53 protein-coding genes, 1 tRNA gene, 1 other RNA gene and 3 pseudogenes (2 of these 58 cut by a window edge) are annotated in these 56,689 nt (G+C 54.7%); 20 read left to right on the forward strand and 38 right to left on the reverse strand.

Annotated elements, in window-relative coordinates:
• Positions 1-275: the 5' portion of an ABCB family ABC transporter ATP-binding protein/permease gene (locus ACUTQ5_RS15345; protein ID WP_445652026.1), read on the reverse strand. 1,492 nt of this gene lie to the left of the window's left edge; the window shows 275 of its 1,767 coding nt (coding positions 1-275); its start codon is at positions 273-275; its stop codon lies off the left edge, out of view.
• Between the two features lie 147 nt (positions 276-422).
• Between ACUTQ5_RS15345 and ACUTQ5_RS15350 the strand changes: the two are divergent.
• The 4 genes and pseudogenes from ACUTQ5_RS15350 to cspE form a co-directional block, all read left to right on the forward strand.
• A pseudogene (locus tag ACUTQ5_RS15350) lies at positions 423-782 on the forward strand (DUF308 domain-containing protein); the annotation flags it as partial.
• A 155-nt stretch (positions 783-937) separates the two neighbouring features.
• Positions 938-1,867: a curved DNA-binding protein gene (cbpA, locus tag ACUTQ5_RS15355; RefSeq protein ID WP_445651960.1), complete on the forward strand. Its 930-nt coding sequence runs from the start codon at positions 938-940 to the stop codon at positions 1,865-1,867.
• Positions 1,860-2,165, forward strand: coding sequence for a chaperone modulator CbpM (cbpM, locus tag ACUTQ5_RS15360; RefSeq protein ID WP_261123881.1), 306 nt, complete (start codon positions 1,860-1,862; stop codon positions 2,163-2,165). Before cbpA ends, cbpM begins: the two co-directional genes overlap by 8 nt.
• Positions 2,166-3,325: 1,160 nt before the next feature.
• On the forward strand, positions 3,326-3,538 hold the full coding sequence (gene cspE / locus ACUTQ5_RS15365; RefSeq protein WP_445651961.1) for a transcription antiterminator/RNA stability regulator CspE: 213 nt from the start codon (positions 3,326-3,328) through the stop codon (positions 3,536-3,538).
• A 327-nt stretch (positions 3,539-3,865) separates the two neighbouring features.
• On the opposite strand, the gene ACUTQ5_RS15370 is transcribed toward cspE, so the two are convergent.
• On the reverse strand, positions 3,866-5,206 hold the full coding sequence (locus ACUTQ5_RS15370) for an anaerobic C4-dicarboxylate transporter (protein WP_445651962.1): 1,341 nt from the start codon (positions 5,204-5,206) through the stop codon (positions 3,866-3,868).
• A gap of 438 nt (positions 5,207-5,644) precedes the next feature.
• Here ACUTQ5_RS15370 and ACUTQ5_RS15375 point away from each other — a divergent pair, with 438 nt between their 5' ends.
• Entirely contained in the window at positions 5,645-5,773 is a 129-nt protein-coding gene (locus tag ACUTQ5_RS15375) for a hypothetical protein (protein ID WP_445651963.1), read from the forward strand.
• Positions 5,774-5,788: 15 nt separating this feature from the next.
• On the opposite strand, the pseudogene ACUTQ5_RS15380 reads toward ACUTQ5_RS15375, so the two are convergent.
• Positions 5,789-6,289 (reverse strand): annotated as a pseudogene (locus ACUTQ5_RS15380) (helix-turn-helix domain-containing protein); the annotation flags it as partial.
• Between ACUTQ5_RS15380 and ACUTQ5_RS15385 the strand changes: the two are divergent.
• The 3 genes from ACUTQ5_RS15385 (at position 6,237) to ACUTQ5_RS15395 (ending at position 9,088) form a co-directional block, all read left to right on the forward strand.
• Entirely contained in the window at positions 6,237-7,058 is an 822-nt protein-coding gene (locus ACUTQ5_RS15385; protein ID WP_445652027.1) for an oxidoreductase, read from the forward strand. The pseudogene ACUTQ5_RS15380 and the gene ACUTQ5_RS15385 sit on opposite strands and share 53 nt — an antisense overlap.
• Positions 7,059-7,235: 177 nt before the next feature.
• A complete protein-coding gene (locus ACUTQ5_RS15390) occupies positions 7,236-7,850 on the forward strand; it encodes a 2OG-Fe dioxygenase family protein (RefSeq protein ID WP_445651964.1) in 615 nt (204 codons plus the stop codon).
• Positions 7,847-9,088 carry a cysteine desulfurase-like protein gene (locus ACUTQ5_RS15395; RefSeq protein ID WP_445651965.1) on the forward strand — a complete coding sequence of 414 codons (1,242 nt, stop codon included), beginning with the start codon at positions 7,847-7,849 and terminating at the stop codon, positions 9,086-9,088. The genes ACUTQ5_RS15390 and ACUTQ5_RS15395 overlap by 4 nt, the downstream gene beginning before the upstream one ends.
• A gap of 84 nt (positions 9,089-9,172) precedes the next feature.
• Here ACUTQ5_RS15395 and ACUTQ5_RS15400 read toward each other — a convergent pair whose 3' ends face one another.
• From ACUTQ5_RS15400 to xerD, 7 genes are all read right to left on the reverse strand, one after another.
• Positions 9,173-9,529, reverse strand: a complete 357-nt coding sequence (locus tag ACUTQ5_RS15400; protein WP_445651966.1) for a putative T6SS immunity periplasmic lipoprotein — start codon at positions 9,527-9,529, stop codon at positions 9,173-9,175.
• A 197-nt stretch (positions 9,530-9,726) separates the two neighbouring features.
• Positions 9,727-9,800 (reverse strand) — tRNA-Gly (locus ACUTQ5_RS15405).
• A 168-nt stretch (positions 9,801-9,968) separates the two neighbouring features.
• Entirely contained in the window at positions 9,969-11,486 is a 1,518-nt protein-coding gene (gene lysS / locus ACUTQ5_RS15410; protein WP_445651967.1) for a lysine--tRNA ligase, read from the reverse strand.
• Between the two features lie 9 nt (positions 11,487-11,495).
• Positions 11,496-12,594, reverse strand: a protein-coding gene (gene prfB / locus ACUTQ5_RS15415; protein WP_445651968.1) for a peptide chain release factor 2 whose coding sequence is annotated in 2 segments (ribosomal slippage) — positions 11,496-12,518 and positions 12,520-12,594 — 1,098 coding nt in all. Because the reading frame shifts where the segments join, the coding sequence is not laid out codon by codon here.
• Between the two features lie 166 nt (positions 12,595-12,760).
• Entirely contained in the window at positions 12,761-14,494 is a 1,734-nt protein-coding gene (recJ, locus tag ACUTQ5_RS15420; RefSeq protein WP_445651969.1) for a single-stranded-DNA-specific exonuclease RecJ, read from the reverse strand.
• Positions 14,495-14,500: 6 nt separating this feature from the next.
• Positions 14,501-15,217, reverse strand: coding sequence for a bifunctional protein-disulfide isomerase/oxidoreductase DsbC (gene dsbC / locus ACUTQ5_RS15425; protein WP_445651970.1), 717 nt, complete (start codon positions 15,215-15,217; stop codon positions 14,501-14,503).
• A 27-nt stretch (positions 15,218-15,244) separates the two neighbouring features.
• On the reverse strand, positions 15,245-16,144 hold the full coding sequence (gene xerD, locus ACUTQ5_RS15430; protein WP_445651971.1) for a site-specific tyrosine recombinase XerD: 900 nt from the start codon (positions 16,142-16,144) through the stop codon (positions 15,245-15,247).
• A gap of 107 nt (positions 16,145-16,251) precedes the next feature.
• Between xerD and fldB the strand changes: the two genes are divergently transcribed.
• Complete coding sequence (gene fldB, locus ACUTQ5_RS15435) at positions 16,252-16,770, forward strand: flavodoxin FldB (protein WP_261414461.1); 519 nt, start codon at positions 16,252-16,254, stop codon at positions 16,768-16,770.
• A gap of 39 nt (positions 16,771-16,809) precedes the next feature.
• Here fldB and creD read toward each other — a convergent pair whose 3' ends face one another.
• The 5 genes from creD to sdhE form a co-directional block, all read right to left on the reverse strand.
• Positions 16,810-18,174, reverse strand: a complete 1,365-nt coding sequence (gene creD, locus ACUTQ5_RS15440) for a cell envelope integrity protein CreD (RefSeq protein WP_445651972.1) — start codon at positions 18,172-18,174, stop codon at positions 16,810-16,812.
• An 82-nt stretch (positions 18,175-18,256) separates the two neighbouring features.
• Positions 18,257-19,675: a two-component system sensor histidine kinase CreC gene (gene creC, locus ACUTQ5_RS15445; RefSeq protein WP_445651973.1), complete on the reverse strand. Its 1,419-nt coding sequence runs from the start codon at positions 19,673-19,675 to the stop codon at positions 18,257-18,259.
• Positions 19,672-20,367, reverse strand: coding sequence for a two-component system response regulator CreB (creB, locus tag ACUTQ5_RS15450; RefSeq protein ID WP_445651974.1), 696 nt, complete (start codon positions 20,365-20,367; stop codon positions 19,672-19,674). Before creB ends, creC begins: the two co-directional genes overlap by 4 nt.
• Positions 20,367-20,789 (reverse strand): protein YgfX, encoded by a 423-nt coding sequence (locus tag ACUTQ5_RS15455; protein ID WP_445651975.1) that lies wholly within the window; start codon positions 20,787-20,789, stop codon positions 20,367-20,369. Before ACUTQ5_RS15455 ends, creB begins: the two co-directional genes overlap by 1 nt.
• Positions 20,770-21,036, reverse strand: coding sequence for an FAD assembly factor SdhE (gene sdhE, locus ACUTQ5_RS15460; protein WP_012146600.1), 267 nt, complete (start codon positions 21,034-21,036; stop codon positions 20,770-20,772). The genes ACUTQ5_RS15455 and sdhE overlap by 20 nt, the downstream gene beginning before the upstream one ends.
• Before the next feature lie 323 nt (positions 21,037-21,359).
• Between sdhE and ygfZ the strand changes: the two genes are divergently transcribed.
• The gene (ygfZ, locus tag ACUTQ5_RS15465) at positions 21,360-22,352 is read left to right on the forward strand and encodes a tRNA-modifying protein YgfZ (RefSeq protein ID WP_445651976.1); all 993 of its coding nucleotides are present in this window, start codon (positions 21,360-21,362) and stop codon (positions 22,350-22,352) included.
• 37 nt (positions 22,353-22,389) lie between these two features.
• Here ygfZ and ACUTQ5_RS15470 read toward each other — a convergent pair whose 3' ends face one another.
• Positions 22,390-22,887, reverse strand: a complete 498-nt coding sequence (locus tag ACUTQ5_RS15470; RefSeq protein WP_445651977.1) for a DUF2165 family protein — start codon at positions 22,885-22,887, stop codon at positions 22,390-22,392.
• A gap of 162 nt (positions 22,888-23,049) precedes the next feature.
• Entirely contained in the window at positions 23,050-23,724 is a 675-nt protein-coding gene (trhA, locus tag ACUTQ5_RS15475; RefSeq protein ID WP_012146602.1) for a PAQR family membrane homeostasis protein TrhA, read from the reverse strand.
• A 183-nt stretch (positions 23,725-23,907) separates the two neighbouring features.
• Between trhA and ACUTQ5_RS15480 the strand changes: the two genes are divergently transcribed.
• A complete protein-coding gene (locus tag ACUTQ5_RS15480) occupies positions 23,908-24,516 on the forward strand; it encodes an HD domain-containing protein (RefSeq protein ID WP_261110523.1) in 609 nt (202 codons plus the stop codon).
• A 50-nt stretch (positions 24,517-24,566) separates the two neighbouring features.
• On the opposite strand, the gene ACUTQ5_RS15485 is transcribed toward ACUTQ5_RS15480, so the two are convergent.
• Genes ACUTQ5_RS15485 through ACUTQ5_RS15500 form a run of 4 tightly spaced genes read right to left on the reverse strand, consistent with a single transcriptional unit; the run spans position 24,567 to position 28,657 of the window.
• Entirely contained in the window at positions 24,567-25,892 is a 1,326-nt protein-coding gene (locus ACUTQ5_RS15485; RefSeq protein WP_445651978.1) for an MFS transporter, read from the reverse strand.
• Positions 25,889-26,542 (reverse strand): antibiotic biosynthesis monooxygenase family protein, encoded by a 654-nt coding sequence (locus ACUTQ5_RS15490; RefSeq protein ID WP_445651979.1) that lies wholly within the window; start codon positions 26,540-26,542, stop codon positions 25,889-25,891. The genes ACUTQ5_RS15485 and ACUTQ5_RS15490 overlap by 4 nt, the downstream gene beginning before the upstream one ends.
• A gap of 52 nt (positions 26,543-26,594) precedes the next feature.
• A complete protein-coding gene (locus ACUTQ5_RS15495) occupies positions 26,595-27,944 on the reverse strand; it encodes an amidase (protein ID WP_445651980.1) in 1,350 nt (449 codons plus the stop codon).
• Complete coding sequence (locus ACUTQ5_RS15500; RefSeq protein ID WP_445651981.1) at positions 27,944-28,657, reverse strand: DUF2848 domain-containing protein; 714 nt, start codon at positions 28,655-28,657, stop codon at positions 27,944-27,946. The genes ACUTQ5_RS15495 and ACUTQ5_RS15500 overlap by 1 nt, the downstream gene beginning before the upstream one ends.
• Positions 28,658-28,786: 129 nt before the next feature.
• Between ACUTQ5_RS15500 and ACUTQ5_RS15505 the strand changes: the two genes are divergently transcribed.
• Positions 28,787-29,464: a GntR family transcriptional regulator gene (locus ACUTQ5_RS15505; protein ID WP_445652028.1), complete on the forward strand. Its 678-nt coding sequence runs from the start codon at positions 28,787-28,789 to the stop codon at positions 29,462-29,464.
• Between the two features lie 89 nt (positions 29,465-29,553).
• On the opposite strand, the gene ACUTQ5_RS15510 is transcribed toward ACUTQ5_RS15505, so the two are convergent.
• The 3 genes from ACUTQ5_RS15510 to ACUTQ5_RS15520 form a co-directional block, all read right to left on the reverse strand.
• A complete protein-coding gene (locus tag ACUTQ5_RS15510; RefSeq protein WP_445651982.1) occupies positions 29,554-29,871 on the reverse strand; it encodes a BrnA antitoxin family protein in 318 nt (105 codons plus the stop codon).
• Positions 29,872-29,931: 60 nt separating this feature from the next.
• Positions 29,932-30,678, reverse strand: coding sequence for an SDR family oxidoreductase (locus ACUTQ5_RS15515; protein WP_445651983.1), 747 nt, complete (start codon positions 30,676-30,678; stop codon positions 29,932-29,934).
• Between the two features lie 145 nt (positions 30,679-30,823).
• Positions 30,824-31,042 (reverse strand): hypothetical protein, encoded by a 219-nt coding sequence (locus ACUTQ5_RS15520; RefSeq protein ID WP_445651984.1) that lies wholly within the window; start codon positions 31,040-31,042, stop codon positions 30,824-30,826.
• Positions 31,043-31,229: 187 nt separating this feature from the next.
• Between ACUTQ5_RS15520 and ACUTQ5_RS15525 the strand changes: the two genes are divergently transcribed.
• Positions 31,230-31,898, forward strand: a complete 669-nt coding sequence (locus tag ACUTQ5_RS15525) for a response regulator (RefSeq protein ID WP_445651985.1) — start codon at positions 31,230-31,232, stop codon at positions 31,896-31,898.
• Positions 31,895-32,523: pseudogene (locus ACUTQ5_RS15530) on the forward strand (two-component sensor histidine kinase); the annotation flags it as partial. The gene ACUTQ5_RS15525 and the pseudogene ACUTQ5_RS15530, both read left to right, overlap by 4 nt.
• 248 nt (positions 32,524-32,771) lie before the next feature.
• On the opposite strand, the gene ACUTQ5_RS15535 reads toward ACUTQ5_RS15530, so the two are convergent.
• The 9 genes from ACUTQ5_RS15535 to ACUTQ5_RS15575 all read right to left on the reverse strand — a co-directional run bounded on the left by ACUTQ5_RS15535 (position 32,772) and on the right by ACUTQ5_RS15575 (position 46,851).
• Positions 32,772-33,737 (reverse strand): quinone oxidoreductase family protein, encoded by a 966-nt coding sequence (locus tag ACUTQ5_RS15535; RefSeq protein ID WP_445652029.1) that lies wholly within the window; start codon positions 33,735-33,737, stop codon positions 32,772-32,774.
• 134 nt (positions 33,738-33,871) lie between these two features.
• Positions 33,872-37,135 (reverse strand): autotransporter outer membrane beta-barrel domain-containing protein, encoded by a 3,264-nt coding sequence (locus ACUTQ5_RS15540; protein ID WP_445651986.1) that lies wholly within the window; start codon positions 37,133-37,135, stop codon positions 33,872-33,874.
• 248 nt (positions 37,136-37,383) lie between these two features.
• A complete protein-coding gene (gene gcvP, locus ACUTQ5_RS15545) occupies positions 37,384-40,263 on the reverse strand; it encodes an aminomethyl-transferring glycine dehydrogenase (protein ID WP_445651987.1) in 2,880 nt (959 codons plus the stop codon).
• Between the two features lie 92 nt (positions 40,264-40,355).
• Positions 40,356-40,742 carry a glycine cleavage system protein GcvH gene (gcvH, locus tag ACUTQ5_RS15550; RefSeq protein WP_445651988.1) on the reverse strand — a complete coding sequence of 129 codons (387 nt, stop codon included), beginning with the start codon at positions 40,740-40,742 and terminating at the stop codon, positions 40,356-40,358.
• 45 nt (positions 40,743-40,787) lie between these two features.
• Entirely contained in the window at positions 40,788-41,885 is a 1,098-nt protein-coding gene (gene gcvT, locus ACUTQ5_RS15555) for a glycine cleavage system aminomethyltransferase GcvT (protein WP_445651989.1), read from the reverse strand.
• A gap of 544 nt (positions 41,886-42,429) precedes the next feature.
• Positions 42,430-43,632 carry an FAD-dependent 2-octaprenylphenol hydroxylase gene (gene ubiI, locus ACUTQ5_RS15560; protein ID WP_445651990.1) on the reverse strand — a complete coding sequence of 401 codons (1,203 nt, stop codon included), beginning with the start codon at positions 43,630-43,632 and terminating at the stop codon, positions 42,430-42,432.
• 83 nt (positions 43,633-43,715) lie between these two features.
• Positions 43,716-44,894 (reverse strand): 2-octaprenyl-6-methoxyphenyl hydroxylase, encoded by a 1,179-nt coding sequence (ubiH, locus tag ACUTQ5_RS15565; RefSeq protein WP_445651991.1) that lies wholly within the window; start codon positions 44,892-44,894, stop codon positions 43,716-43,718.
• Positions 44,895-44,898: 4 nt separating this feature from the next.
• Positions 44,899-46,212: a Xaa-Pro aminopeptidase gene (gene pepP, locus ACUTQ5_RS15570; RefSeq protein ID WP_445651992.1), complete on the reverse strand. Its 1,314-nt coding sequence runs from the start codon at positions 46,210-46,212 to the stop codon at positions 44,899-44,901.
• A 60-nt stretch (positions 46,213-46,272) separates the two neighbouring features.
• Complete coding sequence (locus ACUTQ5_RS15575) at positions 46,273-46,851, reverse strand: YecA/YgfB family protein (protein WP_445651993.1); 579 nt, start codon at positions 46,849-46,851, stop codon at positions 46,273-46,275.
• Positions 46,852-47,172: 321 nt separating this feature from the next.
• On the opposite strand from ACUTQ5_RS15575, the gene zapA reads away from it, so the two are divergent.
• From zapA to ACUTQ5_RS15590, 3 genes are all read left to right on the forward strand, one after another.
• Positions 47,173-47,502, forward strand: coding sequence for a cell division protein ZapA (gene zapA / locus ACUTQ5_RS15580; RefSeq protein WP_012146623.1), 330 nt, complete (start codon positions 47,173-47,175; stop codon positions 47,500-47,502).
• A 41-nt stretch (positions 47,503-47,543) separates the two neighbouring features.
• A non-coding RNA gene (gene ssrS / locus ACUTQ5_RS15585) (6S RNA) lies at positions 47,544-47,726 on the forward strand.
• A gap of 28 nt (positions 47,727-47,754) precedes the next feature.
• Positions 47,755-48,363 (forward strand): 5-formyltetrahydrofolate cyclo-ligase, encoded by a 609-nt coding sequence (locus tag ACUTQ5_RS15590; protein WP_445651994.1) that lies wholly within the window; start codon positions 47,755-47,757, stop codon positions 48,361-48,363.
• A 205-nt stretch (positions 48,364-48,568) separates the two neighbouring features.
• Here ACUTQ5_RS15590 and serA read toward each other — a convergent pair whose 3' ends face one another.
• Both serA and rpiA read right to left on the reverse strand, forming a co-directional pair.
• Complete coding sequence (gene serA, locus ACUTQ5_RS15595) at positions 48,569-49,807, reverse strand: phosphoglycerate dehydrogenase (protein ID WP_153859193.1); 1,239 nt, start codon at positions 49,805-49,807, stop codon at positions 48,569-48,571.
• A gap of 301 nt (positions 49,808-50,108) precedes the next feature.
• Entirely contained in the window at positions 50,109-50,765 is a 657-nt protein-coding gene (gene rpiA, locus ACUTQ5_RS15600) for a ribose-5-phosphate isomerase RpiA (protein WP_445651995.1), read from the reverse strand.
• Positions 50,766-50,968: 203 nt separating this feature from the next.
• Here rpiA and ACUTQ5_RS15605 point away from each other — a divergent pair, with 203 nt between their 5' ends.
• On the forward strand, positions 50,969-51,862 hold the full coding sequence (locus ACUTQ5_RS15605; protein ID WP_012146627.1) for a LysR family transcriptional regulator ArgP: 894 nt from the start codon (positions 50,969-50,971) through the stop codon (positions 51,860-51,862).
• A gap of 276 nt (positions 51,863-52,138) precedes the next feature.
• On the opposite strand, the gene ACUTQ5_RS15610 is transcribed toward ACUTQ5_RS15605, so the two are convergent.
• The 3 genes from ACUTQ5_RS15610 to ACUTQ5_RS15620 form a co-directional block, all read right to left on the reverse strand.
• A complete protein-coding gene (locus tag ACUTQ5_RS15610) occupies positions 52,139-52,870 on the reverse strand; it encodes an oxidative stress defense protein (protein WP_012146628.1) in 732 nt (243 codons plus the stop codon).
• Positions 52,871-52,981: 111 nt separating this feature from the next.
• Positions 52,982-53,599: an arginine exporter ArgO gene (gene argO, locus ACUTQ5_RS15615; protein ID WP_445651996.1), complete on the reverse strand. Its 618-nt coding sequence runs from the start codon at positions 53,597-53,599 to the stop codon at positions 52,982-52,984.
• Positions 53,600-53,722: 123 nt separating this feature from the next.
• Complete coding sequence (locus tag ACUTQ5_RS15620; protein WP_445651997.1) at positions 53,723-54,541, reverse strand: IclR family transcriptional regulator; 819 nt, start codon at positions 54,539-54,541, stop codon at positions 53,723-53,725.
• Between the two features lie 362 nt (positions 54,542-54,903).
• Here ACUTQ5_RS15620 and ACUTQ5_RS15625 point away from each other — a divergent pair, with 362 nt between their 5' ends.
• A complete protein-coding gene (locus ACUTQ5_RS15625; protein WP_445651998.1) occupies positions 54,904-56,457 on the forward strand; it encodes a sugar ABC transporter ATP-binding protein in 1,554 nt (517 codons plus the stop codon).
• A protein-coding gene (locus ACUTQ5_RS15630) for an ABC transporter permease (protein WP_445651999.1) crosses the window boundary here: on the forward strand, positions 56,450-56,689 show its start. 843 nt of this gene lie beyond the right edge of the window; the window shows 240 of its 1,083 coding nt (coding positions 1-240); its start codon is at positions 56,450-56,452; its stop codon lies beyond the right edge, outside the window. Before ACUTQ5_RS15625 ends, ACUTQ5_RS15630 begins: the two co-directional genes overlap by 8 nt.

Raw genomic sequence — 56,689 nt, forward strand, 5'->3', positions numbered from 1 at the left:
TGCACAAACATCACGTTGCGTAATTCTTCAAATAACGCCCCGCCGATACGGGCAACGCCATAGGCCAAAATTAATCCTATGGGGATGGCCAGTATTTTGGCGGTTTCGCCACTCAGGGAGTCGATCATCGCTTTGTATGCCAGCGGCACCAGCGTAATACTGACCTTGGAAATCACCATGAAAGCAAAGGCGATAACCAGGTAATAACGCAGTTTGGGGTTATCTTTAGGCCAAAGATAAGGCAGCAGGAATTTCAGCAAACGGGAAGGAGCCATCATCGGATATCTATTATCTCGCTCAGCATAGCGGCATCGGTTTTATCTCTATTCTGGCACGTATGCCATGAAAAACCTTACCTAATCCACCTGGACGGCTCTTTTTGATACGGGAAGAAATACACCGCAGCCATGCATCATCCTCAAGGCGGCCTTTTCTGCCTGTTCAGCCCCTTTGCCTCCGGCGCGACAATCAGTATGGTTGTGGAGATTTTTTTGTTGCTGAGCGGATTCGGGCTGATTTTCGCCATGGTTGCCAACCGACTGCAAAATACCTGGTCGATGATCGGCGGGATTGTGCGGCTGATTGCCGGCTATAAGCTGCGTGAAGTTAAAGGCAGTTGGTTGCAACTGGTGATTGGCGTTTTGGATCTGACGATTGCCTGGCTGCTGCTTAGCGCCGATCCCGCGACGTCGGTGGTGTTGGTCACCACCATTGTCGGCATTGAAATGCTGTTCAGTTCTTTCAGCCTATTCCAGGTTGCCCGACTCTTGAAACGGACGTGATACCGCTGCGGAGCCGCCCGGCTCCGCTTTTAGCTTGCCAAACCACCTGATTACATCGGTACGTCCACGACAAACGACCCGACTAAGAGTAAAGTTTCACCCAATACAGGTTCAACTATCCCCCTGACGAAAGATTGAAGTGAGATGATAACGCTATGGAATTCAAGGACTACTACGCCATTTTAGGGGTTAAGCCAGCGGACGATCTCAAGGCAATCAAAACTGCCTATCGCCGACTGGCGCGAAAGTATCACCCCGACGTCAGCACCGAATCGAATGCCGAAGAACAGTTCAAACAGGTCGCCGAAGCCTATGAAGTGCTAAAAGACGACGAACGCCGCGCCGAATACGATCAACTGCGGGAGCACCGTAACGATCCCAACTTTGGCCGCCAGACACAGCATGGCAGTGCCCATAACGCCGAAGATTTTTCCGATATTTTCTCCTCCATGTTCGGCGAACATGCCCGTGCTCAGCAACATCGTCAGCGGCGTCAGGGCATGCGCGGCCAACATGTTGAAATGGAAGTGGCTATATTCCTGGAAGAAACCCAGGCCGAGCAAACCCGCACTATTCGCTACACCCTGCCGGTGTATAACGCTTTCGGCATAGTGGAGCAGGAAATCCCTAAAACCCTTAATGTGAAAATCCCCGCCGGCGTCGGCGATGGGGAACGCATTCGTCTGAAAGGCCAGGGCGGACCAGGAACTGACGGTGGCGCCAGCGGCGATCTGTATCTGATCATCCGCATTGCTCCGCATCCACTGTTCGACATCGTCGGTCACAATCTGGAAATCGTGCTGCCCGTCGCCCCGTGGGAAGCGGCGCTCGGCGCCAAGGTGCCGGTCCCTACTCTGAAAGACAGTATCCTGTTGACCATTCCTGCCGGTAGCCAAACCGGGCAGCGCTTGCGCATCAAGGGAAAAGGCCTGGTCGGCAAAAAAGAAACCGGGGATTTGTATGCCGTGATCAAGGTTATGATGCCACCGAAGTCGGACGAAAAAAGCGCAGCGCTATGGCAACAGTTGTCAGAAGCCCAGCAGACCTTCGATCCACGCAAAGAGTGGAGTAAGCAAAATGGCTAACGTAACAGTAACTTTCACCATTACCGAGTTTTGCCTGCACACCGGTGTTTCACAGGATGAGCTAACGGAAATTGTCGGGCTGGGTGTGATCCAGCCGCGAGATCCCGCGACTGAAGAGTGGATCTTTGACGATCGTGCTTTAATCACCTTCCACCGTGCAGAGCAGTTGCACCGCGAGCTGGCTCTGGATTGGCCCGGTATTGCGGTTACGCTGACGCTGCTGGAAGAAATTGAGCATTTGCGTAAAGAAAACAGCCAATTGCATCAACGGTTGGCCCGCTTCATCGGCAAGCCCTGATAGGGTTAAAACCAGCCCGTGGCTTCGGCGGCGGGCGATGTCAGGCGCTGCCTTTCCCTATTGCCCCAACTATAATTTTTTTTCCTTAATTAATAAAAAATAAGTTTTACCCTGCCCTGGCCGAACCAATTTCGAGCATAATAAATTCCCCTGAGGCTCCAGATTCTGGGCTGAAAATAAGCGTTCCATGATGCTTAATCGATGATTATTATAAATACTGTTAATAAATACATGTCATTAAAAACATGTTATTAAAAACAGTATTGACACCCCTTAAAAAACCAGTAGATTAGTAATCATCAACAGCGCAACAATAGCTAGTTGATAATAGTAGAAGTATTGAAGATTAGTTATTACAGTTATTTTTGCGATAAAGGCCACGAAGCATTTTTGTATGGGCATCGGTATTGAGAAAAGCAAAAATCTCTATTGATGACGCTTTCAGGCCATGTAGTCAGTACCTACAATCGCAGGGTGTGTACCAAAACGCGATGATGTAAGGCTATGTTCTAATTGTTTTTTGTTTGCGATTCTTCAGTTTTTTGCAACAGATCGCAATAGAGGTGAGGCCACGCATCAAAGAGTCTATATCGCGAGGGGAGATGTACCTGGTTGAGCCATCAATCTTTGAATATCTATTAAGATTGATGATAAACGTAAACTGGTAAATATAGGGGAGGTTTTAGTTCGCCTAATATTATCTGTGATAAACATGTACATTTAATGGTAGTACCTTAGCAGTAAGAAATCAGTAAGTTCATTAATGTTAAATTTGAAGTTGATAGTACCTTAAAAGCCCTGGCAACCATTGTCAGGGCTTTTATCTTTTATGCATCAGCCACATGACGATAAAAAGATGCCCGCCACCCAGCCTGAGCCCTGTCATCATCACTCATGCGGTGCCAAGGCAATATTGACCTGCCAATGACATTAAAAAAATTAATCCTTGCTTAATAAATCAAACCAAGCCTACTATGGCGGCATCGGTTTGGAACACAGACCTTATGAAAGCAGTTTTAGTAAAGCAGTTCTCAGTTCAAGCGTTATCTCTAGATACCCTTCTTCATGAGCCTCCTCCTAAGTGCCCCATAAGTAAAAATCTGCAAAACAGGCCATGTTCGCCACGCTGAGTGGCTCAAAAAAATGAAAAGGATATATCTATGTCTAACAAAATGACTGGTTTAGTAAAATGGTTTAATGCTGACAAAGGCTTCGGCTTTATCACTCCACAAGATGGCAGCAAAGATGTCTTCGTACATTTCTCCGCCATCCAGAGCAACGATTTTAAAACCTTGGATGAAGGTCAGAATGTAGAGTTCTCGATTGAGAACGGCGCTAAAGGCCCATCTGCTGTTAATGTTATCGCGCTTTAATCGCCGATAATCTCGCTAATACTTACGATAGCGATGAAGGCACCAGCCTGAGCAGTTAAGCATTAGTGATAAAAAAACCCGCTTTGAGCGGGTTTTAGGTTGCTGACAAAGCAGGAAAAAGCGTGGTTTTTCCTGCTTTGTGGTGAGCAGCCGAAAATCAATAAATTGATTTTCCTGATTTTTGTTTATCGGCCTCTACTCGCTCTGGGCAGGAATGAGGTTTGTCATCAGTCTGAAACCCGCTTTGAGCGGGTTTTTTGCATTTCACATCTAAGAAAAAGAGTGATTCATCAACAAACAGCATTATCCAGCGTTGCGCCCACCCCGTTACAAGAAGCCGTATGCTGCAGCCAGCACCCAACCCATCACGCAAGATACGGACACTCCGATCAAACCCACCATGATGAAACTGTGGTTGATGACGAACCGCCCGATGTTGGTTGTCCCGGAGCGATCGAACTGAATGGCCGCCAGATCGCTTGGGTAGGTGGGTAATATATAGTAGCCATAGCAGGCGGGGGCAAAGGCCACGATATAGGCCGGATCAACACCGATAGCCAATGCGACAGGGACAATGGCGGCAAGTGCAGCGGCCTGCGAGTTAACAAACTTGGAAACCAGCAGCAAAATGATCGCGTAGGCCCAGGGATACTCTTTCACCAAGGTTCCCAGTACAGACTTTATCTCTTCCAGATGCGCGCCAAACATGGTTTCGGCCATCCAGGCAATACCGTAAACCGCCACTATGGCAATCATTCCTGAACGGAAAACCTCGTTTTTTGAGATATTGGCCGGATTCGTTTTGGTCGCGATAATAATTACTGCACCTGCACACAGCATAAACATCTGGATAACCAATACCATGGAAAGTGGTTTTCCATTAATTAATGGCCGCAGTTCAGAAAAAGCGCCCAATAGCGCAACAATGGCTATGGTTGCCAGAAAAATCCACATGGCTACCCAGTTGCTGGTAGGCAATTTCTTATCCAGTAAGGTTGCCGTGTCGCCATAAACGTATTTATAGTTTTCCGGGTCTGAAATGAAGCTCTGGAACTTTTCATCCTTATCCAGATCCTTACCCCGGAACCAACTGAAGATACCGATAGCAAGAATGCCGCACAGGGTCGAGGGAATAGTAATGGCCAGCAAATCGAGGAACTCGAGGTGTTTACCATTGAAGGTAAAATTACCCAGCATGGCGACCAGCGATACCACAGCGACGGATACCGGGCTGGCTATAATGCCCATCTGTGCCCCGATAGAACTGGCTGCCATCGGCCTTTCCGGGCGAATGTTATTTTTGATTGCCACATCATAAATAATCGGCAAAATGGTGTATACCACATGCCCGGTGCCGCAAAGAATGGTCAGGATGCAGGTCACGAAGGGAGCGACAATGGAAACATATTTAGGATTGCGGCGCAGCATACGCTCGGCAATCTGCAGCATCACGTCAAGCCCACCTGATGCCTGCAGCGTCGCCGATGCGGCCACTACGGCAATGATAACCAGCATGACATCCACCGGCGGTTTCCCGGGGGGTAAATGAAAAACGAAAACCAGGATGATTAATCCAATACCGCCGAGCAGCCCCAGTGCAATCCCACCTTTCCTGGCCCCATAAAATAGACAGATCAGTATGACAATAAGCTGAATGGTAAATAACATGCTAACCTCATTATTATTGTTAAGAAGGTTAATAATTAACTTCTTTTCATTTTCATTGAGGGATAGCGATCACATATAGATAGTTTTTTTAGTTAAAAAAGACCAGATAATCAAGTGAAAACCAGTTTGTTTAAATACGGTTATTTTTATGTTTGTTTTGTAAAAAAAATAGAAATTAATTGCCATCATTCTCGGTAAATAAATATAGCTATAAATATCCCTTAAGACTGCCGACGAGACATCACCCAAGGATGAAAGCCGTAGAAGTCCCCTCAGTTCGATATCAGACTGCCGTTCCTCCTCCTTCATAAGACCATTCAACATAGCCATGCAAAATTAGGATTTTTACCCAAAAAACAGTTTTAAATTCAATAACATTAGGACTCATCTTAAAATAAAACCAACGTGTTTATGGATATGGGCGTCCAGGAAAACAGGATGAAAAGCAAGGATCGCAAACCCGATTACCAGGTTAAATATGGCGAAGAATGGAGACCGGGAAAAACCTCCAAATGGTTTTGGATCCTGATGATCGCCATCATCGGTGCTCTGGTCGCCATTTCTTAAAGCGCAGGATCCCGGTCAATGAGAAGAAATAAAATCAGAAGGGGTCACTGGCGCAGGTAGCGAAAAGTTGTGCCTCATCCGTTCAACTTCATTAAGCGGTGTTAGCCCGAACAGGCGTTTAAACTCACGACTAAACTGAGAAACGCTTTCATACCCCACGCGCACGCAGGCTGCTGAAGCGGAGAGATTATTTCGCAGCATCAGTAATCTGGCCTGATGTAGTCGCGTAGACTTCAAATATTGCATCGGGGACGTATTGGTCACCGTTTTGAAATGGCTATGGAATGTTGGCAGACTCATTCCCGCCTCTTTCGCCAGCGCATTCACATCCAGATGAGAATCATATTCGGCATGCAATTTTCGCAACGCTTTCGCCACTTTGCCAAACTGCCCCTGGGTGGTCAGCGCATTTCGCAACATCTGCCCCTGCGCCCCGGTCATTACGCGATAATAAATTTCCCGCATCATCGCCGGCCCCAATATCTCGGCATCCAGCGGTGAAGCCATTACCTGCAGAGAAGCGCTGAAAGCAGGTCACCGCGTGGTGGGAACATTACGCAACCAGCAGGCCAAAGATGAATTCGAAGCCCTGGCGCCGGGCCGCAGCTTTGGCCACATTCTCGATGTCACCCATTTCGCTGCGATTGCCCCGCTGGTCAATGCCGTTGAACAGGAACTGGGAGCCGTTGACGTACTGGTCAATAATGCCGGTTATGGCCACGAAGGAACTATGGAGGAGTCGCCGTTAACTGATGCTATCCACCAGTTTGAGGTCAACGTGTTTGGTGCGGTAGCCGTAATTAAAGCCTTCCTGCCTTATTTTCGGGCGCGTCGGGCCGGCCATATTCTCAATGTGACCTCCATGGGCGGCTTCATTACCCTGCCGGGGATCAGCTACTATTGCGGCAGCAAATTTGCCTTGCAGGGTATTTCCGAAACGCTGACCAAAGAGCTAAAGCCCTTTAATATTGCAGTCACCGCCATCCAGCCCGGAGCTTTCCGAACCGACTGGGCAGGACGTTCGATGGTACGATCAGCACGTAGCATCAGTGATTACGATCAGAGCTTCGGGCCAATCCGTGAAACACGCGAAAAACGCAGCGGCCATCAACCGGGCGATCCGATTAAGGCTGCCAAAGCCATCCTGCAACTCATCAATACTCCCGAGCCCCCGGCATTTCTGCTGCTGGGCAGCGATGCCCTCATGTATGTCAGAGAAAAACTGCAGCAAATGAACAGCGATATCGATGCCTGGGAAACTGTCAGCCGTTCAACCGACGGTTAATACTGCCTGCGTTCATTCTTGTTTACAGCAACATATAGCTTGAAGGTAGTCGGCACTGGCTAAAAATTGCGTTGGCAATAGTGTCGACTACAATTCAATCGAAATGCCTCCCTACAAAGTCAGTCTTGATTCATATTTGAGGTGATTATGTTACATAAACACGAAAATGTAATAAGTATGACTGCACTTAGCCACCAGGCCACCCAACAATTAATGCCGTCATTTTCTGGATTGCCCCATACCCAGCATGCCGACGGTAAGTACCGCTTACGTCGCTATTCGGTCGTCAAACATCTCGATGGTCATGTGGTTGAGATTGGTCCGCGTAATTTCGTTCAGTCGGATGAAATCAACCACTTTCAGGGCAATGTGGTTCGCCATTTCGAGCCGATTGACGTAGCCGTATTGCAAAGCGCTGGCATGGAAGAAATGTGCAATCTGTTTGCTGAAAGCAATGATTTACCTGAAGGAACGGAAATAGAAATCCACCAGATGCGCGTTGTCGCTATTGATCATGAAACGCAGGTGGCGCCGGAAGGGATCCATCAGGATGGTTTTGACCATATCGCGATGATTGGTATCCATCGGCAGAATATTGTCGGCGGCGAGATCATGCTATATGCCGATAATCACCAGCCCCCGTTCTTTAAAAAAGTGTTGGCGGACGGTGAGGCCGTTTTGCTGGCGGACAGCAAGCTATGGCATAACGCCACGCCGATCAGCGCCGTTGTCCCAGAACAAGAGGGGCATCTTGACCTGTTTGTTCTGACCGCACGGGGGAAAAAAGCATGACATTTACTCCCGAACTCGCCCGGGTTCAGTTTAGTGCACTAGCCCAACGCTATGATGATAAACCCGTTATCTTTTTCGATGGGCCTGGCGGTTCCCAAGTTTCGCAAGGCGTGCTGGAGAAAATGACTCACTACCTGGGGAAATATAACGCCAATCTGGGCGGTCATTATTTTTCCAGCCATAAAACAACCGAGGTGATGAATAATGCAAGGGAATCGGTGCGCGCCTTCTTGAATGCACCCTCGCCCGACAATATCGTTTTTGGCATGAACATGACCTCGCTGACGTTCCACCTCAGCCGCATCATTAGCCGTGATTGGCAAGCCGGAGACGAGATCATCGTTACCGAGCTGGATCACTACGCCAATGTCTCCAGCTGGCAGCAGGCAGCAAATGACAAACAGGTCACAGTGCATCAAATCCCCCTGCAACAATCGGATTGTTCTTTGGATACCGCCCGGCTGTGCGAAAAAATCACCGCTAAAACGCGCCTGGTCGCGGTCAGCTATGCATCTAATGTCACCGGCAGCATTGTCGATATTAAAGCTATCACCGAAGCCGCCCACCGGGTCGGCGCACAGGTTTATGTCGACGCAGTGCATTATGCTCCGCATAACCTGATCGATGTGCAGGCGCTGGGTTGCGACTTTCTGGTGTGTTCTGCCTATAAGTTCTTTGGCCCGCATCTCGGCATGGCCTATATCGCGCCGCAATGGCTGCAACGGCTGCAACCCTATAAAGTCGAGCCGGCCACCGACATCGGCCCAGGCCGTTTTGAGACCGGCACCCAAAGTTTCGAAGGGTTGGCCGGCGTAACGGCAGCCATTGACTACCTGGCGCAATGGGGTACGCCAGGCGCTCCTTTAAGGCAGCGTTTGCAGGAAAGTTTTGCCGACTATCACCGCCATGAAGAGAACCTGTGCAGATACTTCCTGCAAGGCCTGCAGAACGTCGACGGAGTGCAGCTTTACGGTACCTCGCAGGCAGACATTCACCGTCGCACGCCGACCTTTGCTCTGACCTTTATCGGCCATGCGCCTGAGGAAATTGCCCGTCGACTTGGCCGGCACAATATCTGCGCTGGCAGCGGACACTTCTATGCATTGGGGTTAATCCGGCGGTTGAACCTGCAGGACAGCGGCGGCGTGTTGCGCATCGGGATGATGCATTACAATACTCAGCAGGAAATTGACATGCTGTTTGAGGTGCTCGCCAGCGAACGCTTGCTCCATGCGTAAAGTTTATAGGAGGGGACGCCAAGTCGTGAGGACAGATATTGTCTATGGAATCGGAGTCACTCCATGACAGGGGCGCAATGCCCCTTATTCTTTGGGATAAGAAAATTCAGCAGTGACTAAATGTGACTCTAATTTCTTAGATTGAACATCGTACGCGAAGGTATACCGCCCTCCAGATGTAAACTTAAATCCGAACACAGGAAGACACTCCCCCTTCGGTACATAAACAGGCTTGTCATCAAAAATCTTGTGAAGAGAGTCGTTTTTATCGCTGTTGATTTGAATAGCAGTGATCCGTTCCTGTGGCTCCAGTGGCGACACCACACAAACATGATTGTCTTTGATAAATGCCGTTGTAGATTCTCGATCTACCATTTGGTCACCTGGCCCAGGGCATCCCGTTAAGAGGAATACGACAGCCAGCAACATTCTATTTTTCATGATTAACGCCCCTTCCCTGTTACGATTTTCTGGAGACGCAGGAACGACCGCCAACGGTTTAATATGCTCGCAGATCAACTACACACCAAACAGTGACAGTTACGGATGTCGTTCAATGGGGCTGAAAGCATTGTAGGTGAGAAATCACCTTTGCTTGAAGCGCTTATAAATCAAAAATTTGATTTATAAGGAGATTTTGGAGCGGGTGAAGGGAATCGAACCCTCGTATGCAGCTTGGGAAGCTGCCGTTCTACCATTGAACTACACCCGCATCGGTGTGCGACTGCCATTATAACCGGTTATCCCTGTCGGGCAAGCGGAGATAACGCGTAACTGCTGGTGTTTTAAGCAGTTAGCGGTAATAGGCTCTATTCTCACTCATCAGACGAAAAAAAACCGGCACAGTCACCTATGCCGGTTGATATTCATTACTACGAAGTTATTTCTGTGGGCGCATTGCCGGGAACAGGATCACGTCGCGAATGGTGTGGCTGTTGGTGAACAGCATCACCATACGGTCGATACCGATGCCCAGACCTGCGGTTGGTGGCAGGCCGTGCTCTAGCGCGGTAACGTAGTCTTCGTCGTAGAACATCGCTTCGTCATCACCTGCGTCTTTCGCATTAGCCTGGTCAGCAAAACGCTGCGCCTGGTCTTCTGCGTCATTCAGCTCGGAGAAGCCGTTGCCGATTTCACGGCCGCCGATGAAGAACTCGAAGCGGTCAGTGATTTCCGGGTTAACGTCGTTACGGCGCGCCAGCGGCGAAACTTCTGCCGGGTATTCAGTGATGAAGGTCGGCTGAATCAGATGGCTCTCCGCCACTTCTTCGAAGATCTCGGTCACTACGCGGCCCAGACCCCAGCTCTTCTCAACCTTGATACCGATGGATTCAGCGATAGCCACCGCTTTGCCCATATCAGCCAGGTCAGCCAGATCGGTTTCCGGACGGTATTTTTTGATCGCCTCGGTCATGGTCAGCTTCACAAACGGCTTGCCGAAGTCGAATACTTCATCACCGTACTGCACCTGGGTATTGCCGAGCACGTTCTGGGTCAGGGTGCGGAACAGCGACTCGGTCAGTTCGATCAGATCTTTGTAATCCGCGTAAGCCATATAGAGTTCCATCATGGTGAACTCTGGGTTATGACGCGGAGAAACGCCTTCGTTACGGAAGTTACGGTTGATTTCGAATACGCGTTCAAAACCACCGACCACCAGACGCTTCAGGTACAGCTCTGGAGCAATACGCAGGTACATATCGATGTCCAGCGCATTATGGTGAGTCACGAATGGACGAGCAGAAGCCCCACCCGGGATCACCTGCATCATAGGGGTTTCGACTTCCATGAAACCGCGTTCCACCATGAAGTTACGCATTGCCGCCATGATCTGAGAACGCACCTGGAAGGTCTTGCGCGATTCGTCGTTGGCAATCAGATCCAGGTAACGCTGACGATAGCGGGTTTCCTGATCGGCCAGGCCGTGGAACTTGTCCGGCAACGGGCGCAGTGCCTTGGTCAGCAGGCGTAGTTCGGTACAGTGGATAGACAGCTCACCGGTCTTGGTTTTGAACAGCTTGCCGCGTGCGCCAAGGATGTCACCCAGGTCCCACTTCTTGAATGCTTCGTTGTAAACGCCTTCCGCCAGATCGTCGCGTGCGACGTACAACTGGATGCGGCCACCAACGTCTTGCAGCGTGACAAAGGATGCCTTGCCCATGATACGGCGGGTCATCATACGGCCGGCAACGGTGACTTCTACACCCAGTGCTTCCAGCTCTTCGTTGTCTTTATCGCCGTACGCAGCGTGCAGCTTGTCGGATGTGGTGTCGCGACGGAAATCATTCGGGAACGCAATGCCGTTCTCGCGCAGCGCAGCCAGTTTTTCACGGCGTGACTGCAACTCGTTATTGAGATCCAGCGCCTGTTCAGCGCCTTGTGGTTGTTGCTCAGACATTTCTGTTCCTTATAACCCGGCTTTCAAACTTGCCTCAATGAATTTATCCAGGTCGCCATCTAATACGGCCTGCGTGTTGCGCGTTTCAACGTTAGTGCGCAAATCCTTGATTCGGGCGTCATCCAGCACGTAAGAGCGAATTTGGCTGCCCCACCCGATATCGGACTTGTTGTCTTCCATCATCTGTTTATCAGCATTTTTCTTTTGCATCTCAAACTCGTACAGCTTGGCTCGCAGCTGTTTAAACGCTTGATCCTTGTTCTTATGCTGAGAACGGTCGTTCTGACACTGCACTACGATGTTGGTCGGCAAGTGGGTAATACGCACCGCCGACTCAGTTTTGTTCACGTGCTGACCACCCGCACCCGAGGCGCGGTAAACGTCGATTCGCAGGTCCGCCGGGTTGATGTCGATATCGATATCGTCATCCACTTCCGGATAGATAAACACCGAGCTAAACGAGGTATGACGGCGGCCGCCGGAGTCGAACGGGCTCTTGCGCACCAGGCGATGTACGCCGGTTTCAGTACGCAACCAGCCGAACGCGTAGTCGCCGATAATCTTGATGGTGGCGGATTTCAGCCCTGCGACGTCGCCGTCGGACTCTTCGATCACTTCTGTTTTGAAGCCCTTGGCCTCGGCCCAGCGCAGGTACATGCGCAGCAACATGCTGGCCCAGTCCTGCGCTTCAGTGCCGCCGGAGCCGGCCTGGATATCCAGGTAGCAATCAGCACTGTCGTATTCACCAGAGAACATACGACGGAATTCTAATTGTTCCAGCTTGGCAGACAGTTGATCAAGCTCAACGAGGGCTTCGTTAAAGGTTTCTTCATCGTCGGCTTCAATTGCCAATTCCAGCAGGCCAGAGACGTCTTCGCCCCCCTGTTCCAGCTGATCGATGGTTTCAACGATGGCTTCGAGCGCCGCGCGCTCTTTACCCAGCGCCTGTGCGCGCTCGGGTTCGTTCCAAACGTCAGGTTGTTCCAGCTCTGCGTTAACTTCTTCTAGGCGTTCTTTCTTGGCATCATAGTCAAAGATACCCCCTAAGAACGGCAGTCCGCACGGACAGGTCCTGAATTCGGTTTTTTACCGGGTTAATTTCAAACATGTTTTTTGCGTTCTTTTACGTTGATGTCGTCGATGGCGAAATGCCATTGGAACCGGTAATTCTAGCGGATCCAGGCGTCAGTTTATAGCCGGTTGGTTAGTTTTTGTGGGGGAAGAAAACATGCCGGGGTTTGGCTGAGCAAACCCCGGGATAAAGCAGTTACAAATCAACGCGGCCAGAGGTGCTGGATCAGTAACTGTACATTGCGGTTGCCACGGAACTCGTTGACGTCGAGCTTGTAGGCCAGCTCCACCTCGCGCACGCTACTGTCGGGCCACAGGGTGGTGTCGACATTGAAAGCGATACCGTCCAGCAGTGGGCCGCCGCCAAGCGGTTCCACCATCAGTTTCAGGTGTTTCTCGCCCACCAGCCGCTGCTGCAAGATACGGAAGGTGCCGTCGAAGGTCGGTTCCGGGAACGCCTGGCCCCAGGGGCCGCCTTCGCGCAACAGCTCCGCCGTTTCCAGCGAAAGTTCCTGCATCGCCAGTTCGCCGTCAGACCAAATCACCCCTTCCAGCATCGCCGGATCGAGCCATTCGCCCACCAGGTCGCCAAAGCGCTGGCGGAACTCGTCGAATTTGCTCTCTTCCAGCGACAGCCCGGCTGCCATGGCATGGCCACCGAATTTCATCATTAACCCCGGATTCAGCGTATCCAACCGTTCCAGCGCATCGCGCATGTGCAGACCGGCTATCGAACGCCCGGAACCTTTAAGAATGCCCTCACCTGCCGGGGCAAAGGCGATCACCGGGCGATGAAAGCGCTCCTTGATGCGCGAAGCCAAAATCCCCACCACGCCCTGATGCCACTCCGGATGATACATCGCCAGCCCGTATGGCAAGGCGGTGCTGCTGCGCTCGAGTTCGTCGCACAGCTGCAGAGCTTCAACCTGCATGCCCTGTTCAATCTCACGCCGGGTCAGATTGAGCGCATCAAGATCGTTTGCCAACATACGCGCCTGCGCGATGTCATCACTTAACAACAACGCCACGCCAATCGACATATCATCCAGTCGTCCGGCGGCATTGAGCCGTGGCCCCAGCGCAAAGCCAAGATCGTTGGCTGCCAACTGACGTGCATCACGATTGGCCACTTCCAGCAACGCCCGGATACCCGGCCGACATTTGCCGGCCCGGATGCGGTTCAGGCCCTGATACACCAGAATACGGTTGTTGGCATCGAGCGGTACTACGTCAGCCACCGTACCTAGCGCGACCAGATCCAGCAGTTCTGCCAGATTCGGCATCGCCAACGCTCGTTGTTCGAACCAGCCACTGTCCCGCAGCCGGGCACGCAACGCCAGCATCAGATAGAAAGCCACGCCGACACCAGCCAGGGATTTAGAAGGGAACTCACAACCACGCAGGTTCGGGTTGACGATCGCCTCCGCCGCCGGCAGGGTTTCCCCCGGTAGGTGGTGGTCGGTCACCAGCACCTGCATGCCTTTGGCGTGGGCCACGGCCACTCCCGCGTGGGAAGAGATGCCGTTATCCACCGTCAGGATCAATTCCGCACCGCGCGTTGCTGCCTGCTCGACCACTTCGGGGCTCAGGCCGTAGCCATCTTCAAAACGATTCGGTACCAGATAATCGACCGCACTGCCGCCCATACTGCGCAGCGCCAGCACCGTCAACGCGGTACTGGTGGCACCATCGGCGTCGAAGTCCCCCACCACCATGATGCGACGATGTTCGGCCAGCGCCTGTTGCAGAATGCCAACGGCATCGTCAATGCCATCCAGTTGCTGCCACGGCAGCATGCCTTTGACGCTGCGTTCCAATTCCTGCTCAGCCTGAACGCCACGCAGCGCATATAAACGGCGCAACAGCGGGTGCAGGTTGGCCGGCAGATGGCTGTCGTCCGCCGCCGCACGGCGGCGTAGTTGTGTTTTGATGCTCACCGGCGATTAACCACCGGTTTTGGTTGCGGTCTGATGCGCGTCCAGCATGGCGGCCATCTCTTTTGGCCCCTGATACCCAGGGATCATCATGCCGTTTTCCAGAATAATCGCCGGGGTGCCCTGAATACCGAACTGCACGCCGAGCGCATAGTGTTTACTGATGTCAGTCTTACAGGTGGCAGGTGAAACTGCGTCGCCTTTTATGGCGGCATCGAAGGCCTTGGCCTTGTCGGCGGTACACCAGATTGACTGCATGTCTTTCTCTGTCTGGGAATTCAGCCCCTGACGCGGGAACGCCAGATAGCGGACGGTAATGCCCAGATCGTTATATTCTTTCATTTGCTGATGCAACTTGTGGCAATAACCACAGGTGATGTCGGTGAACACGGTGATCACGTGTTTCTGCTTTGGCGCCTTGTAGACGATCATCTGATCTTTCAGCGCTTCCAGCTTGCCAGTCAGCAGTTGGTTGGTGACGTTAACCGGCTCTTTGCCACTGACGTCGTACAACGGACCTTGCAGAATGTGTTTGCCGTCTTCGGTCACGTACAGCACGCCGTTATCGGTCAGCACGGTTTTCAGGCCGTTCACCGGTGAAGGCTGCACGTCCGCCTGTTGAATGCCCAGGCTACCCAGTGCTTTTTGGATTGCCGCGTCGTCGGCATGGGCCGCGCCGGTCGCTGAAGCCACCAGCATAGAGAGCAGCATTAAACCTTTCTTCATTCTTCCAATCCTTTTGAACCCAGCGTGTCAGGCACGCGGGTGGTGCTGTTGATGTAGCTGTTTAAGCCTTTCGGTCGCTACATGCGTGTAAATTTGTGTGGTTGAGAGGTCACTATGCCCCAATAACATCTGTACGACACGGAGATCGGCCCCATGGTTCAGCAAATGGGTGGCAAACGCGTGGCGCAACACGTGCGGCGACAGCCTCTCGCTGTCAATACCCGCTAGGATCGCATAGTGTTTGATGCGATGCCAGAATGTCTGTCGGGTCATTTGCTGGCTGCGGTTGCTGGGGAACAAGACGTCCAGCGCCTGATCGTTGACCATCCACGGGCGGCCGTGCTCCAGGTAGTTTTCTATCCAGTACACCGCCTCTTCACCCAGCGGCACCAGTCGCTCCTTGTTGCCTTTGCCTATCACCCGCACCACGCCCTGACGCAGACTGACATCGCTGATAGTCAGCCCGACTAATTCGGAGACCCGCAGCCCGGTAGCGTACAGCACTTCCAGCATCGCCTTGTCACGCAGCTCCAGCGGCTGCTCGACGCAGGGTGCCTTCAGCAGCGCATCGACCTGCGCTTCGCTCAAGTCTTTCGGCAGGCGCTGCGGCAGCTTCGGCGAAGCCAGCAGTGCAGTGGGATCGTCGGCTCGCATATTTTCGCGATACAGGTATTGGAACAGACGGCGCATGGCACTCAGCAAACGTGCGGAGCTGGTCGCTTTATAGCCCCCCTCCACCCGATCGGCGAGAAACGCCTGTAAATCCAGCGCCTGTGCCTGTAACAGCGAGCTATTTTTCTGATTCAGCCAGGCGCCCAGCGCCTGCAAATCCAATCGGTAAGAGGCCAGCGTATTTTCTGCCAGATTACGTTCAAGCCACAGCGCATCCAGGAATTGCTCAATCAACGCAGTCTCTTGCTGTTGCACGCGGTCCTCTCTTTGTTACGTTTATGCCACAGGCATTATGCCTTAAGCCGGGACAAATCGGGTATACTCGCTGCAATTCTACCTACGGCGATATAAACGGTTTACACATGAAGATTGGTCTGTTTTACGGCTCCAGCACCTGCTACACCGAGATGGCGGCAGAAAAAATCCGTGAGATTTTAGGTGAAGACCTGGTCGACCTGCACAACCTGAAAGACGTTTCCCCCAAGCTGATGGAAGAGTACTCCATCCTGATCCTCGGCATGCCAACCTGGGATTTCGGTGAGCTTCAGGAAGACTGGGAAGCGATTTGGCCACAGCTGACCACGCTGGATCTCCAGGGGAAAATTGTCGCCATGTATGGCATGGGCGATCAACTCGGTTACGGCGAATGGTTCCTCGATGCACTCGGCATGCTGCACGATCACATTGCCCCACTGGGCGTACAGTTTATTGGCTTCTGGCCGATCGACGGCTTCGAATTCACCAGTCCGAAACCACTAAGCGCCGACGGTAAACACTTTGTTGGCCTGGCGCTGGATGATGTGAACCAATACGACCTGAGCGAAGAGCGGCTGCAACAATGGTGCGAACAGATCCTGCTGGAGATGGAACCCCTGCTGTAATGCCCATGGGCGCGGTTATTACCGCGCCCAGTCCGATGCTTATTTCCACAACCGGAAGCGTTTCTCTCCTTCGCCGGTTGGCGTTTCGCCGTTCAAGCGCGCCGGATCGGCCACCTGATACCAGTCCAACTTACGCGTCAGCAGCATAATTCCCGCCAAAATAGCGAACAACAGCCCGGCCCCCAGTACCAAGGCGTTATCTTCCGACTGCAGCAGCAGATACAGCACACCATACAACATCAACAGACTGGCCGCGAACAGCGCCGCCCGTAGCCTGCCGCGCAGTACTGCACTGAGGTAAAAGGCGATCAGCCCACTGCAGGCGATGCTGGCCAGCAGATAAGCGGTGGCGAAGCCAAAATGCTCGGAGAATGCCAGCAGGATCAGGTAGAACAGCACCAGTGCCGCGCCGACCAGCAGGTACTGAATCGGGTGTACCCGCAAACCGGTCAGGGTTTCGAACAGGAAGAACGCCATAAATGTCAGGCCGATAAACAGCACCGCATACTTCACCGCGCGTTCGGTCAGTTGATAGTGATCGACCGGTTCAATCAAACTGGTGCTGAAGGTTGGCAACTTGTCTTCGCCAAGAATTTCGTCGTCGTAATGGAAAGCGCTGTTGATGTTGTTGGCAAACCAAGTGCTGCGCCAGCGGGCACTGAAGCCTTTTTCCGTCACCTTGCGTTCGTCCGGCAAGAAGTTACCGAGGAAATTCGGGTGTGGCCAATTGCTTTGCAGCATCAATTCGCTGCTGCGACCGAGCGGGACCAGTGACAGGCTGCTGGTGCCGGCCAGCATCAGGGTGAACTCAGCATCCAGCCCCGCTTTTTGCAATGTGGTCAGCGTCAGCGGCGCATGAATGCCTTGAGGTAACACATTGACCTGAGTACCAGGTTCAAATACCGTTTGAGACTCTGCGCTGGTAAGCGGCGAGATGCTCTTGATGCCGCGTGAATCACTCAGCGAAACCAGCAGGAAAGGCTGACCAATAGTCACGTTGCTGCGCTGCAAGTCTGTCACATCCGGCTGGCCGAACTTCACCTGAAACTTTAACGGTCCCTGATAGACCTGAGTCTGGTAAATACCCAGCTTGCGTACCTCTACGTTCGGCTTGCCGCTAACCTGCAAAGTTTCGGGCAACAGATAGCGATGATGGCGAACCATTTGCACCACCTTCTGCCCCTTGTCATCCGTCTTCTCTTCCCGCTCGCTGTAAGGGATGACGATCAACGGCCCCAAAATGCGCTGCGCCCGGCTGGTGCTTTCGCTGACCTGCCCGACCACGTTCTGGCGGTAGCCGCTGCGCTCATCAATCACATTCATTAACATCGTTACCGGGATGATCATTAAAATCATTAATCCCAGCAGAGTGGTTATTTTCCAAAACAGTACCGATTTCATCATCGCCGCGCTCCATGTAGGTAATGAAGTTACGATAATGCCCTCAGGTGAAAGCAGAATGTGGTTATGTGAAGGGACGGTGAAGTCAGAGCGATAAGGTGAAAATAGCGGTCACACCGTGCGGCTGACGGTTGCTCAACTGGATGCTGCCTCGGTGCAAGCGCGCCACTTCCTGCACAAAATTCAGCCCCAGACCGCTGCTTTTCGGCTTATCCGATCGGGCCAGAGAATAGAAACGCTCGAATACTTTATCCAGTGCATAATCCGGAATGCCACTGCCGTCGTCACAGACAGTGACCCGGTAGTGGCCCTCATGGTGCTCACCGCGCACCTTGATGGTGCCACCTTCCGGGGTGAAGTCCAGTGCGTTGTCCAGCAGATTGGTCAGCGCCTGGCTAATCAGCAATCCATCGCCGCTCAGGGTGATATCTGCCACCCCTTCAACCTGTAGCAAAACGCCACGCCGCACTGCCTGCGCCTCTTTGCCTGCCACAGCCTGACGCACCAGCGCCGCCATTGCCAGTGGCCCCCGTTCCAGGACCGGCCGGCTCTCCAGCCGCGCCTGCACCAGCAGTTTATCCACCAGTTGCTGAATGCGCGCACTCTGCTGTTCGATATTGGTCAAAAAACGCTGGGCAGTGGCCGCCGGAGGTTGTTCCTGCAACAGCTCAGCCGCGCCGCGGATCGCCGCCAGCGGGCTTTTCAGTTCGTGGGTCAGGGTATGTACATACTGCTCAATGTAGGCCTTGCCCTCCAGCTTCACCCGCATGCTGTCCAGCGCCTGTGCCAACTGGGTTAATTCGTGGCCGCCCATTATCGGCAACGGCAGGCTTTCACCCTGCGCCACGCCGTCTGCGTAGTGCACCAGCCGCCCAATCGAGCGGTTGATCCACCAGACAAAGCCCAGACCGATCAGCAAGGCAATGCCCAGCAGCAGCGCGCCGGCCCAAAGAATACGGCGTTCGCTGCGCTTGATCACCGGTGTCATGGTGCTGTTGGGTTTACCAACGCTAAGCACGCCGATGATTTTCCCCTGCTCCATTACGGGTGCGGCAACGTACATCACCGAGCTGTTTTCATCCTGCGGATCGCTGCGCGTGCTGCGCGCGCCGTACTGACCAAGCAGCGTCAGATAAACGTCATTCCAGCGTGAGTAGTCCTGGCCGAGCGCCTTGCCGCTGGAATCAAAAATGACCTTGCCGTTTTGATCGGTAAGATAAACGTGATATTCGCTGCGATCCTTACGGATACCGCCAATATTGGCACCTATGGGGCGTCGATTGAGTTGAGAGAAAGCTTGAGCCAGTTGCCCGTGCGCCGCGTCAGCACGTTGCATATCCAGACGCGCAATCTGCGCCAGCAGATTGGCGGTATCCACCAGTGTGCCTTCGGTCGCGCGCCGCACGCCGGGTTTCACTTCCTGTACGAAAATGCTCAGTACGAAATAACCCGCCACCGCCACAATCAGGAAATACCCCAACAGCAGGCGCAGGCCTATTCTCATGGCTGGCGGCTCACGCTGTAGCCGAGGCCGCGATGAGTGTGGATCGGGGGTTCAGCGGGATTGATGGCGCGCAGCTTGGCACGCAGCGTTTTGATATGGGTATCAACGGTGCGATCCAGGCTTTCTTCGGCCAGCGCCCAGACGCTTTCCATCAGTTGCTGGCGTGAGAATACCCTGCCGGGTGCCAGCAACAGCGTTTTCAACAATAAAAATTCGTAACGGGTCAGCAACAACGGCTGCTGATGGTAATGGATGGCCGCGGCCTGTTCATCCAAACTAAAAGGGCCGAAGTGGTACAGTGGCGGTTGCTGCAGACGCTGCTGTTTTTGCAAACGGCGCAGAATAGTGCGCACCCGAGCGCTGACTTCTCGCGGGGAAAAGGGTTTGGCGACGTAATCGTCGGCACCGATTTCCAACCCAATCAGGCGATCAAGCTCATCGCTGCGGGCGGTGAGGAACAAAACAGGCAAATCCGCCGACTGCGATAACAACCGGCGGCAGAGTTCAAAACCATTGATGTCCGGCAGACCAACATCGAGGATCGCCAGCGCAGGTGCCCCTTGCGCCAACGCCTGCAATGCCGGTTCACCGCGTTCGAACCAGCGCACCTGGAAGCCTTCGCTCTCCAGGGTATAAATCAGCGTGTCGGCAATGCTGGGTTCATCTTCCACCAGCCAGAGCGTCGGCTTCATCAGAACGCCTCGTCATCGCTGGCGGCCGGATACAGCAAGCGTTGGCGCAAATGCCGCCAGTCGGCTTTAGCCATGCAGTCGGAAGCCAGCCACAGCCGACGGCGCTTTTTGCCCCCCACCGGCTGTAACGTCAACAGAATACCGTAACGCGGCATCCAGGGCTGCTTCACCAATTGCCACTCCTGCCCATGCCAACCCAGGCGCTGGTTTTCCAGCAGGCGTAGTTCGCCCTGCCGCGACGCAATACGCTTTTGGCTGCGAATGCACTCAAACACCACCAGCGTCAGCAACACCAGCCAGATCGGGCCATAGCCTTCCGGCCAGGGTGAAATCAGGATCAGCAGGATAAGAGCACCATGTGTCAGCAGAGAAAATAACTGGGTGCGCCAGGAAATACGGACGTCACATCGCCACTGGGCCACGGTCTTTATTTCGCGTCTGGATCAGTGTCACCATTCTCTGCAGTTCACTGTCCTGCGGAGCGCCATGATTCATCAGCCAATTGAAGAGATCGGGATCGTCAGACTCCAGCAGGCGGATAAACAGCGCTTTGTCTGTATCGTTCAGCAGGTCATACTCATACTCGAAGAAGGGCATGATAGAGATGTCCAGCTCACGCATGCCGCGGCGACAGGCCCAGTGGATACGTGCTTTGTTATTAATATCCATGTTGTTATGACTAACCTCTTTTCAGCATGGCAACGCCATCGCAGGGTTCAACTGACACACTGTATGGCAACACCGGCGCGATATAATTCCATCAGCCAAAGATCTGTCTGCATGGGTTACCCTTGGCCGCAAGCCTATAGAGTAACAATTTGACATACTCGCCGGGAAGGACGTTCTCGGTGTAAAACGTAATTAAGCGCTAAATGTCAAAAAAAGCGCTGTCGGGGAGGCAAGCGTGAATAACAGTTTGCAAAGGCCGTCGCCTCTTTTACCATGGGGCCAACACACCTTCAGGTAAGCTAAACGTTAAGCAGGATCTTACTATGGCGTATAAAATTCCATTTCCACCCCGTCAGCCCTCCGCTTCCTCCCATCTGCCCCTAACCCTGATCTCACTGGAAGATTGGGCGCTGGTGACATTGAACGGGCCGGACCGGGTGAAATACCTTCAGGGCCAGGTCACCGCCGATATCGAAGCGCTGCCTACAGATAGCCACGTGTTGTGCGGCCACTGTGACGCCAAGGGCAAAATGTGGAGCAATCTGCGTTTATTCCATCGCGGTGAAGGCTTTGCCTATCTGGAACGCCGCAGCGTGCTGGACAGCCAACTGGCTGAAATCAAGAAGTACGCGGTATTTTCCAAACTCACCATTGCCGCCGACAACGAAGCGGTGTTGCTGGGCGTGGCCGGTTTTCAGGCACGCGCAGCGCTGACGGGGGTTTTCAACAGCCTGCCGGATGCTGACCATCAGGTAGTGCAGGACGGTGAAACGACCCTGTTGCACTTCTCGCTACCGGCGGAACGTTTTCTGCTGGTCACCACCGCCGCCGTTGCCGAACAGTTGGTTGGCAAACTGCACGAGCAGGCCGAACTGAACGACAGCCAGCAGTGGCTGACGCTGGATATCGAAGCCGGCTACCCAGTGATTGACGTCGCCAACAGCGGGCAGTTGATCCCCCAGGCCACCAACCTGCAGGCGCTGGATGGCATCAGCTTCAGCAAGGGCTGCTACACCGGTCAGGAAATGGTGGCGCGCGCCAAGTTCCGCGGGGCCAACAAACGGGCACTGTACTGGCTGGAAGGCAAGGCCGGGCGAGTGCCGCAGGCCGCTGAGGACGTGGAATTGCAGTTGGGTGAAAACTGGCGCCGTACCGGTACGGTGCTGAGCGCCGCCAAACTGGCCGACGGCACGCTGTGGGTTCAAGTGGTGCTGAATAACGATCTCGACGCCGACAGCAAGCTGCGGGTTCGCGATGATGCCACCAGCCAACTGGCCATCAAACCACTGCCATATTCACTGGCGGAAGAAAAATAATCCCCCGGCAGCAGGCTCACGCCCGCTGCCTGATTCCTTACTCGTCCAGTTCGCCATCGCGCTGCACCAGATAGATCAGCACCAAAATTAGGGTGACAAAGAAGCGGAAAGCGTCAGGCACCCCGTTCCATTGTTTAGACATCCACATACCGAACCACTCACCGCCCACCGACATAAAACCCACCTGCCAGGTCAAAAAACCGAGCGTCAAACCGGCCACTGCCAGCGTTTTCTTTCTATTGAAGGCCACTGCGGACAGTTTCAGGCCGCGCAGCAGGCGCAGGCCCCCCATCCAACACAACAACGCGGTCAGGCTTTCCAGCGTAATGATGCCAATGTAACCGGCGTGATGCAGCCATGGAGTCTGTATTGAACGGTAAGTGATGGTGGCGTCAGGGAAAATGGTGTCCATCATAAAGACATGACGTACAAAGGCGAAATTGGAGCCGTAGTCCGTAATATTGCCAAATGCCACCAGTGTGGCGAACAGCGCCATCGCGCACACCAGCAACGCTTTAGATAAGCGAACGATCATATTGATGAGTCCTGAAAAGGTTAACGTAAACACCGAAGGTGTAGTTCGCGGGCTCAGGAATGAAAAAATGGGCTTGCTGGATACCCGAAAGAAACAAGCGCCTCTTTTCTAACTGAAAAGAAACGCTTAATCAACATGATATTAACGCCTGCCGAACGGATATCAGACGTACAGATAAATCGCCATAAAGTGGCACAGGCTGCCGCCGAGCACGAAACCATGCCAAATGGCGTGGCCGAAGCGGAAACGCTTCGATGCATAGAAGATCACACCCAGGGTATAAACCACGCCACCGACCGCCAGCAGCGTCACACCGCCCAGCGCCAGACGAGTCGCCAACTGATAAATCACGATCAGCGACAACCAGCCCATGGTCAGATAGGTCACCAGCGAGAGCGCTTCAAAACGGTGCGCGAACGCCAGTTTGAACAACACGCCCAGCAGCGCCAACCCCCAAATTACCGCCATCAATCCCTTGGCCAACGGTGAGTTCAGCCCCACCAACAGAAACGGCGTGTAGGTACCGGCAATCAAAAGATAAATGGCGCAGTGGTCAAATTTTTTCAGCCAGTGCTTGGCTTTTTGGTGGGGAATGGCATGGTACAGCGTTGAGGCCAGGAACAGCAGGATCATGCTGCCGCCATAAAGACTGTAGCTGGCGATAGCCGTCACGTCAGCGCCGGTGTCTACCGCCTGAACCAACAACAGTACCAGGCCGACAATCCCAAAAACCAACCCTATGCCGTGACTGATGCTGTTAGCGATTTCTTCCGCCCACGGATAGGCCGTGGCGGCCATTTTTTCAGTACCGGCTTTCACTACGCCCGTTTTACCCATTACACACAACCCCTCAAAACAGCCAACATTGTTCGAAATTACCGCAAGGAAGCTTAGCTGAGAATAATTTCAGTGTACACGTGTACGCCAAAATAAAACTGTGTGCGCGTGTAACCATCGAAATCCCTCGCCTGCTGGTCTACAATCGTTCGGCTTCACCCCATCTACCTTGAGGTTTACACCATGTCATCTGCTGTACCCGCGTTAGATTTCGGCTCCATGACCCAGGTCATCCAGTTCCTGATGGAAATCGACAAGTTGAAAAGCGTGCAACGCCGCACCAAAGTGCTGGGCACCCAACGCCAGGAAAACTCCGCCGAACATAGCTGGCACTTTGCTATTGCTGCCATGAGCCTGGCCCCCTACGCCGGTGAAGGTGTGGATATCCAGCGAGTGATCCAGATGGCGCTGCTGCATGACATCGTTGAGATCGATGCCGGTGACGTACTGGTCTACGATCTGGCGGCCCGCGCAGCGATCCATGATGTGGAAGTGGCGGCGGCGCGCCGGTTGTTCGGGATGCTGCCGGACACTCAGCGCGAGTATTTCACCGCTTTATGGCAGGAATATGAAGATGGCGAGAGCGCCGACGCGCGCTTTGCGCTGGTGCTGGATCGCACCATGCCGATGCTGATGAACCTGCACAACCAGGGCCAAAGCTGGGTCGAGAACGGCATTAGCCTGGAACAGGTACTGGCGCGTAACACCACCATCGCCGATGTTCAGCCGGAATTGTGGAAGTACCTTCTGCAACACCTGCAGGACGCACAACGCAAGGGTTGGCTGAAATAACGCCGTTGCTCTTGTGACACGCCGGGTGATCCCTTCACCCGGCACGCCATTCATAACGGCTTGTGTGCCGTTTCCTTGGCGGCAATCACCGCCCACAGCGTGATTAACAAAGCCAGCACCACATAGGCCGAGATCGCCAGCGTGCTGTCGTAAGACTTAAACAACGAGGCGATGATCAGCGGCGCAAAGCCACCACCGATAATCCCTGCCAACGTATAAGCCAATGACGACCCCGCATAGCGCACTCGGGTTGGAAACTGTTCGGTAATAAAAGCCGCCTGTGGGCCATACATTGCCGCATGGATCAACAGCCCCACCACCACCGCCAGACAGATCAGTACCGGCTGGCTGCTGTCGAGCAGCATAAAGAACACAAACGCCCAAGCCATCGCCGCCAATGCCCCACCGATATACACCGGCCGACGACCAAAACGATCGGACAGTGCGCCGAACATCGGCACGGTAATCGCGTTACCGATCGCCCCCAACATGGTGGCGGCCAACGCCAGCGGGCGCGGCAGGTTCAATACCGTGGTGACGTAAGTCAGGGTAAAAACCACTACCAGCGCATACAGCACGTCGGAACCAATACGCGAACCGCCGGCGATCAGCAGTGGGCGCCGATACTGGGTGAAAACTTCGCGGATCGGTGAATGGGTAACGTCCTTCGATGCCTCCAGTTTCAGAAACGCGGGCGTTTCTCCCACGCCACGGCGTAGCCATAGGCCAAACACCACCAGTACCAGGCTAAGCAGGAAAGGAATACGCCAACCCCATTGCTGGAAGTCCTCCGCCGTCATCGCCACCGTCACCAGCGTGATAAGGCCGGTGCCGATCAGCGTTCCACAAGAAGGGCCAACCTGAGCAAAGGAGGCGTTGCGCCCGCGTTGATGAGATTTACCGTGTTCCATCGACAGCAATACCGCCCCCGCCCATTCGCCCCCCAGCGCAATCCCCTGAATAAAGCGCAGTGTCACCAACAGCAGCGGACTCCAAATCCCCCAACTGGCATAACCGGGTAGCAGCCCCATCAGCGCGGTAGTCACGCCCATGATCACCAGCGTGGTCACCAATACAAAACGCCGCCCCAGCACGTCACCAAGATGACCAAAGACGATACCGCCAATCGGCCGCGAAACATAGCCAACCGCGTAGGTGGAAAATGCCAAAATAGTGCCCACCAGCGGATCGAAAGAGGGGAAAAATACGTGGTTGAAAATCAGCGCCGCCATGATGTTGTAAACGGTGAAGTCATACCATTCCAGCGCAGTGCCAATCGAACTGGCCGCCGCCAGTTTGCCGGTGTTCGGCGGATGGGCGGGAACATCGGCAGTGGACGCGTCCGCGATTGACGGTTGAGTGGTTGAAGTACTCATGATGAAAGCTCCTGTGTGGTCAGTTGCCAACCAAGGGCATAATGCAGGGCACCGGTGGCAGGGATTTTCAGTTGGCTGCAGGCCAACTCACCCAGCCGCTGGCCGGCTTCGGCGCTGCTGCTTTCGATCAGCATCATCGGCAGTAACCTGCGGTTTTCCCGCGACTCTTTCGGCAGCGGCGAGCTGAGGTCCGCGTCCGGCGACAGCAGGCTGCTGCGCACAAAACCGGGCTGTTCCGCCAGGAGGCTGCCCAAATGATTGATGCAGGCCTTCAGCACATGCGGCTCGGCCGGTTCGAGGGTAAGGATAGCCAGATGGCTGCCGCACCCCTGGCCGGTCACCGCCTCCACCGCGCAGACACGGCGCATCGGATCGCGCATTTTATCGAGACTCGCTACCGACCATGGGGTCTGTTCGGTAAACGCGGCGCGGTAGGCCGCCGAAGTAAAGCTGGCCAGGGATTCGGTTTTATACAGTCCGAGATATTTGCGCCCATCCTGTAGCGCCTGATAACGCGTGCCCGACAAGAAACCAGGCACCCGTACTCGCTCTTCCACGTGTTCGCGGTCGTACCACTTATTGAAATCCGCCTCGTCCTGAGCGGCGACATCTGTTGCGACAAACAGCATTCCGTTTGGGGAACCGGTCATGGGTACTCTCCTGTTAGCTCAAAGTAAGGCGGGGTCGCCCCCCACCGGAAAATCACGCCTCGGCGAGGCAGCGTTCGATCGCCAGCGCCCAACCCAGCAACGCCTCGTCCTGCAGCGGTAGCCCGGCCACCATCAGCCCCACAGGTGCCGTATCGGGCCGCTGGCAAGGCAGCGATAGCGCACAACCATCGAGGAAGTTGATCACCGAAGGGTTACGCAACGCGGCACCGTTGATACGGAAATAGGTGTCGTCATCCTTCTGCAGTTCGGCAATGGTCGGCGCAACGAAGGGCACGGTTGGCATCAACAACGCGTCAAACTTGTCCACTGCTGCGGTCACCCGCCGCTGCCAATCGGTACGCTGCATCTGCAATTGCTGCAGATCCCACTCATCGAGCAACTGACCGCGACGAATACGCGACAGCACCCGTGGGTCATAGTCTTCGGCATGTTCGGCAATCAGCGGCTGATGCCAGCGCCAGGACTCCAGCGCGGTAAACCCCCCGGCGGCGTTGATCGCAGCCAGCTCAGCGAACTCATGGCAGGGAATAGATTCAATCTGTGCCCCGGCCTGCACCAGCCGCTGGACGCTGAGATGAAAGGCGGAGGTGACTTCATCATCCAGACCATCCAGCACCAGCGTTTGTGGCACGGCAAAACGCGCCTGGCTCAACGTTTTCTGCTGCGGGTGCAGCGGCTGTTCGGCAATCACCGCATCCAGCGCGATGCAACCGGCAACGTCATGGGCGATCACGCCAATCGAATCCAGTGAGGGTGACAAAGGCAGCAAACCACGACTGCTGATGCGCCGGGCGGTGGGTTTATAGCCGGTCAGACCGCAGAAGGCCGCCGGAATACGCACCGAGCCACCGGTATCGCTGCCTATCGCGCCAAAGCACATGCCGTCGGCCACCGCAACCGCCGCACCGGAAGACGAACCGCCGGGAATACGACATGCCGGGCGATCCCACGGGTTGGCGGGTGTGCCGTAGTGGGGATTGATCCCAAGCCCTGAATAAGCAAATTCGGTCATGTTGGTTTTGCCGATCACCACCGCGCCAGCCTGCAACAACTGCGCCACCACGGCGGCATGGGTGTTAGCTACCTGCGCATCGGTCAACACCAACGAACCTGCGGCAGTCGCTTCCCCGGCGACATCAAACAGGTCTTTGACCGATACCGGCACACCGTCCAGCACCGACAAAGGGGTTCCCGCCGCACGCCGCCGATCGGCAGCCAATGCCTGCTTTTGTGCCCAGTCGCTATAAACATGAGTAAAAGTGCGTGCGCCCTCCCCCTGTGGGTCGGCGATTTGCGCCAGCGCGGTGGCGGTCAGTTGCACAGCAGTGAATTCACCACTGGCCAATCCGGCAACAGCCTGCGTTAAAGTCAGCTTTTTCATCACGCCACCACCGGCAGTTCTATGCTGCGATAGCCGTGGCAGATGGTACGTCCCAGCACTTCGTCCACCAGTTCCATACGAAACTCGGTCGCCGGACGTATACCGCCAATCGCCGCCACCGTGCCACAGGCCATCGCTAAACCATTGCGCGGCTGGGGTACCGTCAGCCCGCCCTCCGGCACCTGCTGGCCACTCAAATAGCGATCCAGCAGATCGTCGGGAGTACGCAGACTGGCAAGATAACCCTGCTGATAAAGCCGGAACTCACCGTTCTCTTTGATCCAGGATCGCAGGATTAGTGAATCCCAGTGGGCAATCACTTCCCGTAGCGGCCAGGCAGCGCGAGCTACCGGTTTGACGCAGAGTTGTTTGGATAGCGCGACGCTGTGCGCCTCAAGCTGACGATCGGTATGATCTGAGGCCAGCGAAACAAACAGTTCCCCCTGATGAGTAAAGATCAGCGGTTCCGCCTCGCCGGAGCTGGCATTGCCGATCACTTCAATGCAATCGCTCTGACTGAGCTGATTAACGGCCACCCGATAGAACAGCGGAACTGCACTGGGTTGGGGCACGCCCAGTTCAGCCAACTCCCTAATATGGTGCAGGATGGCCTCACGATCGCGGCCGGTCCAGCCAGCGATCACCAGATGGTCGATCTCGACATCCAGCACCCCGGCACCGCTGGATTCAGGTAAAGTGAAGGTCAGTCTCATGGCTTTTGTGCCTCTTTAGTTAAAATACTGTGAAATTTCACTATATCTTTAGCTACCAAATAAGCGATTTCCATGCCATGTTTTTGTGTACTATGTCTAAAAACTTTCTTCTTGCAGGAGCAGAACGTGATGAGCCTTGACGCAGAGAGCCAGGAACTCCCGACGGCAGAGGAAGCCGGAATGTCACTGAATGAACTGGCCTACCGGCGCTTTAAGCAGGCACTGGTGACGTTAAGCTATAAACCTGGTGAATATCTCAATACCGCACAGGTAATGAGTGAGCTGGATATGGGCAGAACGCCGATAAATCAGGCGATCCACCGGCTGGCTAATGAAGGGTTGTTACAGGTGATCCCGCGTAAGGGGGTGATGGTCTCACCACTGTCGATGGATGACGCACTGGAACTGATTGAAGTCCGACTGGCCAATGAAATGCTTTGTATGCGGCTGGCAAGCAAGCGAATTACCGAACCACAGGTCGCCGCACTGACAGCCCTCAATCAACAAATCGAAGCCGCCAGTCAGCGCCGCGATCGGGTGCAGATGATGACGCTGGATCATCAGTTCCACCAGCAGCTGGCGCAGATCGCCGGGAATAATATGTTGGCGGACATCCTGAGCGTGCTGCACGCCAGGGCGCAGCGTTTTTGGGCCAGTACGCTGTCACGCGAAGGTCATATGCGAGAGGTGATCGAAGAACATCGAGCCATTATCTCTGCACTGGCCGCACAGGATGACGACGCAGCTGCCAATGCAGCAGAGGCGCACATTATGTCGTTCCGCAGTGCGCTGCTGCATGAGGGCTGATTGAGTATTGAGAATACTGAATAGAAACCCGGCGTCTCTAAAGCTACCGGGTTTTAAACTGCAGGATAAGCACCTGCGGATAAATAATTTTACTCTTCGAGCTCTTGGCCTTTCAACATAGCGGCACGCAGGACCGCGTTCAAACGCTTCTGGTAACCCTTGCCCGGCCTCTGGAGCCATTCCAAAATGTCAGCATCAATCCTGACCGTTTTTGATACCTTCATCGGTTTGTAGAACCGCCCCTTTAATGCCGTTCCCCATTGCTCATCGCTAAGCGCAGGGACGTCACCATAGCCAATATCATCATCCGGCATAACCCTCAAGGAGGCTATCTGCGCTTTTTGCTCCTCCGTCAGGGGAGGCAGGATGCTGTGCTGCACATTCCTAACCGAATTTTTGCGTTTCATACATCCCCCTTTCTCGTGCATCCGCTTTGCGGGCCGAAATTAAAGGGGAGTAACCAGTTGTCAACGGCCGCCGGCGGCCTCGATAAAGCTGCCGGTGACATAAGAAGCAGCATCGGACAACAGCCAGGCGATGGCTTCTGCCACCTCTTCCGGGGTGCCGCCGCGCTGCATCGGCAAGTTGCCTTTCACCCGATCAACACGCCCCGGCTCACCGCCACTGGCATGCATCTCAGTGTAAATACACCCCGGCCGCACCGAGTTAACGCGAATACCTTGAGCCGCCACTTCCAGCGCCAGTCCGGTTGTCAGAGTATCGACCGCCCCCTTTGATGCGGCATAGTCGATATACTCCCACGGAGCCCCTAAACGAGCGGCGGCAGAGGAAACGTTGACGATGGCTCCGCCCAGTCCACCATGACGATGCGCCATACGCTTCACCGCCTCGCGGCAGCAGAGAAAATAACCGGTGACGTTGGTGGTCAAGACCTTGTTAATGCGGTCGGCGGTCAGTTGCTCAATGCTCGACTGCTGAAACAGAATACCGGCATTGTTGATCAGCGCGTCAATCGGGCCGAGGCTGGCATCCAATTGGCTAAACATCGCCACTACCTGGCTTTCATCGCCAATATCAGCCCGCAGCGCCAGCGCCCGACCGCCCAGTGATTCTATCTCCGCGACCACCTGTTGCGCCGCTGCTTCATTCTGCAGATAGTTAACGCCCACCGCATAACCCTGACGGGCCAGCAACAACGCAGTGGCGCGGCCAATACCCCGGCTGGCGCCGGTGACCAGTGCAACTTTAGTCATGTTGTTCCTTTCTCTGATTGGGAAGTCATAACCGGTAACTGGCGCTCAGCAAGCTACCTCAGCCACCTTCTTCAACAGAGTATAGATATCCATGCTGCAGAATATCCAAGGGTATTTTCTATTTTCCTCCTTATTAAAATAAACCTTATAACAGTGCCAAACGACGCAGCTGCTTTTTAATCCGTGGCTTTAAGTTTTTAGAAAAACTCCGTGGCTCCACATGCTGAATATGCGACGGGGGAGAGGAAACCTTGGTGGGATAATTACTCCCTTGCGCGCCAACGTTAGAAGGTAGCATGACCAAAACCAACAATAAAATCGCATCTGTACAGGTAACCGCCGTTGAAAATTTGTCGATACGCATTTTTCCCTACCCTGATGACTTTTGCAGGAGTCAGCGTACTCGAAATATATCGATGCTCCCTTAACGTCATATTAATCCCAGATTAAGGTTTGCTTAAGAACGATGGGCAAAAAGGATGTCGACGTTGTCTTCCCCCGGTGGTTGTAGTTATATAACCGCCAGTACCGTGACATAAACCGGATACCCCGTGAACATATTGTTAGTGGAAGACGATCTGCAATTTGGCAAGGCCCTGTGCCGGGCATTAGAGCTGGCGGGCTTTGAGCTATGCTGGGTGCGGCTGGTGCATGATGCTCAAACCAGACTCTCTCAGGGCAGTTTCGATTTAATGTTGTTGGACCTGACCCTGCCAGACGGGGATGGATTAGAGAAACTGGTCGAGTGGCGGGCCGCCGGACAAAATATCCCAATCATTATTCTGACCGCCCGCGACTGTATCGAAAACCTGGTCAATAGCCTGGACTCCGGCGCGGACGACTTTCTGGCCAAACCTTTCGCCTTGCCTGAGTTAATATCACGCGTGAAGGCGGTGAACCGCCGCATGGCCGGGTTTGCCTCCCAAACCTGGAGCCTGGGCAATCTGTATCTGGACCCCATCAATCATCAGGTAACGCTGGCTGACGAACTGCTGCTGTTATCGAAAAAGGAGTATCGGCTGCTGCATGAGCTGATGCGCTGCGCCGGCACCGTAGTGCGTAAAACCTCGCTGGAGCAGAGTCTGTTTGGCCATGGCGACAGCGTGGAAAGTAATTCTCTGGAGGTGCATATGCATAACTTGCGGCGCAAGATTGGCAAGGAAAAAATTATCACCGTGCGTGGCATCGGTTATTTATTAAAAAAAGAGACTCTGGGATGATAATTTTTAAATCCTTTTCTATGCGCACCATTATTTTCCAGGCTTTAGCCATATTATTGCTCTGGGGCGCATTGATTGGCTGGGTGACATATTCATACTACCCGCGGACGCGGAAAAGTATTTAGATAATCAGCAACGCATTGTCGCACGCGGGATAGCCAATATTCTTGATAAGACGGATGTTACCAACCGCAGTTATCTTGAGATGATTAAAGATATCGAAGTCATGTATATCGACTCGATCAAAAGTGGCATGCAGGACGAAATAGACTATCGGCCACTATTTGTGGTTTACGATAGCAACAACCAGATGCTTTACGCCTCACCGTCACAGGAAAAACCGCTGTTCCTGCCACCGTCGGTGCTATCAGGCACCATCAGCTACGCCAATGTGAAATGGCATATTGCCGGCAGTTGGAGTGATAAAAAGCAATTTAGGGTGATCGTCGGCGAATTCTTTGACAACCGCACCACTATTTTCGGCAATCCGGCGGAAAGCACCGCGATCCCGTTGTTGGTCACTCTGGCAGCCATCATTGTCACTTTGCTGTTCACCGCCTATATCAGCCTGAGGCCACTGCGACAAATTGCCAGAATGATCTCTGACCGCAAGCCCGGTACTCTGCAAGTCGGCAGCGGTCTGGGGCTGGCGATTGCCAAAAATCTGGCGGATAAAATCGGTGCGCAACTACGGGTAGCCGAAGGGCTTGATGAACGCGGCGTCGGGTTTGTTATTGATCTACCCGAGAACTATCTGGCGTCATCGGAGAGTTAAGGCAACATCGCCCACCCAATTTACTGCAACGGCATCCGCTTGATTTGCAGTAGCAAACAAATGGGCAAACTGCTGTTTGCCCATAAATATAAAAATAGCTATCCGGCAATGCGGATCACCGAGCGGACGTCGCTTTTCTTGTTCAGATCCCACACTTCGGCGATCTCGGATAAGCCATGCTCCTGAGTTTCGACCGAAATCTGCCCGGTGGCCGCCAACGCAAGGATCTCCCTGGCATATCTCTGCATCTCAGCCGCCGGTGGGAAGTTGCCGGTGCCACTGCCCATAATCTGCAGTTGGTTACTGCGCAATACTGCCGCCGGTAAGCGAATGTCTGGCCCGGCCATCGACCCAACATTGACCAGGCGAATACCACGCCCTCCGGCGTAGGAAGACAGGTCGTGGTTGTTCAGCGTGGCCAGCAGCGCTTCGGTCGCCGTACCCCAGATGTAATCGACTATCACCTGATATCCGTTCGGCCCTGCGGCAGCAGCAAAAGCCTGCACCAATGCCTCCCCTTCTAGGCTGAGATCCACTGTGGCATCGACATCCAACGCATCCAGCACGCTCTGGCGACGGCCTGCTGCAACAATTCGCCCTGCGCCCGCCTGATGAGCAGCCGCCACCGCCAGCTTGCCCGAGGTGCCGGTCGCGCCAATAATCAGTACCGTTTCACCAGCCTGAAGCTCGGCACGCCAGTGCAGCGGCAGCCAGGCGGCGAAGGCAGGGTTAATCAATGCTGCGGCGGTAGCATCATCCACACCCGCCGGTACCGGCACGGTCCAGGAAGCGACGGTGCGCTCCGCCAGTGCACCGTGCGGCTGCCGGAATGAGGCAAAATAAACCCGTTGGCCGTCCGGCGCATAACCAACGCCATCGGTACCGGGCACGATCGGCAACACCTTCGGACTGGAGTAATGGGTTCCCGCTACCATGGCACGATCCAACTGTTTGATACCGGCGACAATCACCTCGATCAGGGTTTCCCCCTCTCTTGCTTGCGGTTCATCCACATGACCGACTACCGGTGGCTGACCTAACGCATTTACCATTGCAGCTCTCATCATTGCTCCTTATTCCGTGTGGGTTGCTGTGCAGCGACAATAAAAAAGGGACACCGCATCATGCGGTGTCCCTTGATAACACGCTTTGCCGAATGTGTTATAGGGTTTTACTCAACGGCAACTTGCTGAAGAAATCAGAAGCGCCAGTTCACGGACAGATTACCTTCTAACGAATTGCTGCCCTGACGGAACAGCTCGCTGGAAAGCCCGGCCCCCACAGAAACATCTTTAGTAAGCTGATACTGCACCCCAGCCTGCGCTGCCAACCCATCACGCCCGGCCAAAGTGCTTTTGCTATCAAAAGCAGAGGTGTCATAACCGGCAAATTGAGCACGCTGAGTCACATTGTTGCTCAGCAGCTCATGCTGCCAGCCAAGGCGCAGGGTGGCGGACAAAGCCTGTGGCCCCTGATACAGCACCTCCACGCCCAGCGTGCTTTGCAGTGAATCGGCATAACGGCCCTTAATCTGCATCGGCAAAGTACCAGACCCGGACTCTTTAATTGTACGATGCTTGGTGGCGTTATAATCCAAAGCCACCACTGGGCCGAAGCTAAACGATTCGGTTAACGCCAAATGATAGCCGCCGCCCAGGGTTAATGAACCGTTCCAGGCAGTCCAGTCACTCTTGCTGGTTCCGCTTATACCGGCAACATCAAACTGACGCTTCATATGATTATCCTCGGCCCCTACACGCCCCAGACCATAGGCAAACGGCCCATCCATGGGATCCTGCGCGAAGCTGAACTGCAGACCAACATCAAATGACGTACTGTGCGTCCGCGCCCGATCGGCACTTTTGGCATTGACCGTTTGTCCACCAACCGCCGCGTGGAAACCGGTAGTCAGCCCTGGCACCAGTACGTTACGTTTCTCCGCGCCGAACAACACGCCATAACGCGATGCGTTGTAACCGGTGATATTGCCTGTATTGCGCTGCCAGTTGCCGCCCCCATAAGGCAGAGCAAAGCTTATCCAGTCTTGTTCGTCGTCGACCGGGGACAAGGTCAAATTACGTTCCGGCGCCGTCAACGCACGGGTTAACTGACGCTCACGATCAAAAGAGGCCTGGATCAGGCTGTTGTAGGCCGACGGCTCCAGTTGCGCCAAAGCGTCGTTAACCTGTTTGCCATCAGGGGCAGAGAAATCAAGCGCAGTCAGTAACAGACGCATTTCATTACCCGCTGTCGCCGCCGCACGGGCCAACGCCAGCCCGACATTTCGCTCATTCGCGCTCTGTGCATACTGGCTGTAGGCAGATGCCCCACGGGTCGCACTGATTTGATATTCCCCGGCAGCTAACGACGCTGTACTGAAGCTCAACGTCGGGGACTGCGTCTGCACGCTGATTTGACTGAACTCACCGCTTCTCTGCCCCATTTGTAGCAGAGAAGCGCTGTTCAGTTTCCAGTCGGATGCATACCAGCCTTTTACCGGCATCAGCGTCAGGGCCCCGCCCAAACTGGACGTTCCGCTGATTTGCACCCTGTCTCCACGCCCGAGATTGTCGAACATCAGTTGCAAACGCCCCTGTGACCCCTGCAGGTAATCACCAATGATAGAAACCAGGCCAAAAGGCGAACCGGTAGTCAGCAATCCGTTATTGGTGAACCGTCCGGCATCCGACAGCTCATAACGGCTATTGCCCGCCAACTGGGCACCCGGCTCAATGTCCACGCTATACACCAGATGCTCGCCGTTTAAAGTGGTTTTCCCGCCCTCGGCCACCAGCGCCAAATTATCCTTACCGCGAATATTGCCGTTATAGGTGAAATCAAAACCGCTATCCGCCACAGCGGTCACTTGCCCCAACGCATCCGGCTGCAGACCGAAGGTTAAACGGGTGAGTCGTGCCTGATTATTTTCGTCCCATTGGGCATAGTCAGAAATGATATCGCCCTGAATATCGGCACCGCGCATCACGTTGATTGCGCCGGCCAATGCATTCTCGGACTGGTAGATGGCTGCTTTGCTGCCCCTCAGCGAGCCGGTGATATCGAAATTGGACACCAGCGGTGCTGCCCACAGGTCGAACCCGCCCCACTGCCAGATATAGGAGCCGCGATATTCGGCATCATTGCCCAACAGGTTGTTGCCAAAATCCAGACGCGCAGCGACCCCTTCTTTGCCGATCGCCTCCAGGCTGCCACGTTGAATAATATTGTGCCGATCGCCGTATGCCACCATCAAGCCAGTGCCGTAGTCACCGTTGGCCTGCACCCGGGTACCCGGCGCTATGCTGAGCGTATTACCCGCACCGTCGATGCGAATACCGGCGGCGGCCACGCCATCGGCCAGCAAATCGCCACGTTGCTCTATCCGATTGTTACTGCCGTAGATATGCAACCCGACGCCCCGGGCGGCGGTATTGGCTTCACCATCGATATACGCAGTGCCTGCGGCGTTACGCGCGAAATACCCTTGCTGGTTAACCACATCCAGACCACTTCCATAAACCGAGCGGCCAAAAAAGTTACGCCGGTCGATGTCGTACCCCATGTCCTGCAACAATGCCAATTCGGCTTCCATCATTGAGGTGTAATTGCGGTAATTTTGGTGGCTCATCAGGCTGCGATCCAGCTCGATATGGGACATGTAATCGTCATCCAAATCGCCAACTACATCGAGGATACGCACCGGAACCCCTGGCATCGCACCTTCCAGCACCTCTTTGACATGGCTGCCGGCGAAATAACCTTGATCCTTGCGCACGTCAAAAGCGGAAGGATCGTCCGGCCCCTCGCAAGCTTTGCACACAATAGCCTGCCCCGGCTGAGCAGGGTTGCCGTTGTCGTCAAACAGATGCGATGTCCAGCTCCCCTGCGTCGGGCCGAACTGAGTCACACCATCAACTACCGCAGCCTCGTTACTTATTCCCAACGCATGGGCAATTTCATGAAATATCGTGACTTCCAGATCGGTACGGTGATCGGTCGGGATCTGCGCTGGTGAAGCCTGTGAAGGAGTAAAATCCAGCTTGCCAATGCGGACGATGGCGTGAGCACCACTGTCCAACTCGCCCGCTTCTTGCCCCTGCAACACGGCCTGAAGTTGGGTCAGACTAAAGGTGTCGTCACTGACGTTTTGGCTCATCGCACCGGCATTTTTTTCGTCAAAAGTACCGATATTGATCACCCCCGGCAATTGGCCTGGCTTGGGGTTGATAATATCGGCCCAGCGCTGTGCGGCGCTGATAACCTGCGCCTTTTGCGCCTCGTCCAATACCCAAGATGAGCGCTGAGGGACGCCTTCGTCAGTAAAATAGCCGTCATCGCTGGGGCTATAGAAGTTCAGTTTAAATACCGTTTGCCCGCTGTTATTTCGCACTTCATAACTTTCAACCGCCTGCGCGGAGCAGAAGGGTAAAACCGCAATGATTGCGATAGCCAACCTTTTCATAGAACACCCCTTGTGAGCCAATCTTCCCTACAAAATATTTTGCTGAGGTCAATTTAACCATGCGAGTTTAAACGGAATGTATACCGGAAAGCGTCTTGAACCCGATTGGAAACAAACTGCAGAGAGGTGCAAAAAATAAGATAATTAGCAACATATCAAATATATAGGCAAGAAAAGCATATAGCGTGGCGGGCAAAAAAAAGCAGCGCATAATGCGCTGCTTATTGAACATCTGACTGCCGAAAGGCTTACTCGTATTCGCTCATCGGTACGCAGGAACAGAACAGGTTACGGTCGCCGTACACGTCATCCAGACGCTTGACGCTCGGCCAGTATTTGTTCTCGCGTACACCGGCAATAGGGAAGACTGCCAGTTCGCGGCTGTAAGCATGCTGCCAGTCACTGACCAGCTCCGCCTGAATATGCGGCGCGTTCACCAGCGGGTTATCTTCCAACGGCCATTCACCTTTCGCCACCCGATCAATCTCACCGCGAATAGCCAGCATCGCGTCGATAAAGCGATCCAGTTCTACCTTGCTTTCTGATTCGGTAGGCTCAACCATCAGCGTACCCGCTACCGGGAACGACATGGTAGGCGCATGGAAACCGTAGTCAATCAGACGCTTGGCAATATCCATTTCACTGATGCCGGTCTCTTCTTTCAGCGGACGAATGTCGAGAATACATTCATGCGCCACACGGTGATCACGACCGGTATACAGCACCGGGTAAGCGTCTTTCAGACGGGTCGCAATGTAGTTGGCATTAAGAATTGCCACCTGGCTCGCCTGCTTCAGCCCTTCTGCGCCCATCATGCGGATATACATCCAACTGATTGGCAAAATTGAAGCGCTGCCGAACGGTGCAGCGGAAACCGCGCCTTGCTCCGTGAGCACCCCGTCGATCTGCACTACGCTGTGGCCTGGAACGAAAGGTGCCAAATGCGCTTTTACGCCGATTGGCCCCATGCCAGGACCTCCGCCGCCGTGCGGGATACAGAAGGTTTTATGCAGGTTAAGGTGTGAGACATCCGCACCGATATAGCCTGGAGTGGTGATGCCCACCTGAGCATTCATGTTGGCGCCGTCGAGGTACACCTGACCGCCGAACTGATGAACGATTTGGCACACTTCACGGATAGTTTCTTCATACACGCCGTGGGTCGACGGGTAAGTCACCATGATGCAAGACAGCTCTTCACCCGCCTGCTCTGCCTTGACGCGCAGATCATGCAGATCGATGTTGCCGTTCTTGTCGCAGGCCACCACCACCACGCTCATCCCTGCCATTTGGGCAGAAGCCGGGTTGGTACCGTGAGCGGAGCTTGGGATCAGGCAGATATGACGGCCGGCTTCATTACGGCTTTCATGGTAATGACGGATTGCCAACAACCCGGCGTATTCGCCCTGCGCGCCGGAGTTCGGCTGCATGCAAACCGCGTCATAACCGGTCAATTGCACCAGCCACTGTGACAACTGGCCGATCATCTGCTGATAACCTGCAGCCTGCTCTGGCGGGCAGAACGGGTGCAGCTCGGAGAACTCAGGCCAGGTAATCGGGATCATTTCCGCCGCGGCGTTCAACTTCATGGTGCAGGAACCGAGCGGGATCATCGCCTGGTTGAGCGCCAGATCCTTGCGTTCCAGACGGTGCATATAACGCATCATCTCGGTTTCGCTGTGATAGCTGTTGAATACCGGGTGGGTCAGGATCGGATCCTGACGCAGCATGCCCGCCGGGATCGATTGGCTATTTTTGCTTACCGCCGCGTCCAGTGCGTCGATGTCCAAACCATGATCGTCGCCCACCAGCAAAGCGAACAAGGTCTGCACGTCTTCACGTGAGGTGGCTTCGTCCAGCGTGATGCCCACTGCACCATGAATGTCGGTACGCAGGTTGATGCCAAAGCTCAGCGCACGCTCCAGCACCGCTGCCTTGTCTTTCACTTCCACCGTCAGGGTGTCGAACCAGGTTTTGTGGCGCAATTGCAGGCCGGCCTGTTGCAGCCCGGCAGCCAGAATGTCGGTCAGGCGATGGATACGCCCGGCAATACGCTGCAGACCCTGCGGACCATGGTACACCGCATACAGGCTGGCGATGTTGGCAAGCAGTACCTGCGAGGTACAGATATTAGAGTTGGCTTTTTCGCGACGGATATGTTGCTCACGGGTTTGCATCGCCATGCGCAGCGCAGTGTTACCGGCGGCATCGCGGGATACGCCGATGATGCGACCCGGCATCGAACGCTTGAATTCGTCACGGCAGGCGAAGAAGGCGGCGTGTGGACCACCGTAGCCCATCGGCACGCCAAAGCGCTGCGCAGAGCCGAATACCACGTCGGCGCCCTGTTTGCCCGGTGCGGTCAACAGCACCAGTGCCATAATGTCGGCAGCCACGCTGGTACCGATTTTACGGTTTTTCAGTTCGGCCAGCAGTGCGCTGTAATCGTGCAATTCGCCGGTAGTACCCACCTGTTGCAGCAGCACACCAAACACGCCCTGCAGTTCCAGCACCTTCTCGGCTTTATCTACAATCACTTCAAAACCGAAGGTGCCGGCGCGGGTACGTACTACGTCCAGCGTCTGTGGATGTACGTCGTCAGCCACGAAGAAACGGTTGGCGTCTTTCAGCTTGCTGGCGCGTTTGGCCAACGCCATCGCTTCGGCTGCCGCGGTGGCTTCGTCCAACAATGAAGCGGAGGCCAGATCCAGACCAGTCAGATCGAGAGTCAGGGTCTGGAAGTTCAACAGCGCCTCAAGACGGCCCTGCGACACTTCTGGCTGATAAGGGGTATAAGCAGTGTACCAGCCCGGGTTTTCCAGCATGTTGCGCAGGATCACCGGCGGCGTCAGCACCGCGCTGTAGCCCATACCGATATAGGATTTGTAGCGCTGATTCTGCGAGGCAATCGCCTTCAGTTCGGCCAGCGCCTGATGTTCAGTGGCCGCATCGCCCACCGGCGGCGGCGCAGGCAGTTGGATGTCTGCCGGCACAATCTGTTGGATCAGCGCGCTGAGTGAGCGTGCGCCCACCGCTTCCAGCAACTGCTGCTGTTGCTGCGCAGAAGAGCCGATATGGCGTTCAATGAACGCTTCGCTGTGTTCAAGTTGGCTGAGTGTCTGAGTCATTGCTACAAATTCCTGAATGCTTACGGGGTACGGGATATAGCCTGATCTATAACTAAAACGCCCCGGCCAATCGGCCCGGGGCGTTGCAACGCTTACTCGTCGATAGAAGCCTGATACGCACCGGCATCCAGCAGATTGCCCAGTTCGGCACTGTCGGAAGCCTTGATGCGGAACAGCCAGCCTTCACCGTACGGATCGCTGTTGACCAGCTCCGGGGAGCTTTCCAGCGCCTCGTTGGCGGCGATGATTTCGCCGCTGATTGGCGCATAGATATCGGAAGCGGCTTTCACCGACTCCGCTACTGCACAATCTTCGCCAGCGGCAACTTCACGGCCCGTTTCCGGCAGGTCGACAAACACCATGTCGCCCAGCAGTTCCTGCGCATGTTCGGTAATACCTACCACGTATTCGCCATTACCTGCATCGCGCACCCACTCATGGGAAGATGCGTATTTCAATTCTGTTGGCACATTGCTCATCGCCAGCTACTCCTTCGAAGAAATAAAGAATCAATAAACAAAAAATTAATTGGTCAGTGGCTTACCGGCTCGCACAAATCCGGGTTTGGTGACCAAGACCTGCATTTCGCGGTTACGGATCTGTACGATGGCCTGCTCACCGATACCGGCGGGCACACGGGCCAGGGCAATACTGAAGCCCAGGGTCGGTGAGAATGAACCGCTGGTGATAATCCCCTCATGCGTCTGACCTGCTTCATCGGTGAATCGCACCGGCAGCTCATTACGTAATACGCCTTTTTCCGTCATGATCAAGCCGACCAGTTGTTCGGTGCCCACTTCACGTTGTTTTTCCAGCGCTTCGCGGCCGATAAACTGACGGTCTTCCGGCAGCCAGGCAATGGTCCAGCCCATATTGGCGGCCAGTGGCGAAATACCTTCGTCCATTTCTTGCCCATACAGGTTCATGCCCGCTTCCAGACGCAGGGTGTCACGTGCGCCCAGACCGGCTGGCTTAACGCCTGCTGCCAGCAGTTTCTGCCAAAAATCAACCACCAGCTCTTTTGGCAGGGCGATTTCGTAGCCTGCTTCACCGGTATAACCGGTGGTGGCGATAAACAGATCCCCGGCCTGCACGCCGAAGAATGGCTTCATGCCTTCAACCGCGCTTTTTTGCTCTGGGGTAAATAAGGTGGCGGCACGTTCTTTGGCCTGTGGGCCCTGCACCGCAACCAGCGCCAGATCGTCACGCACCGTCAGGGCTACGCCGTAAGGGGCTGCGTGTTCTTCGATCCAGGCCAGGTCTTTATCTCGCGTGGCGGAGTTCACCACCAGGCGGAAATAGTCTTCGGTAAGGAAGTAAACAATCAGGTCGTCAATCACGCCGCCGGACGCATTCAGCATACCGGTGTACAGCGCTTTGCCAGGTTGAGTGAGCTTGGCGACGTCGTTCGCCAGCAGGTAACGCAGGAACTCGCGGGTACGAGCACCGCGCAGATCCACAATGGTCATATGGGAGACGTCGAACATACCGGCATCCTGACGCACGGCGTGGTGCTCATCGATCTGGGAGCCATAATGCAGGGGCATCATCCAGCCATGAAAATCTACCATGCGCGCACCGCACGCCACGTGCTGGTCGTACAGTGGGGTTTGCTTTGCCATCTTTTCCCTCATTTCACTCAGAAGCTGAAGATAGGGTGCTGCTACGCAATACATCAGATAATGGCTCGCGGCCGGATTGCGTGGCGCACTGACTGCCCAACAGAAACGCTGCGCCGAACGTGCAAAAACTGCGGCTAACCGCCGCGACGCAAACGATACCTTTGTCCTGACGTTATCACCGAACGCCCCCATTAACCATAAGTTAAAATAGGCTTGGCGTCGTTCAGAGCCAGTAAAATGCCGGGCTAGTGTGCAGAGTTTTTGACTGGAAAAATGCGCTTTAAGGCACAAAACCAACAATTAAAGCACCAAAAATCCGAAGTTATATAACAAACCCACGGCCGGATGCGGAATTTCGACTTTTGATAACCGAACATGGAATTAGAAAAAGTAATGATAAAACCAGCCTGAAATTAGATTTTTTCAAATGAAGGGTTTTATAAGGAAAAGCTATGGGTATCAGACGCAGGACTGCGCCTTTGGGATAGATGTTAATTCGGGGAAAATAAGGCAGAGAGGTCTGGCAACCTCTCTCAGACAGCAGTCAGGCCAACCACTCCGGCAGGTCATTGAGGCCCATTGCCTGACGCACCAACCTGGGCTTCACGCCCGGCAGGCTATCGGCCAGCCGCAACCCGACATCGCGCAGTAGCTTCTTCGCCGGATGGTGGCCGTCAAACAGTTCGCGGAACCCCTGCATGCTGGCCAGCATCACCGCTGCGCCGTGTTTGCGGCGGCGCTCGTAGCGGCGCAGATACAGATGTTGGCCAATATCCTTGCCCTGGCGTTGCAAACGGCGCAGTTCGGCGATCAACTCGGCGGCGTCCATAAAGCCCAGATTCACCCCTTGCCCCGCCAGCGGGTGCACGGTATGTGCTGCATCGCCAACCAGCGCCAGCCGGTGCGCGGCAAAGCTACGGGCGTAACGCCCGGTCAATGGGAAAGTCTGGCGTTCACTTTCCACCGTGCAGGCACCAAGACGCAGGTCAAAAGCCATCGCCAGCTCGCGGTTAAACTGCTCCGGCTCCAGTTGCTTGAGCCGCTCCGCCTCCTCCGGTGCCACCGACCAGACGATCGAGCTTAAATGCGGATCGCTGAACGGCAGAAACGCCAGAATGCCATCGCCGTGGAACACCTGTCGCGCCGTCGCCAAATGCGGTTCTTCAGTGCGGATAGTGGCCACCAGCGCATGGTGGCGGTAATCCCAGAAGGTTAGCGGGATATCGGCATGCTGGCGCAGCCAGGAATGGGCACCGTCGGCACCGATCACCAAGCGGGCGGTCAGCATGCGGCCATCTTCCAGGGTGATAAAAGCGTCGTTTTCGCCCCAGGCTACCTGCTTGAGCGCCGCCGGGGTGATCAGCGTGACGTCGCTCAGGCTTTCCGCCCGTTTCCACAACGCCTGCTGGATCACCGAGTTCTCGATGATATGACCGAGATGACTGAAGCCGCACTCATCACCACGGAAGGCTATTTTGCCGAAGCTATCGCGATCCCAGACTTCCATTGCGTTATAGGCGCTAGCACGCAGGTTGAGGATCTCGTCCCACACGCCAATGTGCTGCAGCAGGCGCTCGCTGGCGGCATTGATAGCGGAAACGCGCAGTTCCGGCTGTGGTTGCGGCGGCATCATATCCGGTTGCTGCTGTTCCAGCACCGCAACGCGCAGACCACTGCCCTGCAAACCACAGGCCAGAGCCAGCCCCACCATACCGCCGCCGGCGATAACCACGTCAAATGATTGCATGCTGCTTAATTTCCTTAAATGACTCGCTGTGCCATTGCCCAGCGCTTTGGGCGCAGCACGCTACGCCCCTGCTAATACATCGATTAGCGATCTACCCAGCCCAAAGTGCGCTTGGCAAAGGCGTCTCGCACCGCCGGTAACCGGGCCATCGCCATCAGGCCCAGATTGCGACCGACCACCAGGGGACCGTAGCTATTGGCGAACAGCCGGATCAAACCGTCTGTCACGCCGATGGTCGCCTGCTGATCTTGTTGCCGCCGTTGTTGATAACGCCCCAACAGCACATAGCCGCCGGGATCCTCTCCAGCCTGCTGCGCCTCGGCCAGGGTTTCCGCCAGCGATATCACGTCACGCAGGCCTAAGTTGAACCCCTGCCCGGCAATCGGATGCAGCGTCTGCGCGGCATTGCCCACCAGTGCCAGACGATGGCTGACATGCTGAGTGGCGGTCAGCAGGCTGAGCGGATAGCTGTGACGTTTCCCGGCGCGAAGGATACGTCCCAGACGCCAGCCAAACGCCTGCTGCAATTCACTGATAAAACGTTCGTCGTCCCAGCCGCCAACCTGCTGGCGATCTTCACGCGCATGGCACCACACCAGTGAGCTTCGCCCCTGAGACATCGGCAATAATGCCAGCGGCCCGTATCGGGTGAAGCGTTCAAAAGCGCGCCCCTGCGGATGCTCGGCGGTGGTGACATTGGCGATGGTAGCAAACTGCGGATAGTCATTTTGCTGCCACTGCACATTACAGGCCTGTGCCAGCGCCGAACGCGAGCCGTCTGCAGCCACCAGCAGTTTCCCGCTGATACGCCGGCCGTTATCCAGCAGCACTTCGGCCTGCTCCGCCGTGCGCACTACATCGACCACCCGGGCCGGACAATGCAGCGTGACGCCTGGTGCCTTGGCCAGCAGAGCAAACAGCCGTTGACCGGCGTCGTGCAGCTCAATCACCTGCCCCAACGCGTCGACCTGATAGTCCTGCGCGTGCAAATTAACGAACCCGGCGTGGCCGCGATCGCTAACGTGCACCTGAGTAATGGCCGTCGCACAGTCACACAGCGCCGGCCAAACGCCGATGCGCGTCAACTGCAGGCAGGTGCCCTGCGCCAGGGCAATGGCACGGGCATCAAATCCCGGATGGCTGCGGTCGTCCGGTCGGGTCGCTTCGACCAGATCAACCGCCAATCGTCCCTGAGTAAGCGATGAAATGGCCAACGCCAAAGTCGCGCCCGCCATACCGCCGCCAACGATGATTACACTCATGCTATTACCTTGCCGCCGCCATCAGTGCTTCGATGGCATCAGCATCTTTCACTACGCTGGCCGTCAGGTTCTCAATGCCAGTCGCGGTGATCAGGATGTCGTCTTCAATACGAATGCCCATACCGCGATATTGCTCCGGCACGTCGGCATCCGGCGCAATGTACAGCCCCGGTTCAACGGTCAGCACCATGCCCGGCTCCAGCGTACGGTCGCGATCCGGCGTGCCGTAATGGCCGACATCGTGTACATCCAGCCCCAACCAATGACCAAGGCCGTGCATATAGAACGGACGATGGGCCTGTTCGGCAATCAACTGTTCTACTTCACCTTTCAGGATACCCAGCTCTACCATCCCGGTGATCATAATGCGCACGACTTCATCATTCACTACACGGATGCTGATACCCGGCTTGAACATCTCCAGCGCCCGCGTCAGTGACGCCAGCACGATGTCATACACCGCGCGCTGCGGTCGGCTGAATTTGCCGTTGACCGGGAAGGTTCGTGTGATATCACCGGCATAGCCTTTAAACTCACAGCCTGCGTCGATCAACACCAGATCGCCATCGCGCAATTCGCTTTCGTTCTCGGTGTAATGCAGGATGCAGGCGTTATCCCCACCACCGACAATGGTGTTGTAGGACGGGGAACGCGCACCAAGGCGAGTAAACTCATGATGAATTTCCGCCTCAAGCTGATATTCGAACATCCCGGGACGGCATTTTTCCATCGCGCGGGTATGGGCCAATGCACTGATTTCACCGGCACGGCGCATGATGACCATCTCTTCGGACGACTTGAACAGGCGCATTTCATGCAGCCACGGACGCCAGTCGGTCAGAGTCGCCGGTGCCTGAAGGTTCTGACGGAAGCCTTTGCGTAGCTTGTCCAGCGCGTCGAACAGAATTTTATCGGCATAGGCGTACTGGCCCTGTGCGTGGTAAACCACGTCCAGGCCATTGAGCAACAGGGGCAATTGATCGTTGATTTCATTGAACGGCAGAGCGCGGTCTATCCCCAGCTTCGCCGGAGCGGCATCCTGGCCCAGACGGCGACCAAACCAGGTTTCAGCCGCCAGATCGCGTACCCGATTGAACAGCACGCTGTGGTTATGCGTCTCGTCACTCTTCACCAGAATCAGCACCGCTTCCGGCTCATTGAAGCCGGTCAGGTACCAGAAATCGCTGTTCTGGCGGTAAGGATATTCAGTATCGGCACTGCGCGTTGCTTCCGGCGCAGAGAAAATAATCGCCGCACTGGCCGGAGCCATTTTCGCCAACAGCGCCTGACGGCGGCTGTTGAATTCCTGCTGAGTCATCACCTTCTCCTGAAATCAATCTGCCTGTGCTCACGGCCTTAATGTCGTGAAATCGGGTATTTAGTGCAAGGTCGGTTTGGCATTTTCCGGTGCCGTCGGCTTGCGGCGGGTAAATTCGGTGTGGCACAAAATGGCCGCCATCCGCACATACTCCACCACTTCCTCCAGAGAGTGATCAAGCTCTTCCTGGTCTTCGTCTTCTTCATAACCGAGTTGGGCTATGTTGCGCAGATCGTCGATCGCCTCACCCACCTCGTCTTTCACCTGAGCCAGTTTCGGCTGCATCATGCCGAGCCCGAGCAGGAAATGGTTCACCCAACCGCTCAACGCGTCGGCGCGATCGAATACGCTGACCGTCTCGCCTTCCGGCATCATCAGCTGGAACATGAAATCGTCGTCTTCCAGCGTTTCACGTGTGATTTCATGAAGTTGCTGGAGAGGTTGGCTCAATGCCTGCGGGAAGGCCACGCCTTCGTTAGTCAGATCGTACACCAGCGACTGCCAGCCGGCGTCGCGGCTGCCACCGCACAGCAGGCCGCTGATCAGGCCGTGCATTTCTGCTGCGGTCAACGCCACCGCTTGCTGGTTGAGGGCAAGGGTCAAAGATTGGTAACTTGGAAATGTATTCTGTATAGACATGCGTATTCGTCATCGTTGGCAGGATAAGTTCGTGTTATGCTACCACCAAGGTCCGTCGCTGTACCAGATAAGCACGACACCTCAGTGGCTAGTTATAATCGTGATGTGTCAGATCTCACACACTGCCGGCAGGGAACAAAATGAAGCTAAATACGCATTTTGAAACCCTTTTTTGACTGGTAATGTCTGTCGCAGTAGATTACAACCAGGTACTGAAAAAGGGGTTGTATCTTGGTACCGAGGTATATATAGTGGCGCCCGCTTTAGACGACCCGGTAGGGGTTGATTGAGGCTGGCGCGAAATTTAGGCAGGAAGGTGGCATGTCTGCACAACCAGTAGATATTCAAATTTTTGGTCGCTCTTTAAGAGTCAATTGCCCGCCAGAACAACAAGATGCGTTGAACATGGCAGCGGTCGATCTTAACGAACGGTTGCAAGATCTTAAAGTTCGCACTAGAGTCACAAATACTGAGCAGCTCGTTTTCATCGCGGCATTGAATGTTTGTCACGAACTTGCTCAAGAACGGTTGAAAACCCGTGATTATGCGTCCAATATGGAACAACGCATTCGCATGCTACAACAGACCATTGAACAGGCATTGCTTGAACAGGGTCGCATCTCTGAACGTCAGGATGCACAATTCGAATAACTTAAGTTGCTGATATCCAAGATTTTGGCAATGAGTAAAAAATTTCTCTGAGATGTTCGCCAGCGGGCCAGTCCCCTGAGCCGATATTTAGTACCAACAGAATGTGATGATCCGCGATCGGTGTGCATGCTCGGCCCGCCGAGAAGCCTTAAGATTGCGACAGCACGTTCACCTTGAACCATGGGTTCAAGGGTTACAGCCTGCGACGGCATCTCGGAGATTCCCCCTTCCTCAGCGGTAAGTGTGCTGACTATGTTTTTTCAAGCCCAGTATGCCCAGCAGCGGCAAAATATCCGTAACCAAATTCGTCAGCGTCGACGCGCCCTAACCTCTGAACAACAAAATAACTTTGCCCTGCAAACTGCCGAACGCATCGCTGCGCATCCACGCATCCAGGCGGCACACAGCATTGCAGTATTTTTGTCGTTTGACGGCGAGTTGGATACCCGTCCGCTGATTGAACGGTTATGGCAACAGGCCAAGCAAGTCTACCTGCCGGTGTTACACCCGTTTAGCCCCAGTAACCTGCTGTTCCTGCGTTACACCCCGGAAACGCCGCTGGTTAACAACCGTTTCAATATCCTTGAGCCACAGCTCGATGTGCGCAACGTCCTGCCGGTCGGGTCACTCGACGTGGTGCTGACGCCGCTGGTGGCGTTTGACAGCTCGGGCCAGCGTTTGGGGATGGGCGGCGGTTTTTACGATCGCACCCTGCAAAACTGGCAAAATGCCGGCCCCTACCCGATCGGGTTGGCGCATGACTGCCAGCAGGTGGAACAACTGCCGGTGGAACATTGGGATATCCCGCTGCCGGAAATCGTTACCCCAACGAAAAATTGGACATGGCGGATAGCCGAATAGCAAAAGGCCGGATAAATCCGGCCTTAGGTTGCTGACAAAGCAGGAAAAAGCGTGGTTTTTCCTGCTTTGTGGTGAACAGGCGAAAATCAATAAATTGATTTTCCTGATTTTTATTTATCAGCCTCTACTCGCTCTGGGCAGGAATGAGGTTTGTCATCAGTCTGAGGCCGGATAAATCCGGCCTTTTTTGTCACCGCGTTTTCAATCAGAGCAGCAGGCGAGCACGGATAGTGCCATCAATCGCCTTCATCCGTTGCAGTGCAGCATCGGCACGTTCGGTTTCCGCTTCGATATCGATAACCACATAGCCGATTTCCGGACCAGTTTGCAGGTACTGCGCGGCGATGTTCACCCCTTCTTCAGCAAAGATCTGGTTAATCTGCGTCAGTACGCCAGGGCGGTTTTCATGGATGTGCAGCAGTCGGCTGGCGTTAGGGCCATGCGCGGGCAGTGATACCTCCGGGAAGTTTACCGCCGACAGGGTCGAACCGTTGTCGGAGTATTTCGCCAGCTTGCCGGCCACTTCATCACCGATATTTTCCTGTGCTTCCTGAGTAGAACCACCAATGTGCGGGGTCAGGATCACGTTGTCGAACTCGCACAACGGTGAGTTGAACGGCTCGCTGTTGGTAGCCGGTTCTTCCGGGAAGACATCGATCGCCGCACCGGCCAAATGCTTGCTGGCCAATACTTTGCACAGTTCAGGAATATCCACCACGGTACCGCGCGAGGCGTTGATCAGAATCGAACCTGGCTTCATCAACGCCAGCTCTTCTGCGCCCATCATATTCTTGGTCGACAGGGTTTCCGGTACGTGCAGCGTCACTACGTCGCTCATATTGAGCAGATCGGACAGGTGGCGCACCTGTTGGGCATTGCCCAACGGCAGCTTGTTCTCGATATCGTAGAAGAACACTTTCATACCCAGACCTTCAGCCAGGATCCCCAACTGGGTGCCGATATGGCCGTAGCCAATAATCCCCAGCTTCTTACCGCGCGCTTCAAACGAGCCGACGGCCAGTTTCTGCCATTCGCCACGGTGCGCTTTGGCGTTGGCGGACGGAATGCCGCGCAACATCAGCAGCAGTTCGCCCAGCACCATTTCTGCCACGGATCGGGTATTAGAGAAAGGTGCGTTAAACACCGGAACGCCGCGTTTGGTCGCCGCCTTCAGATCAACCTGGTTAGTACCGATACAGAAACAACCTACCGCCACCAGCTTCTCTGCGGCAGCGAAAACTTCTTCGGTCAGATGCGTGCGCGATCGGATACCGACGAAGTGAGCATCGCGGATCGATGCCTTAAGCGATTCGGTGTCTAACGCACCTTTGTGATATTCAATGTTGGTATATCCGGCAGCCAGCAGATTATCTACCGTGCTCTGATGAACCCCTTCCACCAACAGGAATTTAATCCTGTCTTTCTCCAATGATACTTTTGCCATTTACCCGACCCTATGTTCAGACTTCAGAAGCGGCTGTTGTGAAACAGCACGCATCCAACATAACAAAAATAACGCAGGCGGCAATACAAACGATTGCCCGCCCGTCAGTACAAGGCTCAGCGTTGTTGGCGGTTTCTGGCAGAAAATGCCATAGGGAAAGAAATAGGCAGAAGCTTCGTGGAGCTATCGCTCGCAATGTGACATATGTCACCAAATTTGGCGCTTTTAATAAAAGATATTTTAACCAGTGAATTATGCGGCCCGGTGGGATCCAAGACCGCATACCTGCTGGGGTACTACATTATTCGACAACCTTCACGCCGCCAGGCGTACCCACCAGCGCGACATCGGCCCCCCGATTAGCGAACAGACCCACGGTCACCACACCGGCGATGCCGTTGATTTTGTTTTCCAGCGCGATGGCGTCCATGATGTTCAGGTTATGCACATCGAGGATCACGTTGCCGTTATCGGTCAGGACATTCTGACGATACTCCGGCAGCCCGCCCAGCTTCACCAGCTCACGCGCTACGTAAGAGCGAGCCATCGGGATCACTTCTACCGGCAGCGGGAATTTACCCAATACTTCAACCTGTTTGCTGGAATCAACAATACAGATAAATTTGCGCGCGATAGCAGCAATGATTTTTTCACGCGTCAGTGCAGCGCCACCGCCTTTGATCATCTGCATATGACGGTTGATTTCATCCGCGCCGTCGACATAAATATCCAGTGAATCCACTTCATTGCTGTCGAAAACGTGGATACCAAGGCTTTTCAGCTTGGCGGTGGAGGCGTCAGAGCTGGACACCGCCCCTTCGATCTGGTGCTTGATCGAGCCGAGCGCGTCAATAAAATGGGCGGCGGTCGAGCCAGTGCCGACCCCAACGATGGTGCCTGGGGTAACGTAATCCAGTGCTGCCCAGCCAACCGCTTTTTTCAGTTCATCCTGCGTCATAATATGTCCATTGCCTCTGTACGAAAACGTGTGCGTATTATAGGGTAAATCGCTATTTTTCACTCAGGCAGGATCACACTTCTTCACGCCAGGCCGCATTTTTAGGCGCGGTGCGACAAGATGACCCGGTGATTTTCTACCTGTAATACACCAGAGATGTGGCATAGTGCCTGTATCAATTTACTTTAAGGGATATCTTTCCGATGAAACGCCCAGACTATCGAACGCTGCAAGCGCTGGACGCGGTGATCCGTGAGCGTGGCTTTGAGCGCGCCGCGCAAAAACTTTGCATCACACAATCGGCAGTATCCCAGCGCATCAAACAGTTGGAAAACCTGTTTGGCCAACCGCTGTTGGTGCGTACCGTGCCGCCACGTCCGACCGAGCAGGGCCAAAAACTGCTGGCGCTGCTGCACCAGGTGGAATTACTGGAAGAAGAGTGGCTGGGTAACGATACCGGCATTGATACGCCGTTGCTGCTGTCGCTGGCGGTTAACGCCGACAGCCTGGCGACCTGGCTGCTACCGGCATTGAAACCGGTACTGACCGACTCCCCTATCCGCCTGAACTTGCAGGTAGAAGACGAAACACGCACTCAGGAACGCCTGCGCCGTGGTGAAGTGGTGGGCGCGGTGAGTATCCAGCCGCAGCCGCTGCCAAGCTGCCTGGTGGATCAACTGGGCGCGCTGGATTATTTATTCGTCGCCTCGAAGGGTTTTGCCGAGCGCTATTTCCCTAACGGGGTTACACGCTCCGCGCTGCTCAAAGCGCCGGCAGTGGCGTTCGATCATCTCGACGACATGCACCAGGCTTTCCTACAGCAGAACTTTGATCTGTCGCCGGGCAGCGTGCCCTGCCATATTGTGAACTCGTCGGAAGCCTTCGTGCAGTTGGCACGCCAGGGCACCACCTGCTGTATGATCCCGCATCTGCAGATTGAGAAAGAGTTGGCTTCGGGTGAACTGATCGATCTGACGCCGGGCCTGTTCCAGCGCCGCATGCTGTTCTGGCACCGCTTCGCGCCGGAGAGCCGCATGATGCGTAAAGTGACAGATGCCCTGCTGGAGCATGGCCGCCAGGTTCTGCGCCAGGATTAAATAGAAAAGGTTGCTGTTCAGGTTGTTTTTAAGCCCGCGATACCCGGGCCTAGCGCACCGAGGGGCACTCCGGCAGCTAAAGCTGCTACGACCCCATCGGCACGCTCTCCCTAATAACGGGCTTTATCAGTAGTCTGAAAGACCAATCTTATACCCTAAATAATTGGAGTTGCATCAAGGCGGCCAAGGCAGGAATCCCCAGGAGCTTACTCAAGTAAGTAACTGGGGTGACTGCCTGCAGCCAACACAGATGCAGCTTCAAGTATGACGGGTATATTACTGAGCGGCGTTGCGCTGCAACTCAAATACTACATCCACCTGATCGTCAAAGTGAATGCTTTGCTGTTCGTAGGTTTGCGCCGCATCACTTTCTGCTGCCGCACCCGCCGATTTATACATGCGCGCTACCGGCATCGGCTGGTAGTTGGCGACATGGTAACGAATGCTGTATACCGGCCCCAGCTTGGCGTTAAATCCTTTCGCCAGAGAAGCGGCTTGCTGAGTCGCGTTCTCGATGGCCTTCTGGCGCGCCTGCTCACGGTAGACGTCCGGTTTTGCCACGCCCAGCTCAACGGAACGGATCTCATTGAGACCGGATTTCAACGCCCCGTCCAGCAGCTCGTTCAACTTGTCCAACTGGCGCAATGTAACCTGTACCTGACGAACGGCACGGTAACCTTTCAACACCGACTCACCGGTTTTCAGGTAATCATATTCCGGTTGAGTGCGCAGGTTGGCGGCGCTGATGTCTTTCTTCTCAATATTGTTTTTCTGCAGGAAATCAAAATATTGCGCGACGCGCTCATCAACCTGCTTCTTCGCCTGGGCGGCGTCTTTGGATGAAACGCTGACCTCTATCGCCAGAGTGGCAATATCGGGTGTCGCGTCAACGCTGGAGGTACCCGAGGTCACTACGTGCGGCCCTTCCGGCACTTCTGCCGCCTGCAGCGCCAGAGGTAACGTCCCTAATCCAATCATTGCGGCCATAGCCAATGCTTTAAGCTTCACGGTGTCTCCTTGATGACAGGCTTTAACTGATTACCAGCCTGAAAGGCCAGTTCCTTGGCATCAAAGCTAGCATATCGCACGGGGTTTTGAATTCGGATTAGTGACAAATTCTTATAAACTTGCCCCTTGCCAGGCCAACTGCAAGGCGATACCCCACATCACCCCCCCAACCAATGTATTAATGATACGCTGCGCCATTTGGGTTTTCAGCCACGGTGCCAGCCAAGAGGCCAACAGCGCCAGGGCGAAGAACCAAACGACGGAAGCGCTGACCGCCCCCAGCGCAAACCAGGAACGTACGTCCGGCGTCAGTTGGCCCCCCAAACTTCCCAGTACCACAAAGGTGTCGAGATAGACATGCGGATTCAACCAGGTCACCGCCAGCATGGTCACCACCAGCCGCCAGCGGCTTTGTTTCAGCTCCTCCGCCGTCGCCAGTGCCAGTTGCCTGCTAAATGCGGTACGAAACGCCCCCCAGCCATACCACAGCAAAAAAGCTACCCCACCCCAGGTGACCAGCGCCAGCAGCAGAGGCGAGCGGCTCAGTAAGGCGCTACCACCGAAAATCCCGCCGCAGATCAGCACGATATCGCTCAGCGCACACAGCGACGCAACCATCAGATGATACTGTCGGCGAATCCCCTGATTCATGACAAAAACGTTTTGTGGGCCAAGCGGCAAGATCATCGCGGCGCTCAGAGCGAAGCCCTGCAAAAAGACAGCTAACATGGTATTCCTCACAGAGAAAAAAGCGCCGTTAAGCGGCGCGTATCGGGCAATACGCGCATCATAGGAGGAAAAAATTATTAGGTGAAATTGATATTTCTAATCAACTATCAGCAATGCTAATAATCAGGCGGGAATAACAAATCCCAGCTCCTGAGAAATACGCTGTGCGGTCGCCAGCACCGGCTTAATCAGGGCCTTGACACCAATCTGTTGCAGTTTCGCAGTCGGCAATGAGACCGACACCGCATAGGGCACCCGTTGTTGAATATCAAATACCGGCGCCGCCACGCAGGACACCCCCAGCTCATTCTCTTCGCGATCCATCGCCATGCCCTGCTTGCGAATATCGGCCAGCTCCTCATACATCTTTGGCAACTCAGTGATGGTATTACGCGTCAAGGTCTGAATTTCATGCTGATGGGTTTGCCAGTAACGATCGGGGTATTCGCTGTTGCCGTAGGCCATAAAAATCTTGCCCATCGCCGAGCAGTACAGCGGCATATGCTGGCCGATATAGGCACGGGTACGCATCATGCCGGTGGTCGGTTCCAGCTTGTAGATCAAAATGACATGGTCATCTTCGCGGCTGGAGAAGTTGACCGTCTCCCCCACTTCCAGATTGAGCCGTTCCAGGTGCGGTGCAGCGACATGGATAATATTCAGCGAAGAAAGCGCCTTCTGACCGATAGAAATAAACTTGGTGGTCAGGCGATAGCTGCCGGGCGACGGTGCCTGAGTGACATAGCCGCTCGTATGTAGCCCTTGCAGCAGGCGATGGACGGTACTTTTGTTCATGCCGGCCAACTCAGACAGGTGCGCCAGTGGGCAGCCGTTAGGGAAGTTGCTCAGAATCTCAATCAGTTGCAAACCGCGGAACAGGCTTTGGCTACCCAAGGGTTTGTCTTTCTTGTCATCTTTCTCGTCGACAGCTTTCAGGCTCATAGCGCAATTTCTCCAGTGTCGAGCCGCCAGCCAACGCCACGGCGTGGTAAACGGGCCCTTTGCCGGGAATGTTACCCCAAGGCCCGCATCAGGTGAAGACGGAACGCCGTTTCATTGTCGTCAGCGGGTTAAAAACCCGCAACACTCCGCTAACTTCCGAAGTGAGTTGTGCGTCACAATTCTGCAAAGAGGTAAATAACAAATTGTTTTAAAAGGATAATTAAAACTCCTCCGGCTTTGCTTTAGATCGGCAATCGGCATATTATTTTTGAAATTGAATTTCATATATTGAAATATAAAGGCGATTTAACCACCATAAAGCATCACGCCGTTCGCGGATGCAGAGACCAGGGGCGCATCACATGACACCAGAAAATGCGGAACAACCCATTCTCACCCTCAGCCATATCGTCAAACGCTTTGGCGGCAATGTCGCAGTGAATGACGTCAGCCTGCAGGTGATGCCGGGCGAAGTCCTGGCCTTGCTGGGTGAAAATGGCGCGGGCAAATCGACGCTGATCAAAGTACTGGCCGGGGTTTACCCGCGCGACGGCGGCGATATTCAGTTTCAAGGGGCCAGCATAGCCTCCGCCGCGGCGATAAAAAGTGACAGCCGCCAGCCTATTGCTTTTATTCATCAGGATCTCGGGCTGATCGAGTGGATGACGGTGGCGGAAAATATGGCGCTGGTGATGGGTTTCCCGCGTCGTTTCGGCCTGATCGACTGGCGCGACAATCACCGCCGCGCCGTTCAGGCACTGCAGGATGTCGGCATCGAGTTGGATCCCGACGCCAGAGTCTTCGAACTGTCGCGTACCGAAAAATCGCTGCTGGCGATAGCCCGAGCAGTCGCGGTGAATGCTGAACTGCTGGTGCTGGATGAACCCACCGCCTCGCTGCCAGCCAACGATGTGCGCCACCTGTTTGCGGTGATTAACCGGCTACGTGCCAAAAAGGTCGGCATGATTTACGTCACCCACCGGCTCGATGAAGTGATCGAAATTGCCGATCGGGTGTGCGTTATGCGCGACGGCCGTTATGTGGCGGGTGGCAATACCGCCGACTATTCGCTGCGCGATCTGGTGCAGATGATCGTCGGTGAAGCTATGGCGGACGACCAGCGTGAACCTCTGCCCGAACATCGGCCACCCGTGCTGCAGCTCAGTAACGTGGTGGTCGGTGATATCGGTCCGGTCAGCTTCACTTTGCAGCCTGGGGAAATGCTGGCGCTGGCCGGTCTGCGCGGTGCCGGACAGGAAGAGATTGGCCGGTTGCTGTTTGGCCTGCGTCACGCTGATGAAGGCCAAATCCGCTTTCGCGACCAGCCTTACACCGCCGGCAGCCCACAGCAAGCCATGGCCTGCGGCGTCTCCCTGGTGGCGGGCGACCGCACCGGCGAAAGCCTGGTGATGTCGATGAGCGTGCGTGAAAACCTGTTTATCAACCCTGTGGCCAGCGGCCACAAACTACTGTCACGCTACAGCCGCCGAGCCGAGATCGGTGCCAGTTGGTGGAAAGTGCAGTTGTTCGACGTACGCCCCAAGGACGTCAATATCGATATCAGCGCCCTGTCCGGCGGTAACCAGCAAAAGGTAGTAATGGCACGCTGGATGCATTTAGGCGCCCCACTGCTGATCCTGGAAGATCCCACCGCCGGCGTAGACGTCGGTGCGCGAGCGGAAATCTACCATCTGTTAAATAAATCCCTGGAGGAAGGCGTGGCGGTATTGGTTATCTCCAACGACTTTGAGGAGATCGCCCATATCTGCAATCGCGCACTGGTGTTTAACCGGGGAAAAGTCGTCGGCGAGCTGAAAAATCAGCAGGTGTCATTCGCCAATTTATTGGAACTGGCCTCTGCCAGCGCCGGGGAAATTCTCGAGACAAGGTTAGAATCTGAGGTGGGTCATGTCTAAAACATCTGTTAAATCAACGGCTCTTGAACAAAGAGTCAGCCTGTCGCAGGACGGCACCGGCCCGTGGCTGATGCAGCTACTTACCCGCTACGGCCTGCTGCTGTTGTGCTTTGCGCTGGTGCTCCTGTTTTCACTGATATCCCCCACGTTTGCCTCAATGCTGACGCTGCAGGCTATCCTCTCCAGCAAAGCCAAGATCGCCCTGTTGGCACTGGCGGCGACCATCCCGATG

Source organism: Serratia sp. NA_112.1, assembly GCF_052691715.1.

Bases quoted from the DNA above. Each gene is read 5' to 3' on its own strand.
- sdhE (WP_012146600.1), bottom strand. From the start codon at position 21,036: ATGGATATTAATAACAAAGCACGTATCCACTGGGCCTGTCGCCGCGGC.
- ygfZ (WP_445651976.1), top strand. From the start codon at position 21,360: ATGGCGTATAAAATTCCATTTCCACCCCGTCAGCCCTCCGCTTCCTCC.
- ACUTQ5_RS15375 (WP_445651963.1), top strand. From the start codon at position 5,645: ATGAAAAGCAAGGATCGCAAACCCGATTACCAGGTTAAATATGGCGAA.
- ACUTQ5_RS15480 (WP_261110523.1), top strand. From the start codon at position 23,908: ATGTCATCTGCTGTACCCGCGTTAGATTTCGGCTCCATGACCCAGGTC.
- gcvT (WP_445651989.1), bottom strand. From the start codon at position 41,885: ATGGCAAAGCAAACCCCACTGTACGACCAGCACGTGGCGTGCGGTGCG.
- ACUTQ5_RS15575 (WP_445651993.1), bottom strand. From the start codon at position 46,851: ATGTCTATACAGAATACATTTCCAAGTTACCAATCTTTGACCCTTGCC.
- cspE (WP_445651961.1), top strand. From the start codon at position 3,326: ATGTCTAACAAAATGACTGGTTTAGTAAAATGGTTTAATGCTGACAAA.
- ACUTQ5_RS15515 (WP_445651983.1), bottom strand. From the start codon at position 30,678: ATGACTAAAGTTGCACTGGTCACCGGCGCCAGCCGGGGTATTGGCCGC.
- creB (WP_445651974.1), bottom strand. From the start codon at position 20,367: ATGAAGCCGACGCTCTGGCTGGTGGAAGATGAACCCAGCATTGCCGAC.
- ACUTQ5_RS15535 (WP_445652029.1), bottom strand. From the start codon at position 33,737: ATGAGAGCTGCAATGGTAAATGCGTTAGGTCAGCCACCGGTAGTCGGT.
- fldB (WP_261414461.1), top strand. From the start codon at position 16,252: ATGAAGATTGGTCTGTTTTACGGCTCCAGCACCTGCTACACCGAGATG.
- serA (WP_153859193.1), bottom strand. From the start codon at position 49,807: ATGGCAAAAGTATCATTGGAGAAAGACAGGATTAAATTCCTGTTGGTG.
- creD (WP_445651972.1), bottom strand. From the start codon at position 18,174: ATGATGAAATCGGTACTGTTTTGGAAAATAACCACTCTGCTGGGATTA.
- ACUTQ5_RS15500 (WP_445651981.1), bottom strand. From the start codon at position 28,657: ATGAGACTGACCTTCACTTTACCTGAATCCAGCGGTGCCGGGGTGCTG.
- creC (WP_445651973.1), bottom strand. From the start codon at position 19,675: ATGAGAATAGGCCTGCGCCTGCTGTTGGGGTATTTCCTGATTGTGGCG.
- ubiH (WP_445651991.1), bottom strand. From the start codon at position 44,894: ATGAGTGTAATCATCGTTGGCGGCGGTATGGCGGGCGCGACTTTGGCG.
- zapA (WP_012146623.1), top strand. From the start codon at position 47,173: ATGTCTGCACAACCAGTAGATATTCAAATTTTTGGTCGCTCTTTAAGA.
- ACUTQ5_RS15625 (WP_445651998.1), top strand. From the start codon at position 54,904: ATGACACCAGAAAATGCGGAACAACCCATTCTCACCCTCAGCCATATC.
- ACUTQ5_RS15620 (WP_445651997.1), bottom strand. From the start codon at position 54,541: ATGAGCCTGAAAGCTGTCGACGAGAAAGATGACAAGAAAGACAAACCC.
- lysS (WP_445651967.1), bottom strand. From the start codon at position 11,486: ATGTCTGAGCAACAACCACAAGGCGCTGAACAGGCGCTGGATCTCAAT.
- rpiA (WP_445651995.1), bottom strand. From the start codon at position 50,765: ATGACGCAGGATGAACTGAAAAAAGCGGTTGGCTGGGCAGCACTGGAT.
- ACUTQ5_RS15470 (WP_445651977.1), bottom strand. From the start codon at position 22,887: ATGATCGTTCGCTTATCTAAAGCGTTGCTGGTGTGCGCGATGGCGCTG.
- ubiI (WP_445651990.1), bottom strand. From the start codon at position 43,632: ATGCAATCATTTGACGTGGTTATCGCCGGCGGCGGTATGGTGGGGCTG.
- gcvH (WP_445651988.1), bottom strand. From the start codon at position 40,742: ATGAGCAATGTGCCAACAGAATTGAAATACGCATCTTCCCATGAGTGG.
- gcvP (WP_445651987.1), bottom strand. From the start codon at position 40,263: ATGACTCAGACACTCAGCCAACTTGAACACAGCGAAGCGTTCATTGAA.
- ACUTQ5_RS15400 (WP_445651966.1), bottom strand. From the start codon at position 9,529: ATGAAAAATAGAATGTTGCTGGCTGTCGTATTCCTCTTAACGGGATGC.
- ACUTQ5_RS15505 (WP_445652028.1), top strand. From the start codon at position 28,787: ATGAGCCTTGACGCAGAGAGCCAGGAACTCCCGACGGCAGAGGAAGCC.
- ACUTQ5_RS15540 (WP_445651986.1), bottom strand. From the start codon at position 37,135: ATGAAAAGGTTGGCTATCGCAATCATTGCGGTTTTACCCTTCTGCTCC.
- argO (WP_445651996.1), bottom strand. From the start codon at position 53,599: ATGTTAGCTGTCTTTTTGCAGGGCTTCGCTCTGAGCGCCGCGATGATC.
- trhA (WP_012146602.1), bottom strand. From the start codon at position 23,724: ATGGGTAAAACGGGCGTAGTGAAAGCCGGTACTGAAAAAATGGCCGCC.
- ACUTQ5_RS15605 (WP_012146627.1), top strand. From the start codon at position 50,969: ATGAAACGCCCAGACTATCGAACGCTGCAAGCGCTGGACGCGGTGATC.
- ACUTQ5_RS15390 (WP_445651964.1), top strand. From the start codon at position 7,236: ATGACTGCACTTAGCCACCAGGCCACCCAACAATTAATGCCGTCATTT.
- cbpM (WP_261123881.1), top strand. From the start codon at position 1,860: ATGGCTAACGTAACAGTAACTTTCACCATTACCGAGTTTTGCCTGCAC.
- ACUTQ5_RS15495 (WP_445651980.1), bottom strand. From the start codon at position 27,944: ATGAAAAAGCTGACTTTAACGCAGGCTGTTGCCGGATTGGCCAGTGGT.
- ACUTQ5_RS15490 (WP_445651979.1), bottom strand. From the start codon at position 26,542: ATGACCGGTTCCCCAAACGGAATGCTGTTTGTCGCAACAGATGTCGCC.
- ACUTQ5_RS15510 (WP_445651982.1), bottom strand. From the start codon at position 29,871: ATGAAACGCAAAAATTCGGTTAGGAATGTGCAGCACAGCATCCTGCCT.
- ACUTQ5_RS15590 (WP_445651994.1), top strand. From the start codon at position 47,755: ATGTTTTTTCAAGCCCAGTATGCCCAGCAGCGGCAAAATATCCGTAAC.
- ACUTQ5_RS15395 (WP_445651965.1), top strand. From the start codon at position 7,847: ATGACATTTACTCCCGAACTCGCCCGGGTTCAGTTTAGTGCACTAGCC.
- ACUTQ5_RS15520 (WP_445651984.1), bottom strand. From the start codon at position 31,042: ATGCGTATCGACAAATTTTCAACGGCGGTTACCTGTACAGATGCGATT.
- ACUTQ5_RS15485 (WP_445651978.1), bottom strand. From the start codon at position 25,892: ATGAGTACTTCAACCACTCAACCGTCAATCGCGGACGCGTCCACTGCC.
- pepP (WP_445651992.1), bottom strand. From the start codon at position 46,212: ATGACTCAGCAGGAATTCAACAGCCGCCGTCAGGCGCTGTTGGCGAAA.
- cbpA (WP_445651960.1), top strand. From the start codon at position 938: ATGGAATTCAAGGACTACTACGCCATTTTAGGGGTTAAGCCAGCGGAC.
- dsbC (WP_445651970.1), bottom strand. From the start codon at position 15,217: ATGAAGAAAGGTTTAATGCTGCTCTCTATGCTGGTGGCTTCAGCGACC.
- ACUTQ5_RS15370 (WP_445651962.1), bottom strand. From the start codon at position 5,206: ATGTTATTTACCATTCAGCTTATTGTCATACTGATCTGTCTATTTTAT.